General features: G+C 69.1%; 50 protein-coding genes and 3 pseudogenes (1 of these 53 running past the window's edge). 33 read left to right on the top strand and 20 right to left on the bottom strand.

Features of this window, described 5'->3' with window-relative positions; translation table 11 throughout:
- The 5 genes from IEZ21_RS13760 to IEZ21_RS13740 all read left to right on the top strand — a co-directional run.
- Positions 1 to 243 carry the end of an aminopeptidase P family protein gene (locus IEZ21_RS13760; protein WP_189322145.1) on the top strand. The gene continues 1215 nt to the left of window position 1, outside the view, so 243 of the gene's 1458 nt are visible here — the last part of the coding sequence; the start codon falls outside the window, past its left edge; the stop codon is at positions 241 to 243.
- Between the two features lie 130 nt (positions 244 to 373).
- On the top strand, positions 374 to 1738 hold the full coding sequence (gene pdxR / locus IEZ21_RS13755) for a MocR-like pyridoxine biosynthesis transcription factor PdxR (protein WP_189322144.1): 1365 nt from the start codon (positions 374 to 376) through the stop codon (positions 1736 to 1738).
- A 138-nt stretch (positions 1739 to 1876) separates the two neighbouring features.
- A complete protein-coding gene (locus IEZ21_RS13750; RefSeq protein ID WP_189322143.1) occupies positions 1877 to 3154 on the top strand; it encodes an MFS transporter in 1278 nt (425 codons plus the stop codon).
- 279 nt (positions 3155 to 3433) lie between these two features.
- Entirely contained in the window at positions 3434 to 7186 is a 3753-nt protein-coding gene (locus IEZ21_RS13745) for an nSTAND1 domain-containing NTPase (RefSeq protein ID WP_189322142.1), read from the top strand.
- 157 nt (positions 7187 to 7343) lie between these two features.
- Complete coding sequence (locus IEZ21_RS13740) at positions 7344 to 8777, top strand: polysaccharide deacetylase family protein (RefSeq protein WP_189322141.1); 1434 nt, start codon at positions 7344 to 7346, stop codon at positions 8775 to 8777.
- Positions 8778 to 8859: 82 nt separating this feature from the next.
- Here IEZ21_RS13740 and IEZ21_RS13735 read toward each other — a convergent pair whose 3' ends face one another.
- Positions 8860 to 9315, bottom strand: a complete 456-nt coding sequence (locus tag IEZ21_RS13735; protein ID WP_189322140.1) for an ATP-binding protein — start codon at positions 9313 to 9315, stop codon at positions 8860 to 8862.
- 223 nt (positions 9316 to 9538) lie between these two features.
- Here IEZ21_RS13735 and IEZ21_RS13730 point away from each other — a divergent pair, with 223 nt between their 5' ends.
- The 9 genes from IEZ21_RS13730 to IEZ21_RS13690 all read left to right on the top strand — a co-directional run bounded on the left by IEZ21_RS13730 (position 9539) and on the right by IEZ21_RS13690 (position 19375).
- Positions 9539 to 10357, top strand: a complete 819-nt coding sequence (locus IEZ21_RS13730) for a hypothetical protein (protein ID WP_189322139.1) — start codon at positions 9539 to 9541, stop codon at positions 10355 to 10357.
- A 118-nt stretch (positions 10358 to 10475) separates the two neighbouring features.
- Positions 10476 to 11222, top strand: coding sequence for a YcnI family copper-binding membrane protein (locus IEZ21_RS13725; protein ID WP_189322138.1), 747 nt, complete (start codon positions 10476 to 10478; stop codon positions 11220 to 11222).
- A gap of 92 nt (positions 11223 to 11314) precedes the next feature.
- The gene (locus tag IEZ21_RS13720; RefSeq protein WP_189322137.1) at positions 11315 to 11965 is read left to right on the top strand and encodes an SCO family protein; all 651 of its coding nucleotides are present in this window, start codon (positions 11315 to 11317) and stop codon (positions 11963 to 11965) included.
- A complete protein-coding gene (locus IEZ21_RS13715; protein ID WP_246567684.1) occupies positions 11962 to 12453 on the top strand; it encodes a copper chaperone PCu(A)C in 492 nt (163 codons plus the stop codon). Before IEZ21_RS13720 ends, IEZ21_RS13715 begins: the two co-directional genes overlap by 4 nt.
- A 13-nt stretch (positions 12454 to 12466) precedes the next feature.
- Entirely contained in the window at positions 12467 to 14362 is a 1896-nt protein-coding gene (locus tag IEZ21_RS13710) for a copper resistance CopC/CopD family protein (protein WP_189322136.1), read from the top strand.
- A gap of 8 nt (positions 14363 to 14370) precedes the next feature.
- Positions 14371 to 15744, top strand: coding sequence for an iron uptake transporter deferrochelatase/peroxidase subunit (gene efeB / locus IEZ21_RS13705; protein ID WP_189322135.1), 1374 nt, complete (start codon positions 14371 to 14373; stop codon positions 15742 to 15744).
- A gap of 72 nt (positions 15745 to 15816) precedes the next feature.
- Positions 15817 to 16749, top strand: a complete 933-nt coding sequence (pheA, locus tag IEZ21_RS13700) for a prephenate dehydratase (RefSeq protein WP_189322134.1) — start codon at positions 15817 to 15819, stop codon at positions 16747 to 16749.
- A gap of 530 nt (positions 16750 to 17279) precedes the next feature.
- Entirely contained in the window at positions 17280 to 18566 is a 1287-nt protein-coding gene (gene serS / locus IEZ21_RS13695; RefSeq protein ID WP_189322133.1) for a serine--tRNA ligase, read from the top strand.
- Positions 18563 to 19375: an HAD family hydrolase gene (locus tag IEZ21_RS13690; RefSeq protein ID WP_189322132.1), complete on the top strand. Its 813-nt coding sequence runs from the start codon at positions 18563 to 18565 to the stop codon at positions 19373 to 19375. The genes serS and IEZ21_RS13690 overlap by 4 nt, the downstream gene beginning before the upstream one ends.
- A gap of 374 nt (positions 19376 to 19749) precedes the next feature.
- On the opposite strand, the gene IEZ21_RS13685 is transcribed toward IEZ21_RS13690, so the two are convergent.
- The 5 genes from IEZ21_RS13685 to IEZ21_RS13665 form a co-directional block, all read right to left on the bottom strand.
- Complete coding sequence (locus IEZ21_RS13685; RefSeq protein WP_033321251.1) at positions 19750 to 19989, bottom strand: SGM_3592 family protein; 240 nt, start codon at positions 19987 to 19989, stop codon at positions 19750 to 19752.
- Positions 19990 to 20213: 224 nt separating this feature from the next.
- Positions 20214 to 20933, bottom strand: a complete 720-nt coding sequence (locus IEZ21_RS13680) for an ABC transporter permease subunit (protein WP_189322131.1) — start codon at positions 20931 to 20933, stop codon at positions 20214 to 20216.
- A 9-nt stretch (positions 20934 to 20942) separates the two neighbouring features.
- Positions 20943 to 21854 (bottom strand): ABC transporter ATP-binding protein, encoded by a 912-nt coding sequence (locus IEZ21_RS13675; protein WP_189322130.1) that lies wholly within the window; start codon positions 21852 to 21854, stop codon positions 20943 to 20945.
- Positions 21851 to 22756, bottom strand: a complete 906-nt coding sequence (locus IEZ21_RS13670) for an ABC transporter permease (protein ID WP_189322129.1) — start codon at positions 22754 to 22756, stop codon at positions 21851 to 21853. Before IEZ21_RS13670 ends, IEZ21_RS13675 begins: the two co-directional genes overlap by 4 nt.
- Positions 22746 to 23720: an ABC transporter ATP-binding protein gene (locus IEZ21_RS13665; RefSeq protein WP_189322282.1), complete on the bottom strand. Its 975-nt coding sequence runs from the start codon at positions 23718 to 23720 to the stop codon at positions 22746 to 22748. The genes IEZ21_RS13670 and IEZ21_RS13665 overlap by 11 nt, the downstream gene beginning before the upstream one ends.
- Before the next feature lie 274 nt (positions 23721 to 23994).
- Here IEZ21_RS13665 and IEZ21_RS13660 point away from each other — a divergent pair, with 274 nt between their 5' ends.
- The 5 genes and pseudogenes from IEZ21_RS13660 to IEZ21_RS13640 all read left to right on the top strand — a co-directional run bounded on the left by IEZ21_RS13660 (position 23995) and on the right by IEZ21_RS13640 (position 28781).
- Positions 23995 to 25800, top strand: coding sequence for an SDR family oxidoreductase (locus IEZ21_RS13660; protein WP_246567682.1), 1806 nt, complete (start codon positions 23995 to 23997; stop codon positions 25798 to 25800).
- Positions 25801 to 25976: 176 nt separating this feature from the next.
- Complete coding sequence (locus tag IEZ21_RS13655; RefSeq protein WP_246567680.1) at positions 25977 to 26576, top strand: RNA 2'-phosphotransferase; 600 nt, start codon at positions 25977 to 25979, stop codon at positions 26574 to 26576.
- Positions 26577 to 26620: 44 nt separating this feature from the next.
- Positions 26621 to 26839: pseudogene (locus IEZ21_RS13650) on the top strand (LLM class flavin-dependent oxidoreductase); the annotation flags it as partial.
- Positions 26840 to 26879: 40 nt separating this feature from the next.
- On the top strand, positions 26880 to 27782 hold the full coding sequence (locus tag IEZ21_RS13645) for an LLM class flavin-dependent oxidoreductase (RefSeq protein WP_189322127.1): 903 nt from the start codon (positions 26880 to 26882) through the stop codon (positions 27780 to 27782).
- A 132-nt stretch (positions 27783 to 27914) separates the two neighbouring features.
- Positions 27915 to 28781 (top strand): Cof-type HAD-IIB family hydrolase, encoded by an 867-nt coding sequence (locus IEZ21_RS13640; protein WP_189322126.1) that lies wholly within the window; start codon positions 27915 to 27917, stop codon positions 28779 to 28781.
- Here the strand turns inward: IEZ21_RS13640 and IEZ21_RS13635 are convergent.
- The 5 genes from IEZ21_RS13635 to hisC form a co-directional block, all read right to left on the bottom strand.
- A complete protein-coding gene (locus IEZ21_RS13635) occupies positions 28778 to 29827 on the bottom strand; it encodes a M23 family metallopeptidase (RefSeq protein ID WP_189322125.1) in 1050 nt (349 codons plus the stop codon). The two genes, IEZ21_RS13640 and IEZ21_RS13635, sit on opposite strands and share 4 nt — an antisense overlap.
- A 183-nt stretch (positions 29828 to 30010) precedes the next feature.
- Entirely contained in the window at positions 30011 to 33508 is a 3498-nt protein-coding gene (gene cydD, locus IEZ21_RS13630; protein WP_189322124.1) for a thiol reductant ABC exporter subunit CydD, read from the bottom strand.
- A 109-nt stretch (positions 33509 to 33617) separates the two neighbouring features.
- Positions 33618 to 34622: a cytochrome d ubiquinol oxidase subunit II gene (cydB, locus tag IEZ21_RS13625; RefSeq protein ID WP_189322123.1), complete on the bottom strand. Its 1005-nt coding sequence runs from the start codon at positions 34620 to 34622 to the stop codon at positions 33618 to 33620.
- A gap of 20 nt (positions 34623 to 34642) precedes the next feature.
- Positions 34643 to 36148, bottom strand: coding sequence for a cytochrome ubiquinol oxidase subunit I (locus tag IEZ21_RS13620; protein WP_189322122.1), 1506 nt, complete (start codon positions 36146 to 36148; stop codon positions 34643 to 34645).
- A gap of 277 nt (positions 36149 to 36425) precedes the next feature.
- Complete coding sequence (gene hisC, locus IEZ21_RS13615) at positions 36426 to 37505, bottom strand: histidinol-phosphate transaminase (protein WP_189322121.1); 1080 nt, start codon at positions 37503 to 37505, stop codon at positions 36426 to 36428.
- A 411-nt stretch (positions 37506 to 37916) separates the two neighbouring features.
- Between hisC and IEZ21_RS13610 the strand changes: the two genes are divergently transcribed.
- The 3 genes from IEZ21_RS13610 to IEZ21_RS13600 all read left to right on the top strand — a co-directional run bounded on the left by IEZ21_RS13610 (position 37917) and on the right by IEZ21_RS13600 (position 41409).
- Positions 37917 to 39029, top strand: a complete 1113-nt coding sequence (locus IEZ21_RS13610) for a LacI family DNA-binding transcriptional regulator (RefSeq protein WP_189322120.1) — start codon at positions 37917 to 37919, stop codon at positions 39027 to 39029.
- 202 nt (positions 39030 to 39231) lie between these two features.
- Positions 39232 to 40356 carry a metallophosphoesterase gene (locus IEZ21_RS13605; protein ID WP_189322119.1) on the top strand — a complete coding sequence of 375 codons (1125 nt, stop codon included), beginning with the start codon at positions 39232 to 39234 and terminating at the stop codon, positions 40354 to 40356.
- A 183-nt stretch (positions 40357 to 40539) separates the two neighbouring features.
- Complete coding sequence (locus tag IEZ21_RS13600; protein ID WP_189322118.1) at positions 40540 to 41409, top strand: hypothetical protein; 870 nt, start codon at positions 40540 to 40542, stop codon at positions 41407 to 41409.
- Positions 41410 to 41556: 147 nt separating this feature from the next.
- Here IEZ21_RS13600 and IEZ21_RS48410 read toward each other — a convergent pair whose 3' ends face one another.
- Positions 41557 to 41685 carry a hypothetical protein gene (locus tag IEZ21_RS48410; protein ID WP_281193210.1) on the bottom strand — a complete coding sequence of 43 codons (129 nt, stop codon included), beginning with the start codon at positions 41683 to 41685 and terminating at the stop codon, positions 41557 to 41559.
- 158 nt (positions 41686 to 41843) lie between these two features.
- On the opposite strand from IEZ21_RS48410, the gene IEZ21_RS13595 reads away from it, so the two are divergent.
- On the top strand, positions 41844 to 42530 hold the full coding sequence (locus tag IEZ21_RS13595) for a DUF4234 domain-containing protein (RefSeq protein WP_189322117.1): 687 nt from the start codon (positions 41844 to 41846) through the stop codon (positions 42528 to 42530).
- An 80-nt stretch (positions 42531 to 42610) separates the two neighbouring features.
- Here IEZ21_RS13595 and thiC read toward each other — a convergent pair whose 3' ends face one another.
- The gene (gene thiC / locus IEZ21_RS13590) at positions 42611 to 44431 is read right to left on the bottom strand and encodes a phosphomethylpyrimidine synthase ThiC (RefSeq protein ID WP_246567678.1); all 1821 of its coding nucleotides are present in this window, start codon (positions 44429 to 44431) and stop codon (positions 42611 to 42613) included.
- A gap of 221 nt (positions 44432 to 44652) precedes the next feature.
- Here thiC and IEZ21_RS13585 point away from each other — a divergent pair, with 221 nt between their 5' ends.
- Complete coding sequence (locus IEZ21_RS13585; RefSeq protein WP_189322116.1) at positions 44653 to 46083, top strand: YibE/F family protein; 1431 nt, start codon at positions 44653 to 44655, stop codon at positions 46081 to 46083.
- 38 nt (positions 46084 to 46121) lie between these two features.
- On the opposite strand, the gene IEZ21_RS13580 is transcribed toward IEZ21_RS13585, so the two are convergent.
- The 4 genes from IEZ21_RS13580 to IEZ21_RS13565 all read right to left on the bottom strand — a co-directional run bounded on the left by IEZ21_RS13580 (position 46122) and on the right by IEZ21_RS13565 (position 48411).
- Positions 46122 to 46562 carry an SsgA family sporulation/cell division regulator gene (locus tag IEZ21_RS13580; RefSeq protein ID WP_189322115.1) on the bottom strand — a complete coding sequence of 147 codons (441 nt, stop codon included), beginning with the start codon at positions 46560 to 46562 and terminating at the stop codon, positions 46122 to 46124.
- Between the two features lie 99 nt (positions 46563 to 46661).
- Positions 46662 to 47375, bottom strand: a complete 714-nt coding sequence (locus IEZ21_RS13575) for an IclR family transcriptional regulator (protein ID WP_189322279.1) — start codon at positions 47373 to 47375, stop codon at positions 46662 to 46664.
- A 345-nt stretch (positions 47376 to 47720) separates the two neighbouring features.
- The gene (locus tag IEZ21_RS13570; RefSeq protein ID WP_033321270.1) at positions 47721 to 47933 is read right to left on the bottom strand and encodes a DUF5326 family protein; all 213 of its coding nucleotides are present in this window, start codon (positions 47931 to 47933) and stop codon (positions 47721 to 47723) included.
- Positions 47934 to 48093: 160 nt separating this feature from the next.
- The gene (locus IEZ21_RS13565; RefSeq protein ID WP_033321271.1) at positions 48094 to 48411 is read right to left on the bottom strand and encodes a cupin domain-containing protein; all 318 of its coding nucleotides are present in this window, start codon (positions 48409 to 48411) and stop codon (positions 48094 to 48096) included.
- 48 nt (positions 48412 to 48459) lie between these two features.
- On the opposite strand from IEZ21_RS13565, the gene IEZ21_RS13560 reads away from it, so the two are divergent.
- From IEZ21_RS13560 to IEZ21_RS13540, 5 genes are all read left to right on the top strand, one after another.
- Positions 48460 to 48837, top strand: a complete 378-nt coding sequence (locus IEZ21_RS13560; protein WP_189322114.1) for a phage holin family protein — start codon at positions 48460 to 48462, stop codon at positions 48835 to 48837.
- A 9-nt stretch (positions 48838 to 48846) separates the two neighbouring features.
- On the top strand, positions 48847 to 49389 hold the full coding sequence (locus tag IEZ21_RS13555) for a low molecular weight protein-tyrosine-phosphatase (RefSeq protein ID WP_189322113.1): 543 nt from the start codon (positions 48847 to 48849) through the stop codon (positions 49387 to 49389).
- Complete coding sequence (locus tag IEZ21_RS13550) at positions 49386 to 50525, top strand: cystathionine gamma-lyase (RefSeq protein WP_189322112.1); 1140 nt, start codon at positions 49386 to 49388, stop codon at positions 50523 to 50525. The genes IEZ21_RS13555 and IEZ21_RS13550 overlap by 4 nt, the downstream gene beginning before the upstream one ends.
- 217 nt (positions 50526 to 50742) lie before the next feature.
- On the top strand, positions 50743 to 51648 hold the full coding sequence (locus IEZ21_RS13545; protein ID WP_189322111.1) for a LysR family transcriptional regulator: 906 nt from the start codon (positions 50743 to 50745) through the stop codon (positions 51646 to 51648).
- Positions 51649 to 51690: 42 nt separating this feature from the next.
- Entirely contained in the window at positions 51691 to 52173 is a 483-nt protein-coding gene (locus tag IEZ21_RS13540) for an NUDIX domain-containing protein (protein WP_033321276.1), read from the top strand.
- A 28-nt stretch (positions 52174 to 52201) separates the two neighbouring features.
- On the opposite strand, the gene IEZ21_RS13535 is transcribed toward IEZ21_RS13540, so the two are convergent.
- Together IEZ21_RS13535 and IEZ21_RS13530 are read right to left on the bottom strand one after the other, a co-directional pair.
- Complete coding sequence (locus IEZ21_RS13535; RefSeq protein WP_246567676.1) at positions 52202 to 53677, bottom strand: globin domain-containing protein; 1476 nt, start codon at positions 53675 to 53677, stop codon at positions 52202 to 52204.
- Between the two features lie 420 nt (positions 53678 to 54097).
- On the bottom strand, positions 54098 to 54730 hold the full coding sequence (locus IEZ21_RS13530) for an HAD family hydrolase (RefSeq protein ID WP_189322109.1): 633 nt from the start codon (positions 54728 to 54730) through the stop codon (positions 54098 to 54100).
- Between the two features lie 76 nt (positions 54731 to 54806).
- On the opposite strand from IEZ21_RS13530, the gene IEZ21_RS13525 reads away from it, so the two are divergent.
- Both IEZ21_RS13525 and IEZ21_RS13520 read left to right on the top strand, forming a co-directional pair.
- Positions 54807 to 55343: a DUF2269 family protein gene (locus tag IEZ21_RS13525; RefSeq protein ID WP_189322108.1), complete on the top strand. Its 537-nt coding sequence runs from the start codon at positions 54807 to 54809 to the stop codon at positions 55341 to 55343.
- 5 nt (positions 55344 to 55348) lie between these two features.
- Positions 55349 to 56215 carry a GNAT family N-acetyltransferase gene (locus IEZ21_RS13520; protein ID WP_189322107.1) on the top strand — a complete coding sequence of 289 codons (867 nt, stop codon included), beginning with the start codon at positions 55349 to 55351 and terminating at the stop codon, positions 56213 to 56215.
- Between the two features lie 52 nt (positions 56216 to 56267).
- Here IEZ21_RS13520 and IEZ21_RS48800 read toward each other — a convergent pair.
- Positions 56268 to 56393: pseudogene (locus tag IEZ21_RS48800) on the bottom strand (MFS transporter); the annotation flags it as partial.
- Positions 56394 to 56398: 5 nt separating this feature from the next.
- Here IEZ21_RS48800 and IEZ21_RS47550 point away from each other — a divergent pair.
- Together IEZ21_RS47550 and IEZ21_RS13515 are read left to right on the top strand one after the other, a co-directional pair.
- Positions 56399 to 56583: pseudogene (locus tag IEZ21_RS47550) on the top strand (hypothetical protein); the annotation flags it as partial.
- Positions 56584 to 56592: 9 nt separating this feature from the next.
- Positions 56593 to 57045 carry a GNAT family N-acetyltransferase gene (locus IEZ21_RS13515; RefSeq protein ID WP_189322106.1) on the top strand — a complete coding sequence of 151 codons (453 nt, stop codon included), beginning with the start codon at positions 56593 to 56595 and terminating at the stop codon, positions 57043 to 57045.
- Positions 57046 to 57069: the final 24 nt, after the last annotated feature.

The following is a 57069-nucleotide window of genomic DNA, read 5'->3' as shown; positions in this document are numbered from 1 at the left end:
TGCGCGGCGGCACGGACGGAGACGTACGTGGACGGCACGCTGGAGCCGGGCATGTGCCTGACCGTCGAGCCTGGCCTGTACTTCCAGGCGGACGACCTGACCGTGCCCGAGGAGTACCGCGGCACCGGTGTCCGCATCGAGGACGACATCCTGGTCACCGAGGACGGCAACAAGAACCTCTCGGCGGGCCTGCCGCGCCGCTCCGACGAGGTCGAGGCCTGGATGGCGTCCCTGAAGGGCTGACTTTTCCCGAGTACGCATGAGTACGTCACGCGGGGCCGAAATGGCCTCCCTATAAGGGCTGATACGAGAGTGATGGCCGGGTGCCCTTCTGGGTACCCGGCCTTTTGGTGTGCCTAGGGGGGCGGCTTTGGTGAACGACTTCTGGTCGGGCGTCGGTGTTGATCTGCATCTGGAGCCGGATGCGCGGGCAGGGCGCCGGGTGGGGCTCGAGCGGGCTCTGCGGGACGCCGTACGCGACGGGCGGCTCTCTCCGGGTACGCGGCTGCCCGCGACCCGGCGGCTGGCGGCCGAGCTGGGGGTCTCTCGAGGTACCGCGAAGGCGGCGTACGACCAGCTGGTGGCCGAGGGATATCTGACGGCACGGCAGGGTTCGGGGACCGAGGTGGCGGCGCTGCCCACGACGTCCCTGGACGCCTCCGGGAACGGGGCACGCGCGCGTACGCCCCGTTTTGATCTGCGGCCCGGCAGTCCGGACGTCGGTACGTTCCCGGCGGCGGCCTGGCTGCGGGTCTTGCGGCGGGCCATCGCGGTGGCGCCCTCCAGGGCGTACGAATACGGCGATCCGCGCGGCCGCGTCGAGCTGCGGACCGCCTTGTCGGGGTACTTGGGGCGGGCACGCGGGGTGATCGCGCCGCCCGAGCGGATCGTGGTCACGTCCGGTTATGTGCAGGGGCTCGCGCTCCTCACACGCGTGCTGGGCTCCGGGGTGATCGCCATGGAGGACCCGGGTCTGCCCTTCCACCGGGACGTGGTGCGGCACAACGGCGGAACCGTGTCCTCAGTGGGCGTCGACGAACGGGGCGCCCGCGCCGAGGAGTTGGGCGACGCGGCAGCCGTCGTCGTCACGCCCGCGCACCAGTACCCGACCGGAGTGACCCTGCACCCGGAGCGGCGGCGGGCGCTCACGGAGTGGGCACGCGCGCGTGGAGGGCTGATCGTCGAGGACGACTACGACGGGGAGTTCCGCTACGACAGGCAGCCCGTGGGCGCGCTCCAGGGGATGGCGCCGGGACAGGTGGTCTACCTGGGGACGGCCTCCAAGACACTCGGGCCCGCGCTGCGGCTCGGGTGGATGGTGCTGCCGCCGCACCTGGTCGACGCGGTCGCCGACGCCAAGCTGCACAGCGACCACCACACCGAGTCCATCGGCCAGTTGGCCCTCGCCGAGCTGATCACCAGCCACGCCTACGACCGGCACATACGCGCCTGCCGACTGCGGTACCGGCGGCGGAGGGATCAGCTGCTGGCCCGGCTGGGGCCGCGCCGGGGTGTGCGCGGGATCGCGGCCGGGCTGCACGCGCTGGTGGACGTGGCCGACGAGGACGCGGTGCTCGCACGGGCCGCCGAGGAGGGGCTTGCGGTGGGGTTCCTCGGGGAGCATTGGCACGGGTCGGGTGAGGGGCGGCCACAGGGGCTGGTCGTGGGGTACGGGACGCCTCGGGAGCGGGTCTATCCGGAGGCGTTGGAGGTGCTGGGGCGGGTGCTGAAGGGCTGAGGAGCGGAGGGCTGAGGCCGCGGGCACCCGGGTTTCTCGAGGGCTGCGCAGAGGGCACGTCGGCGCTGGAATTGGAGCACGAAATGGCGTGCTGATTGGTTCTGTTGAGGGATCCACTGCTTCCGTAGCGTCGTCGCCATGTCGAACTCGCTTCTCCCGCCCGCGGGCCCGCAGCGTGTCCTGGCCGTCGCCCAGCTGAGCAACTCCGTCGGAGACGGCGCCTTCTACGTCACCTCCGCCCTGTACTTCACCCACGTCGTCGGCCTCGCCCCCGCGCGCGTGGGCCTCGGGCTCACCATCGCGTGGGCGGTCGGGTCACTGGCGGGTGTGCCCCTGGGGCGGCTCGCCGACCGGCGCGGGCCGCGTGGCACGGCGGTGCTGCTGGCGCTGGCGACCGGTCTCGCGGTGGCGGCCTTCCTGGTCGTACGCGGCTTTGTGCCGTTCGTGCTCGCGGCGTGCGGGTACGCGGCCGCGCAGTCGGGGCTCGCGGCGGCCCGGCAGGCGCTGCTGGCCGGGCTGGTGTCCCGGGAGGAGCGGACGGGGCTGCTCGCGCATCTCCAGTCGACGCTCAACGCCGGTCTCGCGGTGGGGGCGGCGCTCGGCGGGCTCGCGCTGCACATGGGGACGCGGGAGGCCTACCTCGGGGTGTTCGCGCTGGACGCGGTGAGCTTCCTGTTGTGCGCGGGGGTGCTGCTGCGGCTGCCGGTCGTGAAGCCCGTGAATGCGCGCGTGGGCACCGGTCAGGGTCGCGCAGGGGGCCGCCGCCGGGGCGACGCCCTCGGAGTGCTGCGCGACCGCCCGTACGCGGTCGTCACGCTGCTCAACACCATGCTGCTGCTCCGGATGCCACTGCTCAGCCTGGGCATCCCGCTGTGGATCGCCGAGCGGACGGATGCCCCTGCCTGGCTGGTCTCCGCGCTGTTCGTGCTCAACACCGGTGCCGTGACGCTCTTCCAGGTGCGGATGGCGCGCGCGGTGACGGGCCTCGCGTCGGCCACGCGCGCGGTGCGGCGTTCGGGGCTGGTGATGCTGGCGTCGTGCGCAGTGTTCGCGCTGTCGGCCGGGGTCTCGGCCTGGGTGGCGGTGGGTTTGCTGGTCTCCGGCACGTTGCTTCAAGTCGTCGCCGAGATGCAGCAGTCGGCGGGTTCCTGGCAGCTGTCCTTCGATCTCGCCCCGGCCGACCGGGTCGGCGAGTACCAGGGGTTCTTCGGGACGGGCGTAACCGTGGCGCGCACGGCGGGACCGCTGGTGCTGACGGCGCTGCTCGTGGGGTGGGGGACGCCAGGCTGGCTGGTCCTCGGCGGACTCATGCTGGCGGCTTCGTACGGGATGGGGCCGGCGGTGCGTTGGGCGGCGGCCGGCCGGCCCACCGCACCACGGGCCGAGCAGGTCAGGCAGCCCGTGCCCGCGAGCTGACCAACACCGGAAGGGGCCCCCGAGCAGCCCGCTGCTGCCGCGGGGACTCCACGCGCGTGGAGGTCGTCGTCGAAGGCGGCGAGCGCCGCGCGGCCCGCCTCAGCAGGGCGTCGAGGCAGACGTACGGCTCGAGGGCGCCCGCCGAGCGGGCTGTGGCCGACGCGTCCAACGCCCGCTTCCGTGGGCAGCTTCACAGCTCGGGCAGGATTGCGCGGGGATGGGGTGAAACGTAGCTTGTACGCCTGCTGTACGGGTCAAAGCGCGTGAAAGGTGCTCCCGGTGGGACGACGCGAGAAGCCGGTCGACCCTGATGCCGGTCCCATACAGCGGCTCGCGCATGAGCTGCGTGTCCTCCGGGAGAAGGGCGGGAAGCCGCCGTACCGGGAGATGGCCAAGCGCGCGGGCTACTCCACGACCGCGCTGTCCCAGGCGGCGGCCGGTGAGCAGTTGCCGTCGCCGGCGGTGGTGCGGGCGTATGCCGAGGCGCTGGATGCCGACCCCGACGAGTGGGAACGGCGCTGGCGGGAAGCGGACGCCGAAGTCCGGGCACCCGCGCCGGACGAGAGGCCGCCATACCGAGGGCTGGCCCGCTTCGAGCCGGACGACAGTGATCTGTTCTTCGGCCGGGAGGCGCTCGTCGCCGGACTGGTGGAGCTGGTGCGCGAGCACCGGTTCGCGGCGGTGTTCGGGCCATCCGGCAGCGGGAAGTCGTCGCTGCTGCGGGCGGGGCTGATTCCGAGGCTGCGGCAGGCGGCGAGGGCGGAGCGGCCGGCGGTGATCCGTGTGTTCACCCCGGGTGAGCGGTCCGCGCGTACGCATGAGAAGGCGCTCGTCCCGCTGGACGGCGACGGGGAAACCTGGGTGATCGTCGACCAGTTCGAGGAGCTGTTCACCCTGTGCCACGACCGCGAGGAACGGGACCGGTTCCTCGACCTGCTGCTCGCCGCGCGACGACCGGGGAGCCGGCTGCGCGTGGTGATCGCGGTCCGCGGCGACTTCTACGGGCACTGCGCCGACCACCGTGAGCTGGCCGAGGCCGTCTCCCGGGCCAATCTGCTGGTCGGGCCGATGAGCCGGGACGAGCTGCGCGAGGTGATCACCGGCCCGGCCACCTCTGCCGGTCTGAACGTGGAACGTGCTCTGACCGCCGGGATCATCGGCGAGGTCGTCGACCAGCCGGGCGCGCTGCCCATGCTGTCCCACGCGTTGCTGGAGACCTGGCGCCGCCGCCGCGGCCGGTTGCTGACTCTGGCGGCGTACGAGGAGACGGGCGGTGTACGTGGCGCGATCGCCGCCACTGCTGAAGAGGTGTACGGCGGGCTGTCGGCGGAGCAGGGGCGTATCGCTCGGCGGATCCTGTTGAGGCTGATCGCCCCTGGTGACGGCACGGCCGATACCCGTCGCCCCGCGTCCCGGGCCGAGCTCGGCAGCGGTGCGCAGGACGCGCTGGAACGCCTGGTCGTCGCCCGTCTGGTCACCCTGGACGGCGACACGGTGGAGCTTGCGCACGAGGCGCTGATCACCGGCTGGCCGCGCCTGGCGGGCTGGATCGAGGAGGGCCGGGACCGGCTGCGTACGCAGCGCAGGCTCGGCGAGGCCGCCCGCGCCTGGGAGGAGCTGGAGCGCGACCCCGGCGCGCTCTACCGGGGTACGCGGCTGGCACGGGCTGAGGAGCTGTTCGCCCGGCAGCCGGACGACGGCCTCACTCGGCCGGAGCAGCCCGACGACGACCTCACCCCGCTGGAGCGGGCCTTCCTCACCGCTTCCCTCGCCGCCCGGGACGCTGAGCAGGAAGCCGAGACCCGCACCGCACGACGGACGCGTTCCCTGACCGTCGGTCTGTCCGTGTTCCTCGTCCTTGCGCTGGCCGCCGGACTGGTCGCCTGGCAGCGCGACCGGGTGAGCCAGGAAGAAGCCGCCAAGGCCGCCGCCCGCCGCCTGGCCACCGTGGCCGACAGCCTGCGCTCCACCGACCCGCGTACCGCATCCCTGCTCGGGGTCGCGGCGTGGAGGATCGCCCCGCTCACCGAGTCCCGCTCGGCACTGCTGGGCGCTCTGGCGCAACCGGAGCGCAATGTCTTCACCGACCCCCTGGCCGGGAAGGGCGTCCGGCGTTTCCTCGCCGACGGCGGCCGGACCCTGCTCAGCGTCGACGGCACCGCGGTGACCGCCCGGAACGTGGCCGACCACAAGGTCACCGCCACCTACAGCCTGCCGAGCGGTACGGAGGTGGGCAATGTCGGGCCCGACTCCCGGTTTCTCGACGTCATCGGGCCGGACGGGGGCGAAAGGCTGTGGGACCTTCCGCTGGGGAGGTCTGCCTCCGAGTTGGGCGACGCTTCACTGCTGGAGGGCAGCGCGTCCGACGGGAGCGCGTACCTCACCGGGCCCACGGACGGCCCGGGCACGGTACGGCTGCACCGTACGGACGACGGCAAGGTCCTCTTCAGCACCGCCCTCACGCGCACGCTCTCCACGGCGGCCGTCAGCCCCGGCGGACGTCTGCTCGCGCTCTGCCCCGCTGACGGACCGCTCGAGCTGTGGGACACCGAGGGCGGCAAGCAGCTGCCCGGAGATTGGGAGAAAGCGGACAAGATCCTGTGTGGCACCGGCTCCGGCGCGGACAACGGCCCGCGCCTGCTGCGGTTCAGCGCTGACGGTCGGCGGCTGGCCGCCGCCTACGGCACCGACGCCCTGATCTGGGACGTCCGCAGCGGACGCACGCTCGGCGACTTCACCAGTGGCGGGATCACCGGCTTCACCCAGGCCGCACTCTCCCCCGACGGCGAATTCCTGGCCACCGCGGACGACCACGAACTCGCCGTGTGGCGACTGTCCACCGGCGGTACGCAGGTCTTCCACCGGCAGCTTTCCAAGGATGAGGCCATCGGGCTGACCTGGGACCCGGGCAAGCCTCGCCTCCTGCGCTACCTCGCCAGCGCCACGGTCCACACCTTCGACCTGACCGACCACCTCACCCCGCGGTGGCAGAGCACTCCGGTCGACGCGAGCGTGCTCAGCCCGGACGGCGCCTCCCTGGCCACCGTCACCCGGTCCGGCGGCGGCTACCGCTTCGAGCTGCGTTCCACGGGTGCGGGGACGGTCCTCGCCCGCGCGAGGCTCGGCGCGCTGCCGAGCCTGTCCGACGAGGAGATGCCCCGGCTGGCCTTCAGCCCGGACGGCGATGCGCTGGCCGTCGCCGACACCGTGTCCTCGGGCGGCTCACTGCGGCTGCGCTTCACCGTGTGGGACGTGGACGCGCACCGGGTGCGTACGGTCTTCGAGACCTCGGGCGCGGCCGACCGCCCGGCCACCGCCCTCGCCCTGGGGCCCGGCGGCCGTACGCTGCTGGCCGTCCGCTCTGCCGCCGGCAGCGACGGGACGGAGATCTGGGACACCGAGAACCACCGGCGGTCGGGGACCGTGCAGGGCTTTTCCGGGGAGGTACTGGCCGCGCGGCCGGACGGAGATCTGCTCGTGAGCTCCGACGATCAGTACGCCGATCCAGGGACCGGAGACGTCACCGGGCGCGCGCTCGCCGACGGCCGCCAAGTCACCGCGCTGGCGTTCAGCCCGGACGGCACCCGGCTCGCCGTCGGCGACTCCACCGGGCACGTCACCCTGTGGGACGGCGACGTCCGGCACCGTACGGGTGCGCTGACCGGTACCTCCGACACGGCCTCCCAGGGCGAGCCGGAGAGCGTGGGGGCACTCGCCTTCTCCTCCGACGGCGGCACGCTGGCCGTGGGCGGGGCGAGCGGAACCCTGCGGCTGTGGGACACCGAGGGGCAGCAGCTCCTCGGGACGGACTTGCCCACGCCCGGCGACGAGATCCGCTCCCTCGCCTTCGCCGAGGACGGCGGCACGGTCTACGCCGGCGGCCTCCATGTGCCGCTCCAGCGTCTCCCCGTCGCCCCGGACCGGGCCGTCCGCACCATCTGTGCCCGCACCGGTGGCGGACTGACCGAGGCACAGTGGCGGACCTACGTCCCTGACGCGCCGTACGAGCAGGTGTGCGCCAAAAACGGCTGAAGCGTCTGGAATCGATATAAATCGACCCGGGACTGATTGTTCAGGGTGGCTCTGTGCGTCGCTGAAAAACGCCTCTGACCTGAACGATCAATGACCAGAACGACCGCGGCGTCCCGTCGGCGGCGTCCGCCCGTCTCCTCAGTCAGGTTCTGGTCTCATGCGCACTCGCACTCTGGTCCCCTCGCTTCTGCTGCTCGGCGCCCTCTCCTTCACGGCGGCCTGCTCGTCCGGTTCGGACGGCTCCTCGGGCACGGGATCCGCCGACGGGCGGCCCGGATCCACCCCCACCCCGTCGCCGGTCCGCAGTGTCGACCCGTCGAAGATCAAGGGTCTAGAGATCGTCAGCGACAGCAGCGAGCAGAGTTCCTGCCCCTTCGCGACGAGCTACCCGGACGTACCCGGAGCGGAGGCGATGACGGCCGCGATGAAGAAGGACGTGGAGGAGCGCCTGGCCGGCTTCCGCTCGGGAGGGTGCGAGGACAGCGTGGAGGGCCGCGAGCTCAACATCAGCCATCATTTCCTGGTCGCCTCCGGCGACGTCCTCGGCGTACGGCTCAGCACACACGACCACACTGGCGCGGGGCCCGGGCTGTCGACCAAGACGTACTGGTACGACGGCAAGGCCGGCGCGTACGGCACGGCCCTCGGACTCGTCGACGAAGGCTCCCGGGACGCCTTCGTCGCCGCCTTGAAGGATCAGCTCAAGGGCCGCGAAGGCTTCGACCCCGACCTCTTCGACGCCACGCTCTCCGAGGACTCCATCACCGCCGCCCTGGACGACATGACTTTCACCGCGGACGGCGGACTGCGAGTGACTTTCGACCGCAGCGAGGTGGGCGTCCCGCCCGCCGGGAGCTTCATCGTGGCCCTGTCCAAGGAGACGATCACGCCTTGGCTGTCCGGGTTCGGAAAGCGCGTCCAGCGGCAGACCGTGAAGCCCAGCCGTTCGCTCGACCTGGGCGCGGCACATGTCCCCGAACCGGCCGTCCCGACCCACACCGCCACCGGCGACGACGACACCGACTGCAAGAAGGTCAAGTGCGTTGCGCTGACCTTCGACGACGGGCCAGCGGCGCCGGAGACCGCGACCCTGCTGACCTACCTCGCGGAGTACAAGGCGCGCGCCACCTTCTTCACCACCGGCCAGAACGTCGCCGCCCACCCCGAGCTGGTGCGCGCCGAAGCGAAAGCCGGACACGAGGTCGGCAACCACTCCTGGAACCACCCCGATCTCACCAACCTCACCCCCGAGCAGGTCGCCTCCCAGCTGGGCCGCACCAGTGCTGCCATCAAGGCCGCCACCGGTAAGGCTCCCTCTGTCTTCCGCCCGCCCTACGGCGCGATGAACGCCCAGGTGAAGTCCGCGACCACGCTCTCGCCGGTGATGTGGGACGTGGACACCGAGGACTGGAAGTACCGCGACGCCGACAAGGTCGCCCGGACCGTCATCGATCAGACGCAGCGCAACGACGTCGTCCTGATGCACGACATCCACCCCACCTCGGTCGCCGCGGTCCCGCAGATCCTGCGCACGCTGACGGCCCAGGGCTACCGCTTCGTCACCATCAGCCATCTGCGCGCCACCCTCTGAACCACCGAGCAGCCCTTCCGCATAGGTGAGTCCGGGGCGCTGTTTCACGTGAAACAGCGCCCCGGACTCACCTTCAGCGGCACTACACCGCCACCAGCGGCATGTCCTTCCGCCACTTGAGGATCTTGTCGAAGCTGACCACCGCGCCGCCTCGCCCCGGTTTGTTGCCGATCTGGACGTGGTCGGCGAGCTCCTCGATCAGGCACAGGCCTCGGCCGTGCTCGGCGTCGCTGGGTGCGGGACGGATGGGGGCGCGCCTGCGTCCGGAGGGAAAGCCTGGGCCGGAATCGGTCACCTCGATACGGCACTTCTCGCCGTCGAGATAGGCGGTGACCCGGAAGGCCTCGGCCGACTGCCCTTCGGAGGATTCGCCTCCGTGCTCGACGGCGTTGGCGCAGGCCTCACTCAGGGCGACGGAGAGGTCGTACGAGATGTCCGGATCCACCCCTGCTGTCTCCATAGTGCCGATCAGGAGACGTCGGGCGAGCGGGACGCTCGCGGCTTCGCGCCGGAGATGGAGTGACCACCAGATGCTCATGCTCCAGCCTCCTGGCCGCGGCTCGACATACCGTTACGTATTGCCCCAAGGAGCGGACTGTAAGCGTGAGATTGACGTGATGCCGCCCATACGGCGGATGTGCTGGCGGCTGCGATCGGTGTAGATGAGGGCGACTTCCACCAGAACGTGACCTTCCGGGCCGTACGGACCTTGCGGACCTGCCGTATGGAGCGGGTGGGCCCAGTGCGATGATGAGCCCGCAATGAGTGCTCCCCGACTACGTGCACGCACCGGAGGTGATCTCCGGGTTCCGAGGGCCGCGATGTTCGCCGCGGTCTGTGTCGTGCTGGCCGGGGCCGGGCACGCGGTCGCCTCCTGCGAAAGCATTCCGCTGTGGTCGCTGGGGACCGGATTCCTCGCCGTCTTCGCTGTCGCGGTGCCGCTCGCCGGGCGTGAGCGCTCGCTGCCGGGCATCGCCGCGCTGATGACGGCCGGCCAGACCGCGCTGCACATACTCTTCGGGATCGGGCAACACGGCACGGCGGCTGAAGCCGGGAGCATGGACGCCTCGCTCGTGGCGCGGGCCGCGCGGCTCGTGTGCGGCACGTCCGTCGCGGCGATCAGCCCGGCACAGGCCCAGCGGATCCTCGCCGACGCGGGGATCGCCCCAGGCACAGGCACGGGCGCGAGCACCGGCGCGGGGCAGTCTGGGCACCACCACGCCGCGGACGCCATCACGACCGCCGGGGACCCCTCGGTGTCGCTGCTTCCCTCCCTGCCCATGCTGCTCGGCCACGTTCTCGCAGGCCTCGCCGCCGGGTGGCTGCTGCGCCACGGGGACATCGCGTTGCGGCGCCTCATGCGGTTGTCGGCGCACGGAGAGGGACCGGTCCGCGCGCTGCGCCGGGCACTCGCGCTCGTACGGGCCCTGCTGGCGGGGCTTCCGGGTACACCCGAGGCGGCGCCCTGCGTGCCGCGCGCCACACAGCTCGGGCCACCGGCCCCGCGTACGACCGTTCTTCAGCACTCGGTGATCAGACGCGGACCGCCGTCGGACGCGGACCTCGTCCTCGCCGCCTGACGCGACGCACCGCCACTCCCAGGGGTGCCGTCATGCGGCACGCGCGCGTGCTCGTCATCTCGGATACGCAACCCCGTTCTTTCACCGAACCAGTGCTGAAAGTGGAGTACTCCCTGCCATGAAGGCTTCCCGTATCGCCGCCGCCGGTGTCGCCGCCGCCACGGCCGTCCTCGTCCTGTCCGCCCCCGCCTTCGCGCACGTCAGCGTGCAGCCGGAGGGCACGGCCGCCAAGGGCGGCTATGCGACGGTCAACTTCAAGGTGCCGAACGAGCGCGACAACGCCTCGACCACCAAGATCGAAGTGAGCTTCCCGACCGACCACCCGCTCGCCTCGGTCATGCCGGCGCCCGTCGACGGCTGGAAGATCGACGTCACCAAATCCAAGCTCGCCAAGCCCGTCGAACTGCACGGCGAGAAGCTCGACGAAGCCGTCAGCAAGGTCACCTGGACCGCCGACGGCAAGGGCATCGAGCCCGGCTACTTCCAGAAGTTCCCGCTCTCCATCGGTGCGCTGCCCGAGAACACCGACGCGCTGGTGTTCAAGGCGATCCAGACGTACTCCAACAAGGAGGTCGTGCGCTGGATCGAGGTCCCGCAGGAGGGTCAGGAGGAGCCCGAGTCGCCGGCGCCGGTGCTCGCACTGTCCGCCGCCGAGGACGGCCACCACGGCTCGGCCGCCTCCGACACCGATTCCGGTGACGCCGATGACGCCGAAGCCGCCGCCAACGAGTCGACCGAGCAGGCCGCCGCCTCCTCCGACACCAGCGACACCACAGCCCGCGTCCTGGGCATCGTGGGCATCGTCGTCGGTGCGGGGGGCGTCGCGTACGGCGTTCTGGCCAGCCGTCGGCGTTCCGACGCCTAAGGACCAACACCCCTCCGGTGCGTGCCCTCGGGGTCGTACATCGCCGTACGACCCCGGTCGGGCCGCAGCTCTCACATCTGGGACATTTTCCTATGCGCAAGAAGACGTTCGCCGCTGTCCTGGTCGCCACGGCCGCACTGAGCCTGACCGCCTGCGGCAGCAGCGACAACAGCAGCTCGCCCGTCGCCGAGGTGTCCGTCGAGACCGGCCCGGAGAAGGCCGCGACGGTCCTCGACAAGCCGTTCGAGAAGCCGGACCTCGTCCTCACCGACACGCAGGGCAAGTCGTACGACCTCCGCGAGGCGACCAAGGGACAGCCGACGCTGATCTACTTCGGCTACACCAACTGCCCCGACATCTGCCCGCTGACGATGAACAACATCGCCGTCGCCAAGAAGCAGCTGCCCAAGGCCGAGCAGGACAAGCTCCGCATCGTGTTCGTCACCACCGACCCGGAGCGGGACACGCCCTCCGAGCTCGGCAAGTGGCTCAAGGGCATCGACCCCGCCGTCGTCGGCCTGACCGGCTCCTTCTCCACGATCCAGGGGAGCGCCCGGCAGCTCGGCATCTCCCTGGAGCCGCCGACGAAGGACAAGGAGGGCAAGGTCACCTCCATGCACGGCACCCAGGTCGTCGCATTCTCGCCGAAGACCGACGCCGGCTATGTGCTGTACGGGGAGGACGCCACCGTCGACGACTACACCAAGGACCTCCCCAAGCTGATCAAGGGGCAGACACCGTGAGGCGTCCCATCGCACCGGCCGTCGTCATGGCGGGCTGCCTGGCCCTCGCAGGCTGCGGCGGCTCGGCCGACGGCACCGACGCAGCCCCCGACCTGTCGGTCCGGTCCGCCTACATGCCCCAGCCGGTCACGGAATCCCTGGCGGCCGGTTATCTGACCGTCGTCAACAAGAGCGACAGCTCCGACGACCTCGTCTCCGCCACCAGCGACATCGCCGAGGACGTCAGCGTCCATGAAACGTCCGGTCAGACGATGAAGGAGGCCGGCCCGCTGAAGATCCCCGCGGGCGGCCGGCTCGTCCTCGAGAGCGGCGGCAACCACCTGATGTTCGAGAAGCTGAAACACAGGCCCAAGGAGGGCGAGACGGTGTCCGTGAAGCTGCGCTTCACCAAGACCGACCCGATCACGGTCGAGATGCCGGTGAAGTCCGCCACGTACCAGCCGACGTCCGCGAAGTCATCGTCGACGTCGTCGAATTCGCACCACTGAGGGAGGGACCACCGTGAGGCAGGCCATCGCTCCCCGCGTACGGATCCTGTTGTTGCTGCTCCTCGCCGTCACCGGCGCACTGTTCGCCCAGGCCGCGCCCGTCTCCGCGCACGCTGCGCTGACCGGGAGCGACCCGCAGCAGGGAGCGGTGGTCGACCAGGCGCCCTCCCAGGTGTCGCTCACCTTCTCCGAGAAGGTCGCGATGTCCGACGGCTCGATACGCGTCCTCGACCCGAAGGGCAAGCAGGTCGACACGGGCAAGACCACCGACCTGGGCAGCAACACGCACGCCGTGAACCTGCACGAGGGCCTGCCCGACGGCACGTTCACCGTCACCTACCAGGTGGTGTCGGCGGACAGCCACCCCGTCGCGGGGGCCTTCACCTTCTCCGTGGGCGCGCCCTCGAAGACCTCCGTCTCGCTGTCCGACCAGGAGGCGGGCGGCGGAGTCGTGGGCGGACTCTATGATTTCGCGCGCTATGTGTCGTACGCGGGATTCGTACTCTTCGTCGGCGGCGCGGCCTTCGTCCTCGCCTGCTGGCAGCGCGGCGCCGGGGTACGGCCCATGCAGCGCCTTGTGGTCTCCGGGTGGCTCGCACTCACCGCGGCCACGCTCGCCACACTGCTGTTGCGCGGCTCCTACGCCGGCTCCGGAAAGGTCGGGGACATCTTCGACCTGAGTCTGCTCAGCCAGGTGCTGCAGACCAAGACGGGCGCGGCGCTGGTCTCCCGGCTGCTGCTGCTCGCCGCGGGCGCGCTGTTCATCGCCGTACTCTTCGGGGCCTTCGAGAAGCGCGAGGACGAGAAGGAGAAGCAGGACCTCACCTTCGGGCTGGCCATCGGCGGATCCGTCGTGGCGGCGGGCCTGGCCGCGACCTGGGCCCTGGCCGAGCACGCCTCGAGCGGCATCCAGACCGGGATCGCGATGCCCGTCGACGTCCTGCATCTGCTGGCCGTCGCCGCCTGGCTGGGCGGCCTGTCGGCACTGCTGGTGGCCCTCTACCGCGCGCCGTCGATCGAGTCGTCCGCCGTACGCCGCTTCTCCGGCGTCGCGTTCGGCAGCGTGGCCGTCCTCGCCGCGACCGGGATCTACCAGTCGTGGCGGCAGCTCGGCTCCTGGTCGGCGCTCACCGATACGTCGTACGGGCAGCTGCTGCTCGTCAAGATCGGGCTGGTGGCCGTGCTCGTCGGCGTCGCGTGGATCTCCCGGCGCTGGACCGCCCGGCTGACGTCGGCTCCGGAAGCCAAGCTGGAAACTTCGGACGCTGAAGACCTCGAAGACGCCGAGGAACATGTGAACGAGAAGGAACCGGCCGCCGCACAGGTAGGCGGCGGTGACAGCAAGCGTGCGGCCCAACTGGCCCGGCAGCGGGCCGCCGTGGCCACCGCGCGCGAGAAGCGTACCCGCGACGCCGACCCGCGACGCTCCGGCCTGCGCCGCTCGGTGCTCGTCGAGGCGGGCGTCGCCGCGGTCGTGCTCGCCGTGACCACCGTGCTGACCACCACCGAACCCGGTCGCACGGTGGAGGACGCCAAGGCCGCCACCGCCGCCTCCCAGCCGGAGTCCGCAGCGCTGTCCCTGGAGATGCCGTTCGACACAGGCGGCCAGGACGGCAAGGGCGTCGCACGGCTCGAACTCGACCCGGCTCGCGTCGGCGGAAACGACATGCACGTCTACGTGGAGCGGCCCAACGGCAAGGCCTTCGACATTCCCGAGGTCAAGGTCGCCCTCACTCTTGAGGCGAAGGACATCGGACCCCTGCCCGTGGTCCCCGACCGCATCGCCACCGGACACTGGACGGCGAGCGGGGTGCAGATCCCCATGACCGGCAACTGGAACATCGCGGTCACCGTGCGGACCTCCGACATCGACCAGGTGACCGTCGACAAGAACGCGCAGATCGGCTGAACGACACCATGGCTGAACAGTCCACTCCGGATGCGTCTCCGCCGACGCCCTCTTCCAAAGGAGACGCTTCCAAGGAGGGTGCCGTAGGAACGGCCTCTCCCAAGGAGGCCTCTTCCGGAAATGCCCCTCTTAGGGAGGCTGTTTCCCAGAAGCCCTCTCCTGGAGGGGCCATTTCGCGGCGGCGGCTGATCGGTACCGCCGGTGCCACCGGGCTCGCACTCGGTGCGGCGGGCGGGGCCGCCGGTTATGCCGCGGCGCCCTCCGCCGACCAGGCCGTGCCCCTCAGCTCGCTCGGCGCGGACGAGGTGATGTTTCACGGGAAACATCAGCCGGGCATCACCACCGCCCTCCAGGCACGCGGCCATCTCGTCGCCTTCGACCTGACGGCGGGTGTGGGCCGCAGAGAGGCCGCCGCGCTGCTGCGCCGCTGGTCCGCCACGGCCCAGCGGCTGATGGCGGGCGAGGCGTCGGGCAGCGAGGACACGGATGTCGCACGCGACGCGGGCCCCTCGTCCCTGACCGTCACCTTCGGCTTCGGACACAGCTTCTTCGCCCGTACGGGACTGGAGAAGCAGCGCCCCATCGCCCTCGACCCGCTGCCCGACTTCTCCTCGGACCACCTCGACAAGGCGCGCAGTGACGGCGACCTGTGGGTGCAGATCGGCGCGAACGACGCTCTCGTCGCCTTCCACGCCCTGCGTGCGATCCAGAAGGACGCCGGATCGGCGGCCCGGGTCCGCTGGCAGATGAACGGCTTCAACCGCTCGCCCGGCGCCACCGCGCAGCCGATGACGGCACGCAACCTGATGGGCCAGATCGACGGAACGCGCAATCCGAAGCCTTCCGAAGCGGACTTCGACCAGCGGATCTTCGTACCCGACTCGGGCGAGCCCTCGTGGATGGCCGGGGGCTCCTACGCCGTCGTACGCCGCATCCGCATGCTCCTCGACGACTGGGAGAAGCTCTCACTCAAGGACCAGGAGGACGTCATCGGGCGACGCAAGTCGGACGGGGCACCGCTGACCAGCGGCACCGAGACCACCGAGCCGAAGCTGGAGAAGACGGACGCCTCCGGCAAGCTCGTCATCCCGGTCAACGCGCACGCGCGCATCACGCGACCCGACCAGAACGGCGGCGCCGCGATGCTGCGTCGGCCGTTCTCCTTCCACGACGGCTTCGACACGGACGGCGTACCGGACGCGGGCCTGCTCTTCGTCTGCTGGCAGGCCGACCCGCTGCGCGGCTTCGTACCGGTGCAGCGCAAGCTCGACCGGGGGGACGCGCTGTCGGTATTCATCCGGCACGAGGCGAGCGGGCTTTTCGCGGTGCCGGGCGGGGCGGCGGAGGGGGAGTACGTGGGGCAGCGGTTGCTGGAGGGATGAGGAGAAGCCTCCTGGGGCGGTCGGGGCCGGAAGCGTGAGTCCTGACTGTGTACGGCCCATTAGGGTGAGGCCATGCCAGCCAGCTACGCGTATCTCGGCCCCGAGGGCACCTTCACCGAAGTCGCCCTGCGCACACTCCCGGAGACCGCCACCCGGGAACTCGTCCCGATGGTGTCCGTACCCGCCGCGCTCGACGCGGTCCGAAGCGGCGAGGCCGAGGCGGCTTTCGTACCGATCGAGAACTCCGTCGAGGGCGGCATCACCACGACGCTCGACGAACTGGTCGCCGGCGAGCCGCTGATGATCTACCGCGAGGTGCTGCTCTCGATCACCTTCGCCCTGCTGGTCAGGCCGGGCACAAAGCTCTCGGACGTCAAGACGGTGACCGCGCACCCGGCCGCCCAGCCGCAGGTGCGCAACTGGATGAAGAACAACCTCCCCGACGTGATCTGGGAGTCGGCCGCCTCCAACGCGGACGGCGCGCGCCTGGTGCAGGAGGGGCGCTACGACGCGGCCTTCGCGGGCGAGTTCGCGGCGGAGAGGTACGGCCTGGTGCCGCTGGAGACCGGGATCCACGACGCGGAGAACGCGCAGACCCGGTTCGTCCTGGTGGGCAGGCCCGCCCGGCCCGCGGCGCCGACCGGCGCGGACAAGACGTCCGTGGTCATCTGGCAGAGCGACGACCACCCCGGTGGGCTGCGCGATCTCCTGGGCGAGTTCGCCGTCCGCGGCGTCAACCTGATGCTGCTGCAGTCCCGGCCGACCGGTGAGGGCATCGGCAACTACTGCTTCGCCATCGACGCCGAGGGCCATATCGCGGACCGCCGGGTGGGCGAGGCGCTGATGGGCCTCAAGCGGAGGTGTCCGCAGGTGCGGTTCCTCGGGTCTTATCCGCGGGCCGAAGTCGACCTCCAGGACGTACGCGCGCCGGAGGCCGGTACGTCCGACGGCGAGTTCGCGGCGGCCTCCGACTGGCTGGCGCGCTGCCAGGACGGCCGGTTCTAGCCGGTCCTACCAGCCGCTCTTCTTTATCCCCAGAAGTTATCCACAGGCCTCGTTCTCGACCTGGGGACAAGTCGACAACGAGGCGTGATGCAGTCGATAAATCGCCCTACGCTCCCCCAAGTGAGTCCACGGCCTGCAGGTCACCCTTCATCTACCCGTTTCCCTCAACTCGCCCTTCGAGGCGAACCATTTCCACTCGAAAGCGGACATAGAGGGGGCCTGGTTCGGGAGTTTTTCGTCCCCGCGTGCCGCCTTCGGAACGATCACCTCTGAAGTCCACAGATCTTTCGCACAGCCTGTGGATAACTCTCCGAGGGCATGGATACCTGTGGACAACCGACTCCCCAAGTGTCCCTCAGCACAAGGGAATCGGGTCAACTCGCCGAATCCCAGGTGCCCCATACAGGGGATTTTGCCTACTTTCACTGACACAGTTGATCAATTCCCGCATACGTACTGCATGCGCACTGGAAGGGATAGATCGAAATACCGGGTCGTGGGCCCGAACCCCACACCGGTAGCCTTGAGGGGTGATTGACCTTCGCCTGCTCCGTGAGGACCCCGACCGTGTGCGTGCGTCGCAGCGCGCCCGTGGAGAGGACGTCGCGCTCGTCGATGCCCTGCTCTCCGCCGACGAGCGGCGCAGGTCGTCCGGTGTCCGCTTCGACGAGCTGCGCGCCGAGCAGAGGGCGCTCGGCAAGCTCATCCCCAAGGCTTCCGGCGACGAGAAGGCCGAGCTGCTGAAGAAGGCGGGCGAGCTCGCCGCAGACGTCAAGGCGGCCGACGCGGCGAAGGACGAGGCCGCGGCCGAGGCCCAGGAGCTGCTGCTCCAGCTGAGCAACCTCGTGCACCCCGACGTCCCGGTCGGCGGCGAGGAGGACTTCGTCACGCTGGAGACGCACGGCACGATCCGCGACTTCGCGGCCGAGGGCTTCGAGCCGAAGGACCACCTGGAGCTCGGCACGACACTCGGCGCGATCGACGTCGAGCGCGGCGCCAAGGTCTCCGGCTCGCGCTTCTACTTCCTCACCGGCGTGGGCGCCCTGCTGGAGCTCGCGCTGGTGAACGCGGCGATGGCGCAGGCCACGGCCGCCGGCTTCACGCCGATGCTGACTCCGGCGCTGGTCCGTCCGCAGGCCATGGCCGGTACGGGGTTCCTCGGCCAGGCCGCGCAGGACGTGTACCGCCTGGACAATGACGACCTGTACCTGGTCGGCACCTCCGAGGTGGCGCTCGCCGCGTACCACATGGACGAGATCATCGACGGCGACCGCCTCCCGATGCGCTACGCGGGCTTCTCGCCGTGCTTCCGCCGTGAGGCCGGTTCGCACGGCAAGGACACACGCGGCATCTTCCGGGTGCACCAGTTCGACAAGGTCGAGATGTTCTCGTACGTCGACCCGGCGGACTCGCGGGCCGAGCACCAGCGCCTGCTGGACTGGGAGAAGCAGTGGCTGACCTCGTTGGAGCTGCCGTTCCGGGTGATCGACGTGGCTTCGGCCGACCTGGGGTCCTCGGCGGCCCGTAAGTTCGACTGCGAGGCGTGGATCCCCACCCAGGGCAAGTACCGCGAGCTGACGTCGACTTCGGACTGCACGGAGTTCCAGTCGCGCCGCCTGGCGATCCGTATGCGTGACGGCAAGACGGTGAAGCCGCTCGCGACGCTGAACGGCACGCTGTGCGCCGTACCGCGCACGATCGTGGCGATCCTGGAGAACCATCAGCAGGCCGACGGCTCCGTACGCGTGCCAGAGGTGCTGCGGCCGTTCCTCGGTGGCCGGGAGATCCTGGAGCCGGTCGCCAAGGCCGCCAAGTGAGCGACTCCGCTCCCGCCTTCCCGTACAAGCTCGTCGCGACCGACCTCGACGGAACGCTGCTGCGCTCCGACGACACGGTCTCGGAGCGCACCCGTGAGGCGCTCGTCGCGGCCACCGCGGCGGGCGCCGCGCACATCGTCGTCACCGGGCGGGCGGCGCCCTGGACCCGCCACATCCTCGACGAACTCGGGTACGACGGGATCGCGGTGTGCGCTCAGGGCGCGCAGGTGTACGACGCGGGAGCGCACCGGCTGCTCACCACGCTGACCCTCGACCGGCAGCTGGCCGCTCTCGCGCTCGCCAAGATCGAGGCGGAGGTCGGCGCGCTGGCCCTGGCCGCGAGCCGTGACGGCCTCGACGGCGATGTGCTGATCGGCCCCGGCTACCAGGTCCAGGGACTGCTGCAGGCCGTCCCGTTCACCGACCTCGCGGAGCTGTGGGCGGAGCCGCTGACGAAGCTGTACATCCAGCACCCGCGTCTGACCGACGACGAGCTCGCGGACGCGGCACGTCAGGCGGCGGGCGGTCTGGTGTCCATCACCATGGCGGGCGAGGGCATCGTCGAGATCCTCCCCCTCGGTCTCTCCAAGGCCACGGGCCTCTCACTCGCGGCCCGCCGTCTGGGCGTCAAGGCGGCCGAGACGATCGCGTTCGGCGATATGCCCAACGACATCCCGATGTTCGGCTGGTCCGCGCACGGCGTGGCCATGGCCAACGCCCATGAGGAACTCAAGGCGGTCGCCGACGAGTTGACCCTGTCCAACGAGGAGGACGGGATCGCGGTGGTACTGGAACGGTTGCTGGGCTGAGCGCGCAACGCTGCCGCTGTGGACCTGGCACATCACAGCGGCAGCGTTCCGGCAACGTCGGGAGGGGCGGCCCGCGCGAGATGCGCGCTCGAAGCGGCCGCCCCGGGCAGCTCCCCGTGCGGGACGGACTCGACGGAGCGGTAGCTACTCCGGAGTGCGCCGCGGGCTGCCCTGTCGGGAGCTCGACGGACTGCTACTGATGGGCATCGTCGCGCTCCTCTCCCAGAATGCGGCGCCGGAGGAACCCGGCGACCTGGACATAACTACTCTGCCCGTACGCCGAGTTGGGCGCCACCGAATAAAAAGGCACTCCAGGTAGAAGCGCAGTAGAAGCGCAGTAGAAGCGCACTCCAGGCGGGGCGGCCCGGGAGCGGCTACCGCCGGCGCCACCTGCGTCGTCGCGCCTTGCTGAAGAACCAGCCCGCGGGCGGCTCGTCGGACCGCCAGGGCTGTGGCTCAGGACCTCCATTGCGCCAGCGGGCCGCGAGCATACGGGCGCGTGCCGACGGCTCGGCCGTCTCGGCGGACCGTATGAAGTCCTCGTCCAGGACGAGTTCGTCCCAGGTGTCTTCGGACTCCCCCTGACCGTCGCTTCGCGGTGCCTGCCTTGCCATCCCCGTTCCTCCTTGTCGTGCATCCCCTTTGGACAAGTGTGCCGTTGTGCGTGTAAAGCCGATCTCAAGATCAAAAACTCCGCGTCGCAAGAGGCCCCGCACCACACGGTCCTCGCAGCGCGAAAGGCTCCACGCGCGCGTGGACCCCTGGCATCGGGCACGCGCGCGTGGAGCCGCCCCGACTCCCCGGAGCGCTTGGACCGACCGGCGCTTGGAGGGCGGTCTTACTCCTCGCCGGCCAGTGTCAGCGTCCGCAGCTTCTGCCCCGCGAACCATGTGGCGGCCACGGTCACCACGATCAGCAGCACCGTCCCGGTCGCCAGGCCGACGTCGGAGGTGACGAGATCGGCGCCCGTGACCTCGTGGGCCACGGCGAGCGACCACTGCTGGACGCTGAGCGTGCGCGCCCCGGACACCAGCGTCCCGAAGAGGGCCTCCCATACCAGGGCATAGACGAGCCCGAAGACCACCGCGTGCCGTGTGACGGTGCCGAGCAGCAGGAAGAGGGCGGCGTACGCGATGGAGGCGACCAGCGCGGCCACGGTGTAAGCGACGGCGATCTGCTGCCCGTTGCCGTTGAGGATCATTCCCGCGAGGAACGTCGGGAGCGCGGAGAACGCCATGGTCACGGCGATGGCGACGATCAGCTTGGTGAAGATGATCGTGGGGCGCTTGATCGGCTTGGCGAGCAGATACACGACGGAACCGTCGTCGATCTCCGGCCCGATCGCGCCCGTACCGGCGATGACGCCGATGATCGGGACCATGGTGGCGAGCGCGAACCCGCCGAGGAGGTTGACGGCCACCTGGTCGTCGGTGCCGGTGAAGGCACGGACCGCCACGGAGAGCACGATCAGCAGCAAGGGCAGCGCGCCCAGGATGAGGGCCCGGCGGCGGCCGAGCAGGGCCCGGTAGGTGAGCCGGGCGACTGTGGGGTCGTACATCTTGGCCTCCTACGCCGCGACGAGATACGAGAAGACGGACTCGAGGGACTCGTCCGACGGCGAGACCGTCAGCAGCCGTATGCCATGGTCACGGGCCACCCGCGGCAGCAGTGCCGTGAAGCGCCCGAAGTCGACCGCCTGGATACGCAACGCGCCCTCCTGGAGGTCCACTTCGATGCCGGAGGTCGACGGGTCGGCGATCAGCGCTGCCGCGAGTGCGCGGTCGTCGCTGGAACGCACGAGGTAGCGGTGCGGGCGGTCGGTCATCAGGCGGCGGATGCGCCGGAAGTCGCCGCTCGCGGCGTGCCGTCCGGCGACGATCACCTCGATGTGCGAGGCGAGTTGCTCGACCTCTTCGAGGATGTGGGACGAGAACAGCACCGTGCGGCCCTCGTCTCCCATGCGGCGCAGCAGGTCCATCAGCTGCATGCGCTGGCGCGGGTCCATGCCGTTGAAGGGCTCGTCGAGCAGCAGCAGGGACGGCTCGTGGACGAGCGCGGAGGCCATCTTCACGCGCTGCCGCATGCCCTTGGAGTACGTCGAGATCTTCCGGTCCTGCGCGTATTCCATCTCGACCGTGGTGAGCGCCTTCTGGGCGGCCTTCTTGCCGAGTCCGTGCAACTCGGCGTTGGCGACGACGAATTCGCGGCCGGTGAGGAAGTCGTACATCCCCTCGCGCTCCGGGACGATGCCGATCTTCTTGTAGATCTGTTCGTTGCGCCAGGTCGGCCGGCCGTCGAGTGTGACGGAGCCCGTGGAGGGGGCGAGGAAGCCGCCCATCATGTTGATGAGGGTGGATTTTCCGGCGCCGTTCGGGCCGAGCAGGCCGGTGACACCGGGGCCGATCGTCATGGTGATGTCGTTGACGGCCACCACGTTTCCGAACCAGCGTGATACGTGGTCGATGTTGAGCGTGGTCACAGTCCGACCTTTCGGTAGCGGCGCATCAGGAGGCCGTAGCAGCCGACGATGAGGCCCAGGACGACGAGAAGGTAGACGACGCCCTCGCTGGTCGACGGGCCCACTTCTCCGGGGAAGGAGGACGAGGCGCCGAGGAAGGCGGTCTGTACTCCGTCGATGAGCGTGATGGGTGAGAAGAGGCCGAGCCAGGCGATCGCTCCGGTGCTTTCCTGGTTGTACGCGATGGCCTGGACGGTGGACACCGCCCCGTAGGAGATGGTCAGCGTGGCGATGACGGCCGCGATGCCGAAGCCGCGGCGCGGGGTGACCGCCGAGATGACCAGGCCTATGCCGGCGAAGAGCAGTGAAAGCAGTGCCACGGAGACAAGCCCCTGTGCGAATCCCTTGGTCTGGTGCGAGAAGTCAAGTTTGGCCAGCAGCGCGCCCACATAGAGCACGAGCAGGGGTGCGGCGGTGAGGATGAACATCGCCGAGGCCAGCGCCGCGTACTTGGCGCGGACGTAGTCGGCGGTCTCGATGGGGCGCGAGAAGTACAGCGGTACGGTCTTGAAGCGCAGGTCGCGCGAGACGGACTGCGGTGCCTGCGAGGCCACGTACAGGCCGATGACCGCCTGCAGGAAGATCGCGTACCGCGTGTAGTCGACCGGCAGGTCCTTCGCCGTGGTGGCGACCGCGACGGCGACCATGATGGCCGCGGGCACGCACATCACCACGAAGATCAGCATCGGCAGGACCTTGGACTTGACCGAGCGGCCGAGGCCGTACGAGCCGCGCAGGGACTGCGAGTAGAGCGAGCGGCGGGCGTAGGCGCGTCCCAGGCGCGGGCCGTCGTAGTTGCGGTAGCCGATGTTGTGGATCCGGCTCTGCTCGCCGGCCTGGGCCGGGGTCTGCTCAACCGCCATGGCCGACCGCCTCCTTCCGCTCTTCGTCCCGCGCGTCGTCGGCGTCCTTGAAGACCTCCGAGATGTGGTGCCTGCGCTGTTCCATACGGACCAGGCCGAGGCCGAGGTCGGCGACGATGTCGCGTACGAGGTCGTACGTCTCCTCGCCGTCCGCCGTCAGCAGCAGGATGTGACCGGCGCCCGGCAGTCCGCTGCCGTCGTGGGTGTCGATCCCGCGCGCGTGCAGCACTTCGCGCACCGCACGGGTGCCGTCCGGGTGGTCGTCGGTGTCGGTGACCTCGATCGCGAGGATCGCCGTGCTCTGTGTGAAGTCCGTGGTGGAGCTGGACCGCAGGAGCTTGCCGCCGTCGACGACGACGACGTGGTCGCAGGTGCGCTCCAGCTCGCCCAGCAGGTGCGAGGTGACCAGGACCGAGATGCCGAAGTCCGTGTGGATGCGGCGGATCAGGCCCAGCATCTCGTCACGGCCGACGGGGTCGAGGCCGTTGGTCGGCTCGTCGAGGAAGACCAGTTGGGGGTCGTGGACGAGGGCCTGCGCGAGCTTGACGCGCTGCTTCATGCCGGTGGAGTAGCCCCCGATGGGGCGATAGCGCTCCTCGTACAGGCCGACGTGGCGCAGCGTGTCCGCGGTGCGTTCGCGGGCCGCCGCCGGGGGCAGGCCGGACATGCGCGCCATATGGACGACGAACTCGGTGGCCGAGACATCGGGCGGCAGGCAGTCGTGCTCGGGCATGTACCCGACCCGCTCGCGGATGTCACCGCCCTTCGTGGCGACATCGAGGCCGAGCACTTCGGCGCGGCCCTCGGTGGCCGGGGACAGACCCAGCAGGATCTTGATCAGTGTGGACTTGCCGGCTCCGTTGGCTCCGACGAGTCCCGTCACACCGGGCCCGACATCCATGGAGAGCCGGTCAAGCGCGGTCACCCTGGGGAACCGCTTGCTCAGGCTTTCGGTCGCGATCACAGTCACGATTCGAAAGTAGTGGCGCAGGCCACAGCGAGGCGTCACCCCAGGGAGCTGTATCGGCGTCACTCTCCGGTATTACGGGCCCGTAAGGGTCCCCCTGAGGTCGAACAACCGGCGCCGGATTTCCACGTCAGGCTGGTTGTCCACATCGGGCTGGTTGTCCACAGGCTCCGCACCTGCCCGTTGACGCCGCTTCCAACAATTGGAACATTCGACAGGGCCCGGCACGCGACCGCTGACGGGCCTGACCGGCATGCGTAAGGGGGAGCGTGTGAGCAAGCGAGTCCATACGGGCAAGGGGGATCGCCCGACAGGCGAAGGTCTGCTCAAGGGCGCGCGCGAGCGCTGGGTGCGGACGGGCGAGGTCGAGTTGTGCGTCGCCGAACTGGGGGACCCCGCGCGGCCGACCCTCCTGCTCGTCCACGGCTATCCGGACACCAAGGAGGTGTGGTCCGAGGTCGCTCCACGCCTCGCCGAGCGCGGTTTCCACGTGGTGCTGTACGACGTCCGGGGCCACGGCAGGTCAACCGCGCCGCAGCCGCTGCGCGGCGGGTTCACTCTGGAGAAGCTGACGGACGACTTCCTGGCGGTCGCGGACGCGGTCAGCCCCGACCGGCCGGTGCATCTGGTCGGGCATGACTGGGGCTCGGGCCAGGGCTGGGAGTTCGTCACGGTCGGGCGCACCGAGGGGCGGATCGCCTCCTTCACGTCGATGTCCGGGCCCTCCGTGGACCACTTCGGGCACTGGATCAAGAAACGCATGGCCCGCCCGACCCCGCGCAGGCTCGGTCAACTCCTCGGCCAGGAAGCCAAGTCCTGGTACATCTACGCGATGCACGTCCCTGTCCTGCCCGAACTTCTCTGCCGCGGCCCGCTCGGCAAGCAGTGGCCGAAGATCCTGCGGCGGATCGAGAAGGTCCCCACGGACGAGTACCCGACCGCCTCGCTGCCCTCGGACGCGGCGCACGGCGTGTGGCTGTACCGGGACAACATGCGTCCGCGGCTGCGCAATCCGCGCCCGGACGCGTACGCACACGCGCCCGTGCAGCTCATCACGCCCCTGGACGACGCCTTCCTGTCCGAGCGGCTCTACGACGAGTTGGAGCTGTGGGCCCCGCGGCTGGTCCGCCGCACGCTCCCGGCCAAGCACTGGATCCCGCGCACCCGACCCGATCAACTGGCCGCCTGGATCACCGAGTTCGTGACCTCGACCGAGAGTGGAACGCCCGCACCGGTGGCGACCGGCAAGTACGCGGACCGCTTCGGCGGGCAGCTCGTGCTGGTCACCGGGGCGGGCAGCGGCATCGGGCGGGCCACCGCCCTGGCGTTCGCCGAGGCCGGAGCACGCGTGGTGGCCGTCGACCGGGACGCGCAGAGCGCGGCCCGCACCGCGGAGCTGTCCCGGCAGGGCGGCGCCGCCGAAGCGTGGGCCGAGACGGTCGACGTCGGTGACGAACAGGCCATGGAGAAGTTCGCCGACAAGGTCGCCGCCGAGTACGGGGTGGTCGACGTACTGGTGAACAACGCCGGGATCGGTCTCTCCGGCTCCTTCTTCGACACCACGGCGGAGGACTGGAAGAAGGTCCTCGACGTCAACCTGTGGGGCGTGATCCACGGCTGCCGGCTCTTCGGCAGGCAGATGGTCAAGCGCGGACAGGGCGGCCATATCGTCAACACCGCGTCGGCGGCGGCGTATCTGCCCTCGAAGACGCTGCCCGCCTACAGCACCTCCAAGGCGGCGGTGCTGATGCTCAGCGAGTGCCTGCGCGCGGAGCTGGCGGGCCAGGGCATCGGCGTCTCGGCGATCTGCCCGGGGTTCGTCAACACCAACATCACCTCGACCGCACACTTCGTGGGCGTCGACGCCGACGAGGAGAAGCGGCGTCGGAAGAAGACCGCGCGGCTGTACGGGCTGCGCAATTACCCGCCGGAGAAGGTCGCCGACGCCGTCCTGCGCGCCGTCGTCCGCAACCAGCCCATGGTGCCTGTGACCCCCGAGGCCCGCGGCGCCCATCTCATGGCCCGCTTCACACCCAGGGCACTGCGCGCGATCGGACGGATAGAGCCACGACTGTGAGGAGACGGCTGAGACAGCTGCGATGGCTCGCGATGGCTGAGGAAAAACACCGAAGTGACAGAGAGTTGTCCACAGGTATCACCAACTTGCCCTGTGGATAACGCACTTGGCTGTGGATCAAACCTCCGCACCTAAATAAAATGCGTGATCAGCGTCTCACCAGGCACTCTGGCGCCATGAACGATTCCGAGACCGATGCCGAGATCGATGCCGAGGTCGGCTCTGAGATCGACGAACGCCGCACCGTGAAGGTGTCGAAGTACCTGTCGAAACACCTGCGGCATCAGCCAGAGCGGATAGGGCTCACGCTCGACGAGGGCGGCTGGGTCGAGATCGAGACGCTGATGGCCGCGGCGGCAGCCCATGGCTTCCGGTTCACGCGGGCCGAGCTCGACCACGTGGTGGCCACCAACGACAAGCGGCGCTTCGCGATCGAGGGCACCCGGATCCGCGCCAGCCAGGGCCACTCCGTCGAGGTGGACCTCGGTCTGCCCCCGGCGACGCCGCCCGCGTACCTCTACCACGGGACCGTGGCCCGCAACCTGGACGCGATCCGCGCCGAGGGCCTCAGGCCCATGAACCGGCATGACGTGCACCTCTCGCCGGACCGCGAGACCGCGAGCCGCGTCGGTGCCCGCCGCGGCCGTCCCGTCGTGCTCTCCGTGGATGCCTCCGCCATGCACCGCGACGGCCACGTCTTCCGCGTCAGCGCCAACGGCGTCTGGCTCACGGCCGCCGTGCCCCCGCGTTACCTGCGGTTTCCCGGCCCGCACTGACCGGCCGCATCGGCGGGCCCTGGGCTGCGCCTGGGCTCGGAGCCATGAGTCTGCGCCTGAGCACCGTGATCCTGCCGTACCGCCGCCGGCATGAGGGAGGGCGTTCCGCGTGGCAGCGCGCAGAGCAGCTGGGGTTCCACACGGCGTACACGTACGACCACCTGTCCTGGCGTACGTTCCGCGAGGGTCCATGGTTCGGCGCCGTGCCAACAGTGCGTGGGCTCAACGCGGAGCGGCGCAACCCCGTCCGGGGAGATCTGGTGCTCCCGTTGCCCGCGGTCACCGGAGCATAGGGTCGTAGGCATGCGACTGAGCACCGTAGTCCTTCCCATCCATCGGTGGAGCGAGGGACAGAAGACCTGGCAGCACGCCGAAGACCTCGGGTTTCACACCGCGTACACGTACGACCACCTGTCCTGGCGGAGCTTCCGGGACGGGCCGTGGTTCGGGGCGGTACCCACGTTGGCCGCAGCAGCGAACGCTACGCAGCGTATGCGATTGGGCACGCTCGTGACCTCGCCGAACTTCCGGCACCCGGTGACCCTCGCCAAGGAGCTGATCTCGCTCGACGACATCTCCGGTGGCCGCGTCACCCTCGGCATCGGTGCGGGCGGCAGCGGCTTCGACGCCAGGGCGCTGCTGAAGACCGGCCAGGAACCCTGGACGCCGCGCGAGCGGGCCGACCGCTTCGGCGAGTTCGTACCGCTGCTCGACCGGCTGCTCACCGAGGACTCCGTCTCGTACGACGGCCGGTTCTACTCGGCGTACGAGGCCTACAACATCCCCGGTTGCGTCCAGCGCCCCCGGCTGCCCTTCGCGGTGGCCGCCACCGGGCCGCGCGGGCTGCGTCTCGCCGCCCGGTACGGGCAGGCGTGGGTGACGACGGGCGACCCGAAACTGTTCGAGACGGGCACTCCGGAGCAGTCGGTCCAAGCCCTTCGGGGCCAGGCCGAGAAGCTGGCCGCCGCGTGCGATGCGGTCGGCCGTGACGTCGACGAGCTCGACAAGATCCTGCTCACCGGTTTCACCCCGGACCGCGGCCGTCCACTGGAATCCCTCGACGCGTTCGTCGACTTCGCCGGCAAGCACAGGGAGCTCGGCTTCACTGACATCGTGATCCACTGGCCCATCCCGGACTCGGACTTCGCGGCGGACGAGAAGGTCTTCGAGCAGATCGCGATGGAAGCGGTCGAGCAGCTGAGCTGATGCTCTTCCGGGCACCGGCATCAGCACCGGCACCGCAGGTCAGGGCGTACGACCCCCAGGTGTGCGGTCTCTCGCACGGCATGTGTGTGATCCGTCGTACGGCCGTGCGGGCAGCTGCGGGACAATGGCGGCGTGACCTCAGCGACCCGCCGGCCCCAGACTCCGGCCTCCACCGTTCCACCCCGGCTGATCGCAACGGATCTGGACGGCACCCTGCTGCGCGACGACCACTCCGTCTCGCAGCGCACGGTCGCCGCTCTGGCCGCCGCCGAGGAGGCCGGCATCGAGGTCTTCTTCGTGACCGGCCGCCCCGCCCGCTGGATGGACGTCGTCAGCGACCATGTCCACGGCCACGGCCTCGCCATCTGCGGGAACGGTGCCGCCGTGGTCGACCTGCACGGCGGCGCCGGCAACCATCGCTTCGTCAAGGTCCGGGAGTTGGCACGGGAGAACGCGCTCGATGCCGTGCGGCTGCTCCGCGAGGCCGCGCCGGGGACCGTGTTCGCCATTGAGCAGACGTACGGCTTCTACCAGGAGCCGTCGTACCCGAAGATGCACATGGAGATCCCGGACACTCTCGCGCCCGCCGAGAAACTCCTGGCGCCGGACGGCCCCGGTGCCGACGAGCCAGTGCTCAAGATTCTCGCGTTCCACCACGAGATCGACCCGGACGACTTCCTCATGACCGCCCGCCTGGCCATCGGCGACCGCGCGGGCGTGACCCGCTCCAGCCCCAGCGCACTGCTGGAGATCAGCGGCCCCGGTGTCTCCAAAGCCAGCACGCTCGCGCTGTGCTGCGCCGAGCGCGGCATCTCGCACGAGGAGGTCGTCGCCTTCGGGGACATGCCGAACGACGTGGAAATGCTCACCTGGGCAGGTACGTCGTACGCGATGGGCAACGCGCACCCCGACGTGATCGCCGCGGCCTCCGGACGCACGGTTGCCAACAACGAGGATGGTGTGGCGGTCGTGATCGAGCGGATGCTGGCTCTCTCCTAGTTGAGCCGCACTCCGCGCTCGGCCAGCCACCTCACCGGATCGACGCCTGAGCCGTGATACGGCGTCAGGCGCACCTCGAAGTGCAGGTGCGGTCCGGTGGAGTTGCCGCTCATGCCCGACTGGCCGACCCACTGCCCGGTGGCCACCCGCTCTCCCTGGTCGACGGCGACGGTCGCGAGATGCGCGTACTGCGTGTAGTAGCCCCCTCGGTGCCGCACCACGACCTCGACGCCGAACGGGCCGCCGCACGACACCCTGACCACGCGCCCCTTGCCCACCGACCGCACCGGCGTGCCGATGCCCACCGCGAAATCCTGCCCGGTGTGCCGATTCGCCCAGTGCTTGCCGCCGCTCCCGAAGCCCGCGGAGAGTTCATACGTCTTCAGCGGCGCGACCCACGCCGCCGTGAAGCCCGTTTTCGGCTGGTCGAGCCGGACAGCGCCCCGGCACGCACCCGCCGCGACCGAGGCGTTCGCCTGCCCCTGAAGCGTCGACTGCGCCGCTTCGAGCTGCTGCTCGATCCCTCGCTTCATCTCGGCGAGCTTGGCATTGCGCCGTCCCAGCGTCTGCCAGGCCTTCGCGGCCTTCGCCTCGTCGGTGGCGAGCCGGGCCTCGGCGCGGCGGCTCTTGGTGACGGCGTTGTTGACCGCCAGGTCCGCCTGCCAGACGGCGCGCTGACCGCGCATCACCTCCTCGGGGCTTTCCGCGAGCAGCAACTGCGCGGTGTGCGGAAGCCCTCCACCGCTGCGGTACTGGGCGCGCGCGATCCGTCCGAGGTCCCCGTGCAACACCGCGATGTTCCGTCGCTCCCGCGCGAGAAGCCGCTCCAGCCGCTTCGCCCGGGCCCGCTGCACCCCGGCCTTCCTGCGTCCTTCCTCGTACCGTTGCGTCATGGCGGACGCCTTCTCGACGAGCCGCGCCACCTCGGCGCTGAGGCCCTCGGGACCGTCGGTGTCACCTATGGCCGCCGTAGGCCGGGCCGTCAGAGCGGCCAGCGCGCACAGCAGCGCCGGTACGAGCAGGGAATGGCGTCGAAATGGGCGCATGAGACGGATCGTGTCCCGCGCCGGAGCCGCGGGCCTGTTCAAGTCGTACGCCTGGGGGAGCGAATGCCACGGACGGACCACTTCGCTGCTCCGAACAGCGGCCTCGTTCACGGCACTTGAGTGGGCCGTCGGCAGGGCGGTTCCGTACGGAGACTTGGCCGCTCCGTACGGATCTCGGCCGGCTCAACGAACCACCGCCAACAGCTCCGACGCCTCCTCCCGCTCCCGCATCTCCCGCAGCGGGCCGTCCACGGCGGCCAGTTCGCCGTACGGGCCCCGCTGCACCACTCGACCGTCCGCCAGCACGATCACCTCGTCCACGGTCTCCAGACCCGCCAGCCGGTGGGTGATCAGCAGCGTCGTACGGCCCTCGGTCGCGGCGAGCAGATCGGTGGTCAGCGCGTCGGCCGTCGGAAGGTCGAGGTGCTCCGCGGGCTCGTCGAGGACGAGGACCGGGAAGTCGGCGAGCAGCGCACGGGCCAGCGCGAGCCGTTGCCGCTGCCCGCCCGACAACCGCGCCCCGTGTTCGCCGATCAGCGTGTCGAGCCCCTCGGGCAGAGTGTCGGCCCAGTCGAGCAGCCGGGCCCGCCCGAGCGCGTCACGCAGTTCGTCCTCGGTCGCGTCCTTGCGGGCGAGCAGCAGGTTCTCACGCACCGAGCTGTCGAAGAGATGCGCGTCCTGCGCACACAGCCCGACCATGCGCCGTACGTCGTCACTGCCGAGGTCGTACGCGTCCACGCCGCCCAGCGTGTACGTCCCCGCGTCCGCGTCCAGGAACCGCAGCAGCACCTGCGCGAGGGTCGTCTTGCCGGACCCGGAGGGCCCGACGACGGCGATCCTCTGCCCTCGTCCGAGCGTCAGGTCGAGCCCGGCCAGCGCGTCCCTGTCCTGCCCGTGGTGGCGGGCGGACAGCCCTTCGAGGACGAGCGGGAACGGCGACGCGGGCGCCTGCCCCTGCCGCTCAGGTTCGTGTACGGGATCTGGGGCGTCCAGGACCTCGTACACGCGCTCCGCGCTCTTGTGCACCCGCTGCCGGTACTGGACCGCGAGCGGCAGCCCCAGGACGGCCTCGAACGCGGCGAGCGGGGTGAGGACGACGACGGCCATCAGTACGCCGCTGAGGCGTCCGTCGGCGACCGCCTGGGCGCCGACGAGCGCGGTGACCGCCACGGTGAGCCCGGAGACGAGCGCGATGAGCCCGTCGCCGAGCGCGGTGGCGGTCGCTGTGCGCGAGGCGATGCGGGTGAGCGCGGCGTCGGCCCGCCGCGCTTCGGTGGTACGCGCGGGCAACGCACCGGCGACCGTCAACTCGGCCGTCCCCGTGAGGAGATCGGCCACGCGGGTCGCCAGGACGCCGCGGGCGGGGGCCAGCCTGCGCTCCGCGCGGCGCGCGACGGCGCCGGTCACCAGGGGAACGCCGGCTCCGGCGGCGAGCAGCCCGAAGGCGAGGGCGGCCCCGGCCTCGGGCAGCAGCCAGGCCGTGAACCCCACGGAGGCGGCGGACACGACGACCGCTGCCGAGGCGGGCAGCAGCCAGCGCAGCCAGTAGTCCTGCAGCGCGTCGACATCGGCGACGAGCCGCGAGAGCAGGTCACCGCGCCGAGCGGTCCGCAGCCCCGCGGGAGCGAGCCGTTCGAGCCGCCGGTACACGGCGACCCGGGTGTCGGCCAGCATCCGCAGCACGGCATCGTGCGACACCAGCCGCTCGGCGTACCGGAAGACGGCCCGCCCGATCCCGAACGCCCGTGTGGCCGTGACGGCGACCATCAGATACAGCACGGGAGGCTGCTGCGAGGCCCGCGAGATCAGCCACCCCGAGGTGGCCATCAGCCCCACGGCACTGCCGAGTGCGAGGCTGCCGAGCACGAGAGCGAGCGCGAGCCGACCGCGCCTGGGTCCGGCCATGGCACGGACGCGGGCGAGGAGGCCGCCCCGCTCCTCAGTGGAGAGCGGCAGTTCGTCATGGCCGGCCGTGGGCACCGCCTCCGCTCCGGTGCGGCGCGCCTCCGTACCGCCGGGGTGTGCGGAACCGGCTCCCGTGACGGGCACCGCGGACTCCAGCCGCACCACCCGATCCGCCACCCCCAGCAGCGCCGACCGGTGCACCACAAGCAGCACCGTCCGCCCTACCGCCAAACGCCGGACGGCCTCCACCACCTCGGCCTCGGTCTCCCCGTCCAGCGAAGCCGTCGGCTCGTCGAGCAGCAGCACAGGCCGGTCCGCGAGGAACGCCCGGGCCAGCGCGAGCCGTTGCCGCTGCCCCGCGGACAGCCCGGCCCCGTCCTCACCGAGTACGGTCCGCATCCCGTCGGGCAGCGCGTCCACGAACTCGAGCGCGCCCGCGTCACCCAGCGCCCTGCGTACGTCGGAGTCGTCCGCGTCGGGTCGCGTCAGCCGTACGTTCTCGGCGATGGACCCCGCGTACAGATGGGGCCGCTGCGGCACCCAGGCCACATGCGAACGCCACTTGGCCAAGTCGGCCCCGGCAAGGTCGACTCCCCCGACCCGCACCCGGCCCGAAGCGGGCTTCACGAACCCCAACAGCACGTTCAGCAGCGTCGACTTGCCCACGCCGCTGGGCCCGACGAGCGCGACCGTCTCGCCGGGTTCGACCGCGAAGGACACGTCCGACACGGCTTCGGACGGTCGCTCCGGGTACCGAACCGTCACCGCCTCGAAGCGAATCCCACCGGTGGGCGGCACGATCGCGGTCCCGGAGTCCGGCACCTGCGTCTCCAGCACCGAGAAGATCTCCTCGGCGGCGGACAGCCCCTCCGCCGCCGCGTGGTATTGCGCCCCCACCTGCCGCAGCGGCAGATAGGCCTCGGGCGCGAGAACGAGGATGACCAGCCCCACATACAGATCCATGTCACCGTGGACGAGCCGCATCCCGATGGTCACCGCGACCAGAGCGACCGACAGCGTGGCGAGCAGTTCCAGCGCGAAGGACGAGATGAAGGCGATCCGTAGAGTCCGCATGGTCGCCTGCCGGTACTCGCCGGTGATCCGCCGGATCGACTCTGCCTGCGCCTTGGCCCGTCCGAACACCTTGAGCGTGGGCAGACCGGCGACCACGTCGAGGAAGTGCCCCGAGAGCCGTGACAGCAGCCGCCACTGACGATCCATCCGGGACTGCGTGGCCCAGCCGATGAGCACCATGAAGACGGGGATGAGGGGCAGTGTGCCGACGATGATCGCCGCCGACACCCAGTCCTCCGTGACGATCCGCGCCAGCACCGCCACCGGCACGACCACCGCAAGTCCCAACTGCGGGAGGTAGCGCGAGAAGTAGTCGTCGAGCGCATCAACTCCGCGGGTGGCAAGCGCGACCAGCGACCCCGTCCGCTGCCCGCTCAGCCACCCCGGCCCCAGCGCGCCCGCGCGCTCCAGCAGCCGCCCCCGCAGCTCCGACTTGACCGCCGCGCCGGCCCGGTGCGCGGCGAGTTCCGTGAGCCAGGAGACGAGCGCCCTGCCACCTGCGACCGCCACCAACAGCAGGAGTGGCGTGCGGAGTTCGGCAACCTCCAGCCCGTGCTGGAAGGCGCCGACCACTATCTCGGCGATGAGCATTGCCTGGGCGATGACCAGCCCCGCCCCGGCAGCGCCCAGCACTACGACCGCCACCAGGAAGAGGCGAGTGGCGCGGGCGTACCGGAGCAGTCGCGGGTCGATCGGTTTCACGTGAAACACACCCTCGGGTCAAGCAGGTGTGTTTCACGTGAAACACACCCTTTTCTCAACGGGCACGTTTCACGTGAAACGTGCCCCTGAATTCAGATGGTGAGCGAGCTCAGTGCGCAGCCTCAGCGATGTGCTGCGTACCGATCCGCTTGCGGAACACCCAGTACGTCCACCCCTGGTAGAGCACCACGACCGGTGTTGCGATCCCGGCACACCAGGTCATGATCTTCAGCGTGTACGGGCTCGACGAGGCGTTGGTGACCGTCAGGCTCCAGTCGCCATTGAGCGAGGACGGCATGACGTTCGGGAAGAGGGTCAGGAAGAGCATCGCCACGGCGGCCACGATGGTGATGCCGGACAGGGCGAACGCCCAGCCCTCGCGCCCCGCCTGGTTCGCCCCGATCGCCGCGACCAGCGCGACCACCGCCACGATCAACGCGACCAGGCTCGTGCTGTCACCCTTGTCGGCCTGGGTCCAGCCCAGGAAGACCAACGCGAGCACGGCGGTCACCACACCGAGCCGCAGCGCCAGCTTCCGCGCCCGCTCCCGGATGTCGCCCAGCGTCTTGAGCGCGGCGAACACCGCTCCGTGGAAGGTGAACAGCGCCAGCGTCACCAGGCCGCCCAGGATGGCGTACGGGTTGAGCAGGTCCCAGAGGTTTCCGACGTACTCCATGTCCCGGTCGATCTTCACACCCCGCACGATGTTGCCGAAGGCCACGCCCCACAGGAACGCGGGGATCAGTGAGGTCCAGAAGATCGCGCTCTCCCAGTTGCGCTGCCAGCTCTCCTCGGGCCGCTTCGCCCGGTACTCGAAGGCGACTCCACGGACGATCAGGCAGACCAGGATGAGCAGCAACGGCAGATAGAAGCCGGAGAAGAGCGTGGCGTACCAATCGGGGAAGGCGGCGAAGGTCGCACCGCCCGCGGAGAGCAGCCAGACCTCGTTGCCGTCCCAGACCGGCCCGATGGTGTTGATCAGCACCCGCTTCTCTGCCCGGTCACGGGCGAGCAGCTTGGTGAGGACACCGATCCCGAAGTCGAAACCCTCCAGGAAGAAGTAGCCGATCCACAGGACGGCGATGAGGACGAACCAGACGTCGTGAAGTTCCATGACTCTGCAGCTCCCTGGGCCTAGTAGGAGAAGGCCATCGGCTTGTCGGCGTCACGGGAGTCGCCGCCGATCTTCGTGGGCGGATTGAGGTCGGCCTCGGTGAGCTCGGGCGGTCCGGCCTTGACGTACTTCGCGAGCAGCTTGACCTCGATGACGGCGAGGGCCGCGTAGAGCGTCGTGAAGACGATCATCGAGGTGATGATCTCGCCCTGGGATACGCCGGGGGAGACCGCGTCGCGGGTCTGCAGCACGCCGTAGACGACCCATGGCTGGCGGCCCATCTCGGTGAAGATCCAGCCCCAGGCGTTGGCGATCAGCGGGAACGCCATCGTCCACAGTGCCAGCAGCCAGTACAGCCGGGTGAGTCTCCGCCCGAGCGGCTTCTTCAGCAGCACCAGATGCGGTACCTCGTCCTCGCCGGTCCGCACTGCGGCCGGCAGCAGGAACCTCTTGCGCGTGAGCCACAGTCCCAACAGGCCGAGGGAGAGGGACGCCATACCGAAGCCGATCATCCAGCGGAAGCCCCAGTAGGCGACGGGGACGATGGGCTTGTAGTCACCGGGACCGAACTTCTCCTGCAGGGCCTCATTGGTGTCGTTGATGCCGGGCACATAGGACTCGAAGTCGCTGTGAGAGAGGAAGGAGAGCAGTCCGGGTATCTCCAGGGCGACCTTGTTGTGCCCCTTGTCGACATCCCCGTACGCGAACACGGAGAAGGGCGCAGGGCTCTCGCCCTCCCACAGCGCCTCGGCGGCGGCCATCTTCATCGGCTGCTGCTCGTACATCACCTTGCCGAGGGTGTCCCCGCTGACCGCGGTGAACAGACCGCCGACTGCCAGGGTGACCAGGCCGAGCCGGAGCGAGGTCCGCATCACCGGGATGTGCTTCTTGCGCATCAGGTGGAAGGCCGCGATGCCCACCATGAAGGCGCCACCCGTCAGGAAGGCCGCCGAAAAGCTGTGGAAGACCTGGTTGAGCGTGGTGTTCTGGGTCAGAACCAGCCAGAAGTCGGTGAGTTCGGCGCGGCCCCGCTGCTCGTTGATCCGGTAGCCGACGGGGTGCTGCATCCAGGAGTTGGCCGCGAGGATGAAGTACGCCGACAGAAGCGTGCCGATCGAGACCATCCAGATGCAGGCCAGGTGGATCTTCTTCGGCAGCTTGTCCCAGCCGAAGATCCACAGGCCGATGAACGTGGACTCGAAGAAGAACGCGATCAGGGCCTCGAAGGCGAGCGGGGCACCGAAGACGTCACCGACGAAGCGCGAGTAGTCGGACCAGTTCATGCCGAACTGGAACTCCTGCACGATGCCTGTGACGACACCCATCGCGATGTTGATCAGGAAGAGCTTCCCCCAGAACTTCGTCGCCCTGAGGTACTTCTCTTTCCCCGTACGCACCCAGGCGGTCTCCAGGCCGGCCGTGAGCGCGGCGAGCGAGATGGTCAGGGGGACGAAGAGGAAGTGGTAGACGGTGGTGATGCCGAACTGCCATCGCGCCAGGGTCTCCGGCGCCAGAGCCAGGTCCACGTCGTCAGTCTCCTTACATCGCCGTGGTCACAGCGGCAGTTTGACCCGCTTGTTCGCAGACATCACGGGATCAACCGGGCTAGCTTGTGAACGCGTTCACATTCACAAGCAATTATGACGCATGACCGTTCGAGATGTGAGAGGTGGGGGGTCCCTAAGGTTGGACCATCCGGTTTCCGGCGTGAAGGAGCAGGTCAGAGCGTTGTAACGCGAAGAGGTGGCAGGAGACCCGTCAGCAGAGCCCCGTCCCCGACGGGACCCTGCCGGCCGCGGGAGACTAGAGCTCCTTGCGGAACCCCTCCGTCGTCTTCAGGAAGATGTCGCTCGCCTCGGTCTCGCCGATCGTCACGCGCACGCCCTCCCCCGGGAAAGGCCGCACAACGACCCCGGCCTGCTCACAGGCCACCGCGAAGTCGACCGTACGCTCGCCGAGCCGCAGCCAGACGAAGTTCGCCTGCGTCTCCGGCACCGTCCAGCCCTGCCCACGCAGGGCCTCGACGACGCGGGTGCGCTCACACACCAGCGAGCCCACCCGACCGAGGAGCTCGTCCTCGGCACGCAGTGAGGCAACCGCCGCGTCCTGCGCGAGCTGGCTCACACCGAAGGGCACGGCCGTCTTGCGCAGCGCCGCTGCCACCGGCTCATGGGCGATCGCGAAGCCGACCCGCAGCCCGGCGAGTCCGTACGCCTTGGAGAACGTACGCAGCACGCACACGTTCGGCCGCTCACGGTAGATCTCGACGCCGTCCGGCACCTGGGGGTCGCGGATGAACTCCCGGTACGCCTCGTCGAGGACCACCAGGACGTCGTTCGGCACCCGGTCGAGGAACCGTTCCAGCTCAGCCCGGCGCACCACGGTGCCGGTGGGGTTGTTGGGGTTGCAGACAAAGATCAGCCGCGTCCGCTCGGTGACCGCGTCCGCCATCGCGTCGAGATCGTGCACGTCCCCCGGCGTGAGCGGCACCCGCACCGACGTCGCCCCGCTGATCTGCGTGATGATCGGGTACGCCTCGAAGGACCGCCAGGCGTAGATGACCTCGTCACCGGGACCACTCGTGGCCTGCAACAGCTGCTGGGCGACGCCGACCGAGCCCGTGCCGGTGGACAGATGCGTAAGCGGCACCCCGAACCGGTCCGCCAGCTCACTCATCAGCGCCGTGCACGCCATGTCCGGGTAACGGTTGAAGGAGCCCATCGCCGCGGCCACCGTCTCCATCACCCCGGGCAGCGGAGGATACGGGTTCTCGTTGGAGGACAGCTTGTACGCCACCCGACTGCCGGCCGCAGCAGGCTTCCCCGGCTTGTACGTGGGGATACCCTCCAGCTCGGCACGCAGCTTGGGGCTCGTCTCGCTCACCGCAGTCCTCCTCGTGACCGTCTCCGGCTCATGACCACCACCGGATACCAATACTCCTCACCTTAAGAGGATTCGGCGCCGCTGCGTATGGCTCGGGACCGACCGCGTAGGCAGCCCCCGGACATCGGCCCCCGGAGGCGTACGAAGTGGGGGGCGCGCCGCTGTCTAGTTCAAGCGCCGGTGGCTCGCGCCGTGGCGCGCATCCCCCATGCAGGTGAGTTGAGACCTCTTCGAAACATGACCCCTTCGGCAGGCCCATGCGCCCCGACAAGTGACGTACTGTCATTGAATCGCTCAACTACCTTCTCTTCCAAGACAATTGAGTGCTCTCGACCATGCAGAAACGTGCCTGTCAACGAGTGAATATGCGTCCGCACTACCCCACCGCATGAGCCCTACTATCGGCTCGCCATGACAGCAGCAGGGAAGCACCAGGTGAGCCGGGCCGAGACCACCCGTCGAGGCAGTCGGCCGGGCCGGGCGGGCATCAGAGACGTGGCCGCGGCCGCCGGAGTCTCCATCACGACCGTGTCCGACGCACTCAACGGCAAGGGCCGGCTCCCGGACGCCACCCGACGCCATGTCCGCGAGGTCGCCGACCGGCTGGGCTATCGCCCCTCCGCCGCGGCCCGCACGCTCCGTACCGGAAAGTCGGGCCTCATCGGCCTGACTGTCACGACCTACGGGGATGAACCTTTCACCTTCACGGAGTTCGCGTACTTCGCGGAGATGGCCAGAGCCGCCACCTCGGCCGCGCTCGCCCGGGGCTACGCCCTGGTCATCCTCCCCGCCACCTCGCGCCACGACGTGTGGTCGAACGTGGCCCTGGACGGGACCGTGGTCATCGACCCCTCCGACCAGGACCCCGTCGTCAGCGAACTGGTCCGCCAGGGTTTACCGGTGGTCTCCGACGGCCGCCCGGCCGGCTCGCTCCCGGTGACCGCCTGGGTGGACAACGACCACGAAGCCGCGGTCATGGGCATCCTCGACCATCTGGCCGACGCGGGCGCCCGCCGGATCGGCCTGCTCACCGGGACCTCCACGGACACGTACACGCATCTGTCGACGACCGCGTACCTGCGCTGGTGCGAGCGTGTCGGCCAGGATCCGGTGTACGAGGCCTACCCTGCGCACGATCCCTGCGCGGGAGCCGCTGCCGCAGACCGGCTGCTCGCCCGGCCCGACCGGCCCGACGCCGTGTACGGGCTGTTCGACCCGAACGGCACCGACCTCCTCGCGGCCGCCCGCCGTTACGGTCTGCGCGTACCGGAGGATCTACTGCTCGTCTGCTGCAGCGAGTCCGCCGTGTACGCCAACACCGAGCCGCCCCTCACCACTCTTTCACTCAAGCCGCGCCACATCGGCACGGCCGTGGTCCAGCTCCTCATCGACGCCATCGAGGGAGTCGCATCAGACCAACCGGTCGAGCAGGTGATACCCACGGAGCTGATCGTGCGGACCTCCTCCGAGCGACGGCCGCCGCGTACGACCGTCAGCCCGCCCCGATCACCGGAAGAAGAGTGACGTCAGGCGGTGACATCCAGTGTGAAAGCCCTTCCAATTCGGGAGAAAACCACGGTGAACCGGGGTCCTGCCCCGATTCACCACCCCTGGGTCATCACATGGCGCGATCCGCATTCCTATGATGGGCGCACGACACCGCGGGCCGCTGCGACCAGGCAGTCCGATGCGGTGCAGATGCGGCGCGATGGTGGTGGAGGGGTCGATGACTCAGGGGGCCGGTCAGGGACCCGAAGTGCGGACGCCGACGGTGCGCGACTTCCGCGTGCCTGCGTACGTCCACGAAGCCGATCCGTATACGCAGCCGTCCGGCCCTTACACCCAGCCTGGACCTCACCCGCAACAGCCGCCTCATGCGCAGCAGATGCCTCCCGGTGAGGGCACCAGACCGGGCGAGGACCCTGAGGGCTACACGCCGACGCAACGCGATCTGCCCGTCATCAACCGCGGTGACACCCTTCAGATGCCGATCAGCCCCGAAGCCGCGACCGTCCCGCAGTCCACCGAAGGGCCGGGCCCGCTGTACGTCGTCGGCGATGTGCACGGCTATCTCGACGAACTCGTCGCCGCGCTGCGCGAGAAGGGCCTCATCGACATCGACGGCCGCTGGTCGGCGGGCACCGCACGGCTGTGGTTCCTCGGGGACTTCACCGACCGAGGGCCCGACGGCATCGGCGTCATCGACCTCGTGATGCGGCTGTCCGCCGAGGCCGCCGCGGCCGGCGGCTACTGCAAGGCACTGATGGGCAATCACGAGCTGCTGCTGCTCGGCGCCAAGCGATTCGGCGACACCCCCGTCAACTCCGGTGCAGGTACAGCCACTTTCCAGGCCGCCTGGCTGCTCAACGGCGGCCAGAAGACCGACATGGAACGCCTCGAGGACCACCATCTGCAATGGATGGCCCGACTCGACGCGATGGAGCTGGCGGACGGACACCTTCTGGTGCACTCCGACACCACCGCCTATCTCGACTACGGCGACTCCATCGAAGCGGTCAACGACACCGTCCGCGAAGCCCTCACACGCAACGACGCGGACGAATGCTGGGACCTCTTCCGCAAGTTCACCAAGCGCTTCGCGTTCCGCGACGACGGGGGCGCCCAGGCCGTGCGCGAACTCCTCGACATGTACGGCGGCTCCCGCATCGTCCATGGTCACAGCCCCATTCCGTATCTCCTCGGCGAGGCCGGTTCGGAAGACGACGACGATGCCGCGGGCCCTGTGGTCGAAGGACCGCATGTGTACGCCGACGGGCTGGCCATCGCGATGGACGGCGGCGTGACCATGGCCGGAAAGCTACTGGTCCAGCAACTGCCCTTGGATAGCTGACCCTTCTCCGGGCAGGCGTTCTCCCACCGGGGACGGTGCCGGCCAAGGGGCAATTTCTGGAAACCCCCTGTCACCGCGTGCTGTCCCCGCTCTACCATCGGCTTATCCGTAGCAGGCTCCCCTCCGTTTCTGCCCGACGGCTCGTCAGCATGCCGAGCCCCAAGCCCTACGGAGCATCGGGGGATGCACATGAACAGCGTTCCGCAGCACCTGCTGAGCGAGGACCGCCAAGAGTACGAGCGGATCCTCGATGAGGCGCTGCGCTCCGCACCACACCGTCCGGAACTCGCCGCTGTAGGCCAGCGGCTCAACCCCGAACAACTGCGCACCATGGCGCTCAACGCCTCCGCTCTCATCACGGCCGCCGCGGCGACCGAATATCAGCACTACGTGAAGGTCCGCGAGGAACAGCGCCAGCCGGCGCCACCCACCCCACGTGTCCACGAAGGATCCGGATCCACGGACCCGGGCACACGTGCGGTGGGACTCACCGCCACAGTGGGGGAGGCGGCCGAGACCGCCGGGGCAGGCGCCACCGCCGTCGCCGCGGTACTCACTCCCGTCCTCGCCGGTACCGCCTCGGCGATCTTCCTGCTCGTCGGCTACCTCCTGAAGATGCTGAACCCCGAGCCGGCGTTCGCCCAGACTCTCCTCACCACCGGGTGGGTCTTCGGCGCGGTGACCGCGGCGGCGATCCTGATCGCCGCGGTCGGGCTGCTGCTCACCGCCCTGCGCAACGGAGAGAGCTCACTGCAGGCCGGCGCGCAGAGCGAGAGCAGCGAGGAAGTGACCCGGGCCAGGGAAGCCTGGCGCGAGGCCCTACTGGAGCGCGGCATCATGCCGTTCCTCCGAGAGGCACTCGCCGACCCTGGCTCAGCGGCCCTCGGCCGTACGACACCGCCGCAGCCGACCAGCCGAATCCCTCACCTCGGCTACAACCGCCCGGGCTTCAGCAGCCCCGACGGCGGCCCCGCGGCGGGCCCCCGCCCCAGCTACTCGAGCCCGGACTTCTCCAGCCCGGACTTCGGGGGACCGGAGCATCAGCCGGAGTAGCAGCGACCGGGGCGATACCGAAAGCAGCCGAACCGGGACCCGGAACTTCCGGTCGGACGGACAAGCCGCACGGGCACCCCGGCCCACGACCACAAAGTCGAGGGCCGGAGCCCGGAGCGGTGCGCTGCCGCCGTGCCCGGACCAGGCTCAGTCCGCGAGCGGCAGATACACCCGGTTACCCGCAGCTGCGAACTCTTTCGACTTCTGCACCATGCCTTCCTCGATCTCCGTCTGCGTACCGCCGTGTTCGCGGCGGATGTCGTGGGAGATCTTCATCGAGGACAGTTTCAGGCCTGAGTGCAAACACCGCTCACCAGTTCGTCCAGGGCGTGTGTAGGAAGGCGCACAGCAAGCGAGTTCGCGGTTGCAGGCCTACTCTGGGAGCAGGGTGGGGCGCGCTCAGCGCCTCCGGGGCTCGTCTACTGGGGGCCCACATGGAACAGCTCCAAGCTGTACAGCAAGTAGACCGCTACGTACACGAGCGGCGTACGACGGACCAGAGGTTCGTCGGCTGGGGCATCTATTTCTTCCTCCTCTCGTGGGTCACGCTGGGCATCTACGTGATCGTGATGTTCTATCGCCGGCTCAACCGCGCAGACCTCTTCAGAGACCGCCGCATGCACTACTACAACGCGGTCATCGAGGCCTCGAAACAGTACGCCGAGGAACATGGCCAATACGGTGCCAGCCATGACGACCTGAACGACCTGCAACGCTTCGTCAAAGAACACTTCGAGGACGACCACAAACCGATCAAGGCTGGGCTATCGCTCTTCTTGTCCTTCATCACGCTCGGGATCTACGGCTGCATCGCGACCTATAGGCTCATGCGCTTCTGGTGGCAGATCCAGCTCACCGAGCAAGACTTCTACGACAAGCTGAGCGTCACGTGGACGAAACTCGGCATCCTCCGGTACCCCGTGACCTTCGAACCCGTCCCGGCCTTGAACCGCAGCTTCGGCATGCACTTCCTGCTCTCGTTCGTCACGCTCGGGATCTACGGCATCGTGTGGGACTACCAGCTCCACACCGACCCGGAGAAGCTCTACCCCGAAGTGCACTCCGCCGAGGACACCATCCTCAACACGCTGCGGAGCATCGGTCCGGCGCTGCCTCAGTAAGAGCCCTACCCAATGGCAGTCCGTCCGACGAAGCGCCGTCCCACGAAGCCGAAGCTCCCGGAACGGCGCTCATCTCCGCTTCAGTCCGCCAGCGGCAGGTAGACCCTGTTCCCGCTCGCCGCGAACTCCTTCGACTTCTGCAGCATCCCCTCAGCGACCTCCTCGGCCGTCGCTCCCGCAGCAGCCGTACCGCCGAACTGCTCTGTGATGCTTTGGCTAATCTTCATCGAACAGAACTTCGGCCCGCACATCGAGCAGAAGTGGGCCGTCTTGGCGGGCTCGGCCGGGAGGGTTTCGTCGTGGAATTCTCGGGCCGTGTCAGGGTCGAGGGCCAGATTGAACTGATCCTCCCAGCGGAACTCGAAGCGGGCGTCGGACAGCGCGTCGTCCCATTCCTGCGCACCTGGGTGCCCCTTGGCGAGGTCGGCTGCGTGGGCGGCGATCTTGTAGGTGATGACGCCAGTCTTGACGTCGTCGCGGTTGGGCAGGCCCAAGTGTTCCTTGGGCGTGACATAGCAGAGCATGGCCGTGCCCCACCAGGCGATCATCGCGGCACCGATGCCGGAGGTGATGTGGTCGTATGCCGGCGCGACGTCCGTCGTCAGCGGGCCGAGCGTATAGAACGGAGCTTCATCACAGATCTCCTGCTGAAGGTCGATGTTCTCCTTGATCTTGTGCATCGGGACATGTCCCGGGCCCTCGATCATGGTCTGTACGTTGAAACGCTTGGCGATCGTGTTGAGTTCCCCGAGCGTCCTCAACTCCGCGAACTGAGCTGCGTCGTTGGCGTCCGCGATCGAGCCGGGCCGCAGCCCGTCGCCGAGCGAGTACGTGACGTCGTAGGCGGCCAGGATCTCGCACAGCTCCTCGAAGTTCTCGTAGAGGAACGACTCCTTGTGGTGCGCGAGGCACCAGGCCGCCATGATCGAGCCGCCACGCGAGACGATGCCGGTCTTGCGGTTCGCGGTGAGCGGTACGTACGGCAGGCGCACGCCCGCGTGCACGGTCATGTAGTCCACGCCTTGCTCGGCCTGCTCGATGACCGTGTCTTTGTAGATCTCCCAGGTCAGCTCCTCGGCGCGGCCGTCGACCTTCTCGAGCGCCTGGTAGAGCGGGACCGTGCCGATGGGGACGGGGGAGTTGCGCAGCACCCACTCGCGGGTGGTGTGAATATTGCGGCCGGTGGACAGGTCCATGACCGTATCGGCGCCCCAGTGGGTCGCCCAGGTCATCTTCTCGACCTCCTCCTCGATGGAGGAAGTGACCGCCGAATTACCGATGTTGGCGTTGACTTTCACCAGGAATCGCTTACCGATGATCATCGGCTCGATCTCCGGATGGTTGACGTTCGCGGGCAGCACGGCTCGTCCGGCGGCGATTTCCTCGCGTACGACCTCGGGCTCGACGTTCTCGCGGACCGCCACGAATTCCATTTCCGGTGTGATCTCGCCACGTCGTGCGTACGCGAGTTGCGTGACGGCCGTACCGCTGCGGCCTCGGCGTGGCTGGCGCGGACGCCCAGGGAAGACAGCGTCGAGGTTGCGCAGTCCGCCGCGCGGCGAGGTGTGCTTGATCCCGTCGTCCTCGGGGCGGAGGGGACGGCCCGCATACTCCTCGGTGTCGCCGCGGGCGATGATCCAGTTCTCGCGCAGTGGCGCCAGGCCCCTGCGGACATCGGTGTCGACGGTCGGATCGGTGTACGGGCCGGAGGTGTCGTACAGGGTGACTGACTGCCCGTTGGTGAGGTGCACCTGACGGACCGGCACCCGCAGGTCGGGGCGCGAGCCCTCGACGTATGCCTTGTGCCAGCCGATGGACTTCCCGGCCTCGCCGTTCCCGGACGAGGCGGAATCCCCGTCCGTGTGGCTGGAGGCAGGCGTGCGTACGTCCTTGTTGGTCATGAGACCTACTCCCTACGCCGGCATTACCCGGTAACAGGTTCAGCGGTCGACGCAGCGGTTTCCGTACGGCGATGTTCCACGTGAAACATCGCTGGGACGGAGGTCAGCGCCCTCTCAGCCCGGTGCTCCGAGCTCCCGCGTGTACAAAAGGCCCTTCCACGCTAGCGTCATATTGGGCGCGCTGAACAGTGGGCCCCTTCCGTTCTTGCGATGATCGGTCGGTGACTACGACGCATCAGCCCCCGCTTCCCCCGTCCGAACCGCCGTACGGGCCCGGCCCCGGCGACAACCACGGCTCTGGTGACGGTCATGGCCACAGCCATGCGCACAGCCATGGCCATGGTCCTCCAGCCCCTGTGTCCAAACACTTGCGCAAGATCATCGCCGCGGTGCTGATTCCCTTCGCCACGGCGGTCGTTGTAGGCCTGGCCGTGCTGTGGCCAGGCGGTGCTCCACCCCATGAACGCACCGGCGTCGGCTTCGACCGGCAGACCCAGCAGGCCACGGTGACCAAGGTCGACGAGGTGGACTGCAAGTCCGTCAACGCCTCGGGAGGCACTCCGACCGGCGACACCTCGACCGCAGAGGGCTCCTCCGCTCAGCAGCAGGCGAACGGCATCTGCAAGAAGGCGACGGTCCGGGTCGACACCGGCAAGGACAAGGGCCGTACCTTCACGGAGATCGTCCAGCCAGACTCGTCGCGGCAGCTGAGCCAGGGGCAGGAAGTGATCGTGGCGTACGCGCCCGACGCCCCCAAGGATCTTCAGTACTCGGTCACCGATGTGAACCGCAGGCTCCCGATGGCGCTGCTCGCCGGGATCTTCGCGCTCGCCGTGGTCGTGGTGGGCCGGATGCGCGGCGTCATGGCGCTGATCTCGCTTGCCGTCAGCTTCCTTCTCCTGACGTTCTTCATCCTGCCCGCGATACTTCAGGGATCGAACCCCCTGGTCGTGGCGGTCGTCGGGGCGAGCGCCATCATGCTGATCGCGCTCTACGCCTGCCATGGGCTCTCCGCCCGAACATCGGTCGCGGTGCTCGGAACCCTGCTGTCGCTGTTGCTGATCGGGCTTCTCGGCTCCCTGTTCATCGACTGGTCCGCACTCACCGGCAACACGGACGACAACACCGGTCTGATCCATGGCTTGTACCCGTCCATCGACATGAGCGGTCTGCTGCTCGCGGGCGTCATCATCGGTTCGCTCGGTGTGCTCGACGATGTGACGGTGACGCAGACGTCGGCGGTCTGGGAGCTGCACGCGGCCAATCCGTCGATGGGCTGGCGCGGGCTGTACCGCGCGGGTATCCGTATCGGCCGCGACCACATCGCGTCCGTCGTCAACACGCTCGTTCTCGCGTACGCAGGCGCCGCGCTTCCCTTGTTGCTGCTGTTCTCGATCGCGCAGAGCGGCGTGGGGACGGTGGCCAACAGTGAGCTGGTCGCCGAGGAGATCGTGCGTACGCTCGTCGGCTCGATCGGCCTGGTCGCCTCCGTACCGGTCACCACGGCCCTGGCCGCTCTCGTGGTCTCGGCGGACCGCCCCGGCTCCGTGTCCCCGACGCAGACACCTACGCAGGCACAACCACCGGAGCAGGCACAGGCAGGCGTCAGGACGCCGGTGCTCGGCGGAAGGGGACGCCGCCGCAAGCGCTGAAGCGTTACGGCACTCTGAGTGCCGTACGACCGTACGACTCAGCCCGCGCTCTGTTCCTCCGCCAGGATGCGGTCCAGGGCCTCGTCGAGATGCGTGTCGAAGTTGGCGAGAGAGTGCTCCTGTCCCAGTGGCACCAGCTTGTCCGTGCGGTCCAGGAACGCCACGAGCGGCACCGCACCGCAGCGGAACAGCGCTTGGTCGACGCCCACTTGGAGCCGGATCAGCACATCGCCGAACCCCTCGGAGCCGGCGGGCGCAATGTGCACATCGCCGACTCCACACGGCCGCCCCACTCCGTCGATCAGCAGCTCCCGGCCGAAAGCCCAGGTCACCGGGGCATCGCCGGGCAGGTGGAAGGTCAGCCGTACGGCATAGGGATCAGAGGTCTCGTATCGAAGCTCCACCGGAATGCGGAAGGAGAGCTCCTCCGACACGAGAAAGCTCATCATGATCTCTGCCTGTACTGCTGACTCGCGCATCGCCTACCCCACCGTCTGCCGTTGCCTGGCCAGGAACCATCCACCTGACACTGCTGGCATCTTGCTGAACGTACACATCAGATCACAAGGAGTGAGTTTTCAGATGCTGATAGAGAGGGCGAGTGTCCCTGGCAGCCTGCCGATCTCGTTCTGCAACTGCCGTGCCGCGGGCAGCAGTCGGTCCGCCTGGTGTGCGGGCAGTGAGATGGCCATCGAGCCGACCGTGGTGCCCGCGGTGATCGGAATCGCGGCGCAGACCGTCCCCAACGCATATTCCTGCCGCTCGACCACGGGCTGCATGCGCTTTGCCCCGTCGAGGCGCCGCAACAGAATGTAATCGTCACGCACCGTGTACGGAGTGATCGACTGCACGGGATACCGGTCGAGGTGGTCGCGGCGGGCCTCCTCGTCGAGCTGGGACAGCAGGCACTGGCCGATCGCGTGAGCGTGCCCGGTCTCGCGGAAATCTGCCCACTCCTCTACCGCCGGATTGGCGGGGGTGTCGGCGACGCACTGGACGTCGATCTCGCCCTCTCGGTAGACCGCGTAGTACACGGGCACCCCGATCGAATCGCGCCACTGCGCGAGCGCGTCGACGACCGTGCTGCGACGTTTCTGCCGGGCGGCGCTGCTGCTGAGTCGCTCGGCCGCCTCACCGAGGAAGAACAGGCCCTTCTCGCGGCGCAGATAGCCTTCGTGGGCGAGGGTGCGCAGCAGGTGGTATGCCGTGGGCAGCGCGAGGTGGGTCTCGCGGGCCAGTTGCTTGGCGGGCGCCCCGTGCTCGTGCTGGGCGGCGGATTCCAGGAGGCGCATCGCACGCTGCACGGATCCGATGAGTGTCGTGGGGTTCGGCTCGGTGGAAGGGACGTTCGGTCCTGGGGATGCGGTGTCAGCAGTGGCCAAGGGTCACTCCCTAAGCGCGAGGGGGCCACCCGTGCGGGGGTGTCACGGGAGGGGTCTGTGCGCCGCCCGCGGGGATCAACCCCGCGTCGAATTCCGGACTTTAACTGCCCGCCACCGCTCGCGGACGGCCTGCCCCGAAACTTCCCTCCCCCGAGGGAATCGTTGATTCCTGTTATTGCCGACCGGTTGTCGGCAACCCCCTGCGGCAGCCCGTCTGCCCGCTTCCGCCGCGTACGAGCTGCTCCACCAGGCGCTCTACCAGTCGCTCCGTGACGACGAGCTCGCCATGAACTTCCGTACGACGTACATGACTCCGCCGACCAGCGCCACGAACACCAGCACCTTGAAGAGCAGGCCGATCACGAACCCGACGACGCTCGCTATCACGCCGCCGAACACGACCAGAGCGATGACCGGCACCGCGACCCACTTCACCCACCACGGCATCCCCGCGAAGATTTCACCCATCGCCCTTGTTCCTTGTCTCTCTGCCCGTCGCCCCCTGCTGAGGGGGCGACGGGTCTCGAATGTCCTGCCTTCGATGCTAGGCGCGACAGGGGTGTCGACGGGGGCCTGGCACCCCTTGCCCTCCCCTGATCGTTCCCCTAGGGAACCCTGAGACCGGACGTCAGCTCTCCGGTGGAGAGAAGACCACCAGAACCCGCAGATCCTCGCTGATGTGGTGGAACTTGTGGGCTACCCCCGCAGGCACATAGACGACGCTGCCGCGCGCCACCTGGGTCGTCTCCATGCCCACCGTGATCGCGGCGCGGCCGCTCACGACGAAGTACACCTCGTCCTGGCGGTGGGGCTGCTGCGGGTCCTGCGTGCCCGCGTTCAGCGCGTACAGGCCGACCGACATGTTCTTCTCGCGCAGAAACTGGAGATACGCACCGTCGTTGGCGGCGCGCTCCGCCTCCAGTTCATCCAGCCGGAATGCCTTCATCGCCCTCGTCCGCACTAGTTACCGATCTCGTCTGCCACGATCAGACACATGAAGAATTTCGTAGTCAAGACGATCGCCAACGCGGGCGCTCTCGCCGTCGCCGTTTGGATACTCGACAAGATCACCCTGACCGGCGACAGCACGGGCAAGGAGATCGGCACACTGCTTCTCGTGGCGCTGATCTTCGGCGTGGTGAACTTCCTGGTCAAGCCGATCGTGAAGGTGCTTACCTTCCCGCTGTTCATCCTCACCCTCGGCCTGATCACCCTGGTGATCAACGCTCTGATGCTGCTGCTCACCTCATGGCTCGCGGACAAGCTCGACCTGAGCTTCCATGTCGAGGGATTCTGGACCGCCGTCCTGGGCGGCCTGATCATCTCGATCGTCTCCTGGGCGCTGAACGTCGTCCTCCCCGACAAGGACTGAGCGACCCTGATGCCCTATCGCGTGTGCTTCGTCTGTACCGGCAACATCTGCCGCTCCCCGATGGCCGAATCCGTCTTCCGCGCGCGTGTGGCGGAGGCCGGGCTCGACGGACTGATCGAGGTGGACAGCGCCGGCACCGGCGGCTGGCACGAAGGAGACGGCGCCGACCCGCGCACCGTTTCCGTCCTGGAGGCGAACGGCTACGACAGCGACCACACGGCCCGCCAGTTCCGGGCCTCGTGGTTCTCCCGGCTCGACTTGGTCATCGCGCTCGACAGCAGTCATCTGGAGGCCCTGCGACGCCTCGCGCCGACCTCGGCGGACGCGGAGAAGGTCCAGCTCCTGCGCTCGTACTCCCGCCCGTCGCCCGACCACCACCCCTCAACGAGTGCTTCGCACACCCCTTCTGAATCCGCAGGCCACGACCTCGACGTACCGGACCCCTACTACGGAGGTATGGACGGCTTCGAGGAGTGCCTTGAGATGATCGAGGCGGCGAGCGTCGGTCTGCTCGCCGCGGCTCAGAAACACGTGGAGGGAGAAGCGGCATGACGGATGCCGATACGGGGCCGGGCGACGGCACACGCGCGGTGCGGGCCGGGCTGCCCGACCCCGTCAAGCACGAGCCGACCCTCCCGGGGCCGGTCTTCGCCGCCCACTACCACCTGCCGGGGGACCCCACGGGCCCGTACGCCTACGGCCGTGACGAGAACCCGACCTGGACCCACCTGGAGCGCGCCATCGGCGAGCTGGAGGCGCCGGGCCAGGGCGGCGTCGAGACGCTCGTGTTCGCCTCGGGCGTGGCCGCCGCCTCGGCGGTCCTCTTCTCACAGCTGGGTACTGGTGACACGGTCGTGCTGCCCAGCGACGGCTACCAGGTGCTGCCGCTCATACGCGAGCAGCTCGAGGCGTACGGCATCGAGGTGCGCACCGCGCCGACCGGAGGCGACGCACAACTCGGCGTACTCGACGGCGCGAAGCTGCTGTGGATCGAGAGCCCGTCGAACCCTGGGCTCGATGTGTGCGACATCCGGCGGCTCGCCGCGGCGGCACGCGCGCATGGCTGCCTGGTCGCCGTCGACAACACCCTGGCGACCCCGCTCGGACAGCGCCCGCTGGAACTCGGCGCCGACTTCTCGATGGCCAGCGGCACCAAGCAGCTCACCGGGCACGGGGACATCCTGCTGGGGTACGTAACTGGTGGCGACGCCTCAGCCATGGCCGCCGTACGGCGCTGGCGCAAGATCGTCGGTGCCATTCCGGGGCCGATGGAGGCCTGGCTCGCACACCGCTCCATCGCCACGCTCCAACTGCGCGTCGACCGGCAGAACGCCACCGCCCTGACACTGGCCGAGGCGCTGCACGGCCGGGACGAAGTGACGGGACTGCGCTATCCGGGGCTGCCCGACGATCCCTCGTACAAGATCGCCTCGCAGCAAATGAAACGCTACGGGTGTGTGGTGTCGTTTTCGTTGCCCACGCGCGCGCGTGCCGACCGTTTTCTCGAGGCGCTGCGCCTGGTGGACGGTGCGACGAGCTTCGGCGGGGTGCGGTCCACGGCCGAGCGGCGCGGACGGTGGGGCGGGGATGCGGTCGGGGAGGGCTTCATCCGGTTTTCGGTCGGCGCCGAGGATCCCGGGGACCTGGTGGCGGATGTGCTCCGCGCCCTCGATGAGTCGGCGCGGTGACGGCTTCCTGAGCGACCGATCAGTAACCCGAAATCGGACGGCGGACGGTCCGAGCCTCCCCCCTCGTGGCTCGGACCGTCCCGGTTCTGCGCGCGAAGAACCGCGCGAACAAGGCTAGTTGACTCTGTGTCAGTGTCCAATCACAGTAGCGACAGAGACCTATCGACTTATTTATAGTTGAGCGCTGCCGTGGGGCTGCAGAGAGGGGCGACACACCATGGATCTGGCCTTGCTACGGACCTTCGTGACCGTGCACCGGGCCGGCTCCTTCACCCGCGCCGCCGCGCTGCTCGGCCTCTCGCAGCCGGCCGTCACCTCCCAGATCCGCACCCTGGAACGTCAACTGGGGCGGCCCCTCTTTCTGCGCCAGGCCCGCGGCGTGACACCCACGACCATCGGCGACGAGCTCGCCCACAAGGCCGCCCCGCACCTGGACGCCCTTGTGGAGATCGCCGAGACCGGCCTCGACGAAACCTCCTCCGTACGTACCCTTCACTTGGCCGGCCCGCCGGAGTTCACCGCCGAACGTGCCCTGCCCGCGCTGACAGAGCTGACCGGAGACGACGGCCAGGGCCTCGCTTTGCGGGCCTCATTCGGCAATGCCGAGGAGACGCTGGAGGGGCTCGCCGCCGGACATCACGATCTGGCCATCAGTACGGCCCGTCCGCGCGGTGCCCTGCTCACGGCGACTCCGCTCTGCGACGAGGAGCACGTCCTGGTCGCCTCGCCGCGCTGGGAGGCCCGTATCGGCTCCGGCAAGCTGCTCTGCGAGGGCGCGCCCGTCCTGGAGAACTTCCCCGTGGTGGAGGTGCACGAGTCGCTGCCGTTCGTCGCCCGCTACTGGGCCGCCGTCTTCGACTGCCGCCCGGCAGCGTCGGGCACCGTCATCGTCCCCGACCTGCGTGCGGTCCTCGCCTGTGCGATCACCGGCGCGGGGCTCGCGGTGTTGCCCCGCTATCTGTGCGCAACGGCGCTGGAGTGCGGCGACGTGGTGGCACTGCTCGAACCCGCGGTGCCCCCGTTGCGTACGTACTTCCTGGTGGTACGCACCGGCACGCTCGCCATGCCACATATCGCACGAGCGCACGAATGGTTGCTTCAGGCCGCCACCGACTGGTCATGACGGGGATGTTTCACGTGGAACCAGCGGGGCCACATTTCTTCCATGACCGTCCGACCCGTGGTCAAGCGCACCGCCCGCGCCGTCCTGCTGGACGGCGACGACCTGGTCCTGATCAAGCGAACCAAGCCCGGCGTGGATCCCTACTGGCTGACGCCCGGCGGCGGGGTCGAGCCGGAGGACACATCCGTCGTCGACGCACTCCACCGTGAAGTCCACGAAGAGCTCGGCGCCAAGATCACTGACGTGGTGCCCTGCTTCGTCGACACCGTCGAGCACATCGGCGAGGACGCCAGCACCACCGGCGTGAAAGTACAGCACTTCTTCGTGTGCCGGCTGGAGTCGATGGACCCCTCCCAGCGCCATGGCCCCGAGATCGACGAGCCGAGCGGCGAATACGAGATCGTACGCATTCCCTTCACACGGGTGGGGATCGCCTCCGTCCATCTCGTACCGCTGTCGCTGCGGCACTATCTGGACGGCAACATCGAGGGCGTACGGGCACTGCACGCGCCTGACTTGGGCTGACGTCCCGCTCCTCAGGTGGGCGGCGGGGTCAGTCCACGGCCGCGACGAGTTCCTCCACCGAGTCGTGTCGTATCCGCTCCGACGGGATGCCGATGTCTCTCAGCGTGTGCACACCGCTGCGGATCATGCCGGGCGGGCCCGAGAGATACGCGTCGAACTCGTTCCACGGCCCGTACTCCCGTATGGCGTCGGGGAGCTGGACATGCGCCTGCTGGTCGACGATCGGGCGGACCGCGAGCCAGGGGTGGATCTGCTGGAGCCGCAGCATCGTGTCGATGTCGTACAGGTCGTGATCGGTGCGGGCACCGTAGAAGACCTCAACTGGGCGCCGCTCGCCATGCTCGGCAACGTCCTCGACCAGTGCCTTGATGGGGGCGATCCCGGTGCCGCCGCCCAGGCAGAGCAGCCCGCTGTCGGTGGTGTGGTCGACGGTCATCGACCCGGACGGCGGGCCGAGCCGGATGATGTCGCCGGGCCGGGCATGGTGCACGAGTGCGTTGGAGACCCAGCCCGCCGGGACCGCTTTCACGTGGAAGGACAGCAGCCCGTCGGAGCGGGGTGCCGAGGCGAAGGAGTAGTGCCGCCAGATCCGCGGCCACCAGGGCGTCTCCAGGCTGGTGTACTGCCCGGCCAGGAAGGGGTACGGCTGGTCGGGGCGGACCGTGATGACGGCGACGTCAGGGGTTCTGAGGTCGTGCGAGACGACCTCGGCATGCCACCAGGCCGGGGCGAGCAGCTCGTCCGCGGCCGCGGCATCGATCATGATCTGCGAGATCGTCGTATATGTCCGGACCCAGGCCGCCTCGGTCTCCTCGTCCCAGATCGCCGAGGCGTGCTGGCTCAGGGAGCCGATGAGGCACTCGCCGACAGCCGGATAGTGCTCGGGTCGGGTGCCGTACTTGCGGTGCCCGCGACCGAGGTTCTGCAGATACGCGACCAGGACCTCGGTGTTGTCAATGTGCTCGGCCGCGGTCAGCAGCGCCTTGAGCAGCCGGTCCCGCTGGGTGTCCATCGCGGCCGGGAACAGCGGGCGCAGGTCGGGGTGGCGTACGAAGAGCAGAGCGTAGAAGTACGAGGTGACCTTGTCGGCGATGGGGGCCACCTCGGCCATGGTGCGGCGGACACGGACGGCGTCGGGGGACGCAGGATGAGAGGGGGCGGATCGCTGTTCGGGGAGGAGGGGTTGAGGGTCCGGCTGGTACGGGGTGGTGGTCTCGCCGGGGGCGTCGGTCGGGGAGGCGTTGGTGGTGTCGGCCCTGGCTTCGGTGTTGGCGGCGTCGGCCGGGTCGGCTTCCGCGACGGGAGATATTCGTTTCTGCGCTGCCTTGCCGTTGTCCGTCGCCGGCCTGCCCACGGGGCGCAACGCGGCCAGACGGCTACCCCCGGTCGGCTCCTGCTCGCCGCCCACGGGCGGCTCCGGCTGCCTGCGCGGCGTGAACCAGCCGCCCTCGCCGTTGCCCCCTGAAGTGCCGTTGTCGGCCGACGTGGTGGTCGGAGCGTCCATGCTGTGCCTCGCCTCGAACATCTTTCGGTCGGTCTGCGCACTTCCTCGATCGGAAGATGCCTGCTTTCCCCCGCAGACGGCTTTTTTCCGTTCTGTCCCGCTGGCCAATTCGGGCACATTCGAACCCGAAATCCCGCCCCCTACGGACAAGTAAGGCAAGAGTGTGACAATGGCCGCACTACCGCCATCGCAGCGTCCCACCCTTCGCCAACATCCTGGCCGCATTACGGAGAATGCGGGTCTTCGATCTCTCTGTCCCGTTAGGCTGTGTTGACCTGCGCTCGTTCCCCGCGGGACATGCGCGCGACACGCGCACATCACACCGGAACCGGAGTCGACCCTACCGGTCACGGTCCGCCGCACAAGTCCCCAGTTTCCTGCGCCTGGAATTGCCAGAGACCGAACCGGCAATTCCTTCAATTACCGGGAACGTTCGACTAGTTGATAGGCATCCAACAGATCACGCCCCACGTAGGAGTGCGTGGCCAGCCCCGTCAGATGCTGATCCGCATTGACGGCGACGGATACCGGAACCGCCCCGAACAGGTCCTTGTCCGACATCGAGTCGCCGTACGCAATACAGTCCGCCCGTCCCAGTCCGTACTCCGCGCAGAGCCGGTCCGCGATCTGCACCTTGGCGGCGGCGCTCAGAATCCCCGCCGGATCCACGGGCTCGGTGAACGGCACGGCAGGGAAGCGCGAACCGTGAGCCGCGTGCGCACCCCACTCCGTCAACCGCTCCACGAAGAACGACGGCGACAGCGAGATGACGGCGCAGTAGTCGCCGCTCCCCCTGATCTCCGCCCAGACGTCCTCAATGCCCGACAGCCAAGGAGCGCCTGCGAAGGCCGCTGCCACATGTGCCTCGGTGAGTTCCGCCCAGAGGGCATGCACACGCGTCGCATACTCCGGCGGGCTTATACGCCCCGCACCGATCGCCTTGTCGAGCGCCACCGTCTCGGCTTCCAGCCCGAGTTGCCGGGAAATCTCCACGGGCGCCGAGCTGCCGTGCAGCAACGTCCCGTCCAGATCGAAGAGATGAAGTCTCGCCATGTACGCCGAGGCTAGTACGTGGGGTTACTCCCGCGGTCAGACGTCCTCACCGCTCCCGCCCGGCACGGTGTTTCACGTGAAACTAACCCGCCCCGCACGCCGGGCCACCCTCGTTGTCCATGTAGCCGCTTCCGCATGCTGGCTCGGGCTCACGCTCGGGCTGCTCGTGCTCGGAATCACTGCGGCCATCACAGGTTCCGCAGTGACCGTGGAGGCTTCCGTCCGCGCCATGAAGCTCTTCGCCGACTGGCTCCTGCTCCCCCTCGCGTTCCTTACCTTCCTCAGCGGTCTGGTGCTGTCCCTGGGCACCCCGTGGGGCCTGGCGAGGCACCGATGGGTCTACACGAAGTTCTGGCTGACTCTGGCCACGGTGACCGCCACAGTCTTCGCGCTGCGTCCTGGAGTCAACTCCGCGGTCGCCGCCGTCTCCGCGGGCGGACCGCTGCCCGACGTCAGCGAGGTACTGGCCGGGCCGATCGTCTCGCTGTCCGCCTATGGCTTCATGACGGTGATCTCGGTCCTCAAGCCCTGGGGCCTGACCAGGCGTGGTCAAAATCTGCGCAAGGCCGCCCGGAAACCGGTGGACGCCGAGCGCACCAGTCAGACAGCCTGACAAGCGTGCCGACTCCTTCCCTCGCCGCCCTGCCCATCCGCCGTCTGACGCCGCGTGACCTCGCCGCATGCGCCGACTTGTCCGAGAACCGGGGCTGGCCCCGCGAGGAGCACAAGTGGGGTCTGCTACTGGCGGCAGGCAGGGGTTATGCCATCAACGACCCGGACGGCGGCCTCGTCAGCGCCTGCGTCGTGACCTCGTACGGACCACGGGAGCGCCCCGATCTGGCCGCCATCGGCATGGTGCTGGTCGCCGAACGGTACGCCCGGCAAGGCGTTGGTCGCCGCCTGATGCAGCACGTTGTCACGGAACTGGGCACCACCCCGCTGACCCTGCACGCGACGCCGTACGGCCGCCCCCTGTACGAGGAGCTGGGCTTCAAGGCCACTGGCCGGGCCGAGATGGTCCGCGGGCACTTCACGCCCGGCGGTCCGGAGCCCGAGGCCACCACGCGTGCGGCCACGGCCGAGGACCTTCCCGCGATCCTCCGGCTCGACGAAGAAATCTTCGGCACCGACCGCACGCACATGATCACGCGACTGCCGGCCTTCGCCGACCAACTGCGCGTCGCCGAGGAGGACGGGCAGATCACCGGGTACGCGGCCGCCTGGCCCAATTTGGACAACCATGTCGTGGGCCCGCTGATCGCCCGGGACACGGAGACGGCGAAGGCGCTCATCGCCTCGCTGGCCGCCCACACCAACCACGTACTGCGCACGGATATCGACGTACGGCACGAGGAACTGCTGGCGTGGGTCAAGGCCCGCGGCCTCGCCTCCACCAGCTTCAACGCGGTCATGACGTACAGCATCGCGGAACTCCCCGGCGACTGGACGCGCCGGTTCGCTCCCCTGACGGTGGCGGCAGGCTGAGCCACCTTGTACGAGACTGCCCGGGCCGCGGATCAGCGGCCGGACGGCGTTCCCTCCGTCCGTCGGGCTCCGCGGCTGCCACGACGATGCTCGGGACGTCGGCGCGGCGCTCCAGGGCGGCCTACAGTACGGCGAGCAGCAGGGCCGCGGCGGCGAGAGCGGCGCCGACCCAGTTGGGGCGGTACCGAGGCGGGCCTCAAACTCCCAGAAGAGACGCGTCGCCCCACCAACGGCGCCGCCCTGCGTGAGGCACTCGACGAAGCGGCCAGAATCCCGAACTGGCCTCGCTGGTCCGTGTCGTGGAGTCGGTGAGCGTGTCCGCCTCCACGCCCGCACAGAGCACGCCTGCGCAGGACGTGCCCGCATAGGCTGCCGCCATGGGAGACCTCGAGATACGACCCGCTGTCGCGGAGGACGTCCCGGTCATCGTCGCGATGCTCGCCGACGATCCGCTGGGCGCCCAGCGCGAATCACCGGACGACCTGTCCCCGTACCTGACCGCACTGAACCGCCTGAGCGGTGACCCGAACCAGCACTTGGTCGTCGCCGTACGCAAAGGCCGCGTCGTCGGCACCCTCCAGCTCACGATCGTTCCCGGCCTGTCCCGCAAGGGAGCGACTCGCTCGATCATCGAAGGCGTGCGCGTTCACGTCGACGAGCGCGGCAGCGGCCTGGGTTCCCGTCTCATCGAATGGGCCGTCGACCAGTCCCGGCGCGAGGGCTGCCAGTTGGTCCAGCTGACCTCCGACGCCACCCGCGCCGACGCCCACCGGTTCTACGAACGCCTCGGGTTCACGGCCTCCCATGTGGGGTTCAAGCTGCCTCTCTGAGGCGGTGTATGCATCCCGCGGAGG

It is taken from the genome of Streptomyces flaveus (assembly GCF_014647675.1).
Taxonomy (GTDB): Bacteria; Actinomycetota; Actinomycetes; order Streptomycetales; family Streptomycetaceae; genus Streptomyces; species Streptomyces flaveus.
This window is presented reverse-complemented; position numbering and strand designations above follow the sequence as displayed.

Excerpts from the sequence above, each read along its gene's own strand:
- IEZ21_RS13750 (WP_189322143.1), top strand. The coding sequence starts at position 1,877 with ATGTCGAACTCGCTTCTCCCGCCCGCGGGCCCGCAGCGTGTCCTGGCC.
- IEZ21_RS13740 (WP_189322141.1), top strand. The coding sequence starts at position 7,344 with ATGCGCACTCGCACTCTGGTCCCCTCGCTTCTGCTGCTCGGCGCCCTC.
- IEZ21_RS13735 (WP_189322140.1), bottom strand. The coding sequence starts at position 9,315 with ATGAGCATCTGGTGGTCACTCCATCTCCGGCGCGAAGCCGCGAGCGTC.
- IEZ21_RS13730 (WP_189322139.1), top strand. The coding sequence starts at position 9,539 with ATGAGTGCTCCCCGACTACGTGCACGCACCGGAGGTGATCTCCGGGTT.
- IEZ21_RS13725 (WP_189322138.1), top strand. The coding sequence starts at position 10,476 with ATGAAGGCTTCCCGTATCGCCGCCGCCGGTGTCGCCGCCGCCACGGCC.
- IEZ21_RS13720 (WP_189322137.1), top strand. The coding sequence starts at position 11,315 with ATGCGCAAGAAGACGTTCGCCGCTGTCCTGGTCGCCACGGCCGCACTG.
- efeB (WP_189322135.1), top strand. The coding sequence starts at position 14,371 with ATGGCTGAACAGTCCACTCCGGATGCGTCTCCGCCGACGCCCTCTTCC.
- pheA (WP_189322134.1), top strand. The coding sequence starts at position 15,817 with ATGCCAGCCAGCTACGCGTATCTCGGCCCCGAGGGCACCTTCACCGAA.
- IEZ21_RS13685 (WP_033321251.1), bottom strand. The coding sequence starts at position 19,989 with ATGGCAAGGCAGGCACCGCGAAGCGACGGTCAGGGGGAGTCCGAAGAC.
- IEZ21_RS13680 (WP_189322131.1), bottom strand. The coding sequence starts at position 20,933 with ATGTACGACCCCACAGTCGCCCGGCTCACCTACCGGGCCCTGCTCGGC.
- IEZ21_RS13670 (WP_189322129.1), bottom strand. The coding sequence starts at position 22,756 with ATGGCGGTTGAGCAGACCCCGGCCCAGGCCGGCGAGCAGAGCCGGATC.
- IEZ21_RS13655 (WP_246567680.1), top strand. The coding sequence starts at position 25,977 with ATGAACGATTCCGAGACCGATGCCGAGATCGATGCCGAGGTCGGCTCT.
- IEZ21_RS13645 (WP_189322127.1), top strand. The coding sequence starts at position 26,880 with ATGCGACTGAGCACCGTAGTCCTTCCCATCCATCGGTGGAGCGAGGGA.
- IEZ21_RS13635 (WP_189322125.1), bottom strand. The coding sequence starts at position 29,827 with ATGCGCCCATTTCGACGCCATTCCCTGCTCGTACCGGCGCTGCTGTGC.
- cydB (WP_189322123.1), bottom strand. The coding sequence starts at position 34,622 with ATGGAACTTCACGACGTCTGGTTCGTCCTCATCGCCGTCCTGTGGATC.
- IEZ21_RS13610 (WP_189322120.1), top strand. The coding sequence starts at position 37,917 with ATGACAGCAGCAGGGAAGCACCAGGTGAGCCGGGCCGAGACCACCCGT.
- IEZ21_RS13605 (WP_189322119.1), top strand. The coding sequence starts at position 39,232 with ATGACTCAGGGGGCCGGTCAGGGACCCGAAGTGCGGACGCCGACGGTG.
- IEZ21_RS13600 (WP_189322118.1), top strand. The coding sequence starts at position 40,540 with ATGCACATGAACAGCGTTCCGCAGCACCTGCTGAGCGAGGACCGCCAA.
- IEZ21_RS48410 (WP_281193210.1), bottom strand. The coding sequence starts at position 41,685 with ATGAAGATCTCCCACGACATCCGCCGCGAACACGGCGGTACGCAGACG.
- IEZ21_RS13595 (WP_189322117.1), top strand. The coding sequence starts at position 41,844 with ATGGAACAGCTCCAAGCTGTACAGCAAGTAGACCGCTACGTACACGAG.
- thiC (WP_246567678.1), bottom strand. The coding sequence starts at position 44,431 with ATGACCAACAAGGACGTACGCACGCCTGCCTCCAGCCACACGGACGGG.
- IEZ21_RS13580 (WP_189322115.1), bottom strand. The coding sequence starts at position 46,562 with ATGCGCGAGTCAGCAGTACAGGCAGAGATCATGATGAGCTTTCTCGTG.
- IEZ21_RS13575 (WP_189322279.1), bottom strand. The coding sequence starts at position 47,375 with ATGCGCCTCCTGGAATCCGCCGCCCAGCACGAGCACGGGGCGCCCGCC.
- IEZ21_RS13570 (WP_033321270.1), bottom strand. The coding sequence starts at position 47,933 with ATGGGTGAAATCTTCGCGGGGATGCCGTGGTGGGTGAAGTGGGTCGCG.
- IEZ21_RS13565 (WP_033321271.1), bottom strand. The coding sequence starts at position 48,411 with ATGAAGGCATTCCGGCTGGATGAACTGGAGGCGGAGCGCGCCGCCAAC.
- IEZ21_RS13560 (WP_189322114.1), top strand. The coding sequence starts at position 48,460 with ATGAAGAATTTCGTAGTCAAGACGATCGCCAACGCGGGCGCTCTCGCC.
- IEZ21_RS13555 (WP_189322113.1), top strand. The coding sequence starts at position 48,847 with ATGCCCTATCGCGTGTGCTTCGTCTGTACCGGCAACATCTGCCGCTCC.
- IEZ21_RS13550 (WP_189322112.1), top strand. The coding sequence starts at position 49,386 with ATGACGGATGCCGATACGGGGCCGGGCGACGGCACACGCGCGGTGCGG.
- IEZ21_RS13545 (WP_189322111.1), top strand. The coding sequence starts at position 50,743 with ATGGATCTGGCCTTGCTACGGACCTTCGTGACCGTGCACCGGGCCGGC.
- IEZ21_RS13540 (WP_033321276.1), top strand. The coding sequence starts at position 51,691 with ATGACCGTCCGACCCGTGGTCAAGCGCACCGCCCGCGCCGTCCTGCTG.
- IEZ21_RS13535 (WP_246567676.1), bottom strand. The coding sequence starts at position 53,677 with ATGGACGCTCCGACCACCACGTCGGCCGACAACGGCACTTCAGGGGGC.
- IEZ21_RS13530 (WP_189322109.1), bottom strand. The coding sequence starts at position 54,730 with ATGGCGAGACTTCATCTCTTCGATCTGGACGGGACGTTGCTGCACGGC.
- IEZ21_RS13515 (WP_189322106.1), top strand. The coding sequence starts at position 56,593 with ATGGGAGACCTCGAGATACGACCCGCTGTCGCGGAGGACGTCCCGGTC.